The sequence below is a fragment of the Arthrobacter sp. USHLN218 genome, assembly GCF_037144715.1.
Taxonomy (GTDB): Bacteria; Actinomycetota; Actinomycetes; order Actinomycetales; family Micrococcaceae; genus Crystallibacter.
Genome location: NZ_JBBCYT010000007.1, coordinates 115,344 through 171,485 on the forward strand (window position 1 = coordinate 115,344; position 56,142 = coordinate 171,485).

58 protein-coding genes, 2 tRNA genes and 1 other RNA gene (2 of these 61 running past the window's edge) are annotated in these 56,142 nt (G+C 67.4%); 41 read left to right on the forward strand and 20 right to left on the reverse strand.

From position 1 onward, the window contains the following. The 4 genes from WFH44_RS16195 to WFH44_RS16210 all read right to left on the reverse strand — a co-directional run. On the reverse strand, positions 1-370 hold the beginning of the coding sequence (locus WFH44_RS16195; RefSeq protein WP_336714954.1) for a dioxygenase family protein. It extends 428 nt beyond the left edge of the window; the window shows 370 of its 798 coding nt (coding positions 1-370); it begins with the start codon at positions 368-370; its stop codon lies off the left edge, out of view. Next, positions 367-1,746, reverse strand: coding sequence for a carboxylesterase family protein (locus WFH44_RS16200; RefSeq protein ID WP_336714956.1), 1,380 nt, complete (start codon positions 1,744-1,746; stop codon positions 367-369). Before WFH44_RS16200 ends, WFH44_RS16195 begins: the two co-directional genes overlap by 4 nt. Positions 1,747-1,882: 136 nt before the next feature. Beyond that, positions 1,883-2,230, reverse strand: coding sequence for a hypothetical protein (locus WFH44_RS16205; RefSeq protein WP_336714958.1), 348 nt, complete (start codon positions 2,228-2,230; stop codon positions 1,883-1,885). Between the two features lie 104 nt (positions 2,231-2,334). Further along, positions 2,335-3,591 carry an MFS transporter gene (locus tag WFH44_RS16210; RefSeq protein ID WP_336714959.1) on the reverse strand — a complete coding sequence of 419 codons (1,257 nt, stop codon included), beginning with the start codon at positions 3,589-3,591 and terminating at the stop codon, positions 2,335-2,337. A 175-nt stretch (positions 3,592-3,766) separates the two neighbouring features. Here WFH44_RS16210 and WFH44_RS16215 point away from each other — a divergent pair, with 175 nt between their 5' ends. Together WFH44_RS16215 and WFH44_RS16220 are read left to right on the forward strand one after the other, a co-directional pair. Then, the gene (locus tag WFH44_RS16215) at positions 3,767-5,071 is read left to right on the forward strand and encodes an ammonium transporter (protein WP_336714961.1); all 1,305 of its coding nucleotides are present in this window, start codon (positions 3,767-3,769) and stop codon (positions 5,069-5,071) included. After that, positions 5,068-5,406, forward strand: coding sequence for a P-II family nitrogen regulator (locus WFH44_RS16220; RefSeq protein ID WP_262105056.1), 339 nt, complete (start codon positions 5,068-5,070; stop codon positions 5,404-5,406). The genes WFH44_RS16215 and WFH44_RS16220 overlap by 4 nt, the downstream gene beginning before the upstream one ends. Before the next feature lie 116 nt (positions 5,407-5,522). Here WFH44_RS16220 and WFH44_RS16225 read toward each other — a convergent pair whose 3' ends face one another. Then, the gene (locus WFH44_RS16225) at positions 5,523-6,920 is read right to left on the reverse strand and encodes a glucose-6-phosphate dehydrogenase (protein ID WP_336715209.1); all 1,398 of its coding nucleotides are present in this window, start codon (positions 6,918-6,920) and stop codon (positions 5,523-5,525) included. A 226-nt stretch (positions 6,921-7,146) separates the two neighbouring features. Here WFH44_RS16225 and ffh point away from each other — a divergent pair, with 226 nt between their 5' ends. The 20 genes from ffh to WFH44_RS16325 all read left to right on the forward strand — a co-directional run bounded on the left by ffh (position 7,147) and on the right by WFH44_RS16325 (position 23,615). Continuing rightward, positions 7,147-8,730 (forward strand): signal recognition particle protein, encoded by a 1,584-nt coding sequence (gene ffh / locus WFH44_RS16230; RefSeq protein WP_336714963.1) that lies wholly within the window; start codon positions 7,147-7,149, stop codon positions 8,728-8,730. Between the two features lie 76 nt (positions 8,731-8,806). Next, complete coding sequence (locus tag WFH44_RS16235; RefSeq protein ID WP_336714964.1) at positions 8,807-9,340, forward strand: NUDIX hydrolase; 534 nt, start codon at positions 8,807-8,809, stop codon at positions 9,338-9,340. A gap of 34 nt (positions 9,341-9,374) precedes the next feature. Beyond that, positions 9,375-10,052 (forward strand): alpha/beta fold hydrolase, encoded by a 678-nt coding sequence (locus WFH44_RS16240; RefSeq protein WP_336715212.1) that lies wholly within the window; start codon positions 9,375-9,377, stop codon positions 10,050-10,052. A 34-nt stretch (positions 10,053-10,086) separates the two neighbouring features. Next, a complete protein-coding gene (locus WFH44_RS16245; RefSeq protein ID WP_336714966.1) occupies positions 10,087-11,304 on the forward strand; it encodes a hypothetical protein in 1,218 nt (405 codons plus the stop codon). Between the two features lie 64 nt (positions 11,305-11,368). Beyond that, complete coding sequence (locus WFH44_RS16250) at positions 11,369-12,259, forward strand: VOC family protein (RefSeq protein WP_336714968.1); 891 nt, start codon at positions 11,369-11,371, stop codon at positions 12,257-12,259. A gap of 42 nt (positions 12,260-12,301) precedes the next feature. Beyond that, entirely contained in the window at positions 12,302-12,787 is a 486-nt protein-coding gene (locus WFH44_RS16255; RefSeq protein ID WP_336714970.1) for a hypothetical protein, read from the forward strand. A gap of 186 nt (positions 12,788-12,973) precedes the next feature. Further along, a complete protein-coding gene (rpsP, locus tag WFH44_RS16260; protein WP_336714972.1) occupies positions 12,974-13,408 on the forward strand; it encodes a 30S ribosomal protein S16 in 435 nt (144 codons plus the stop codon). Then, entirely contained in the window at positions 13,408-13,650 is a 243-nt protein-coding gene (locus tag WFH44_RS16265) for an RNA-binding protein (protein ID WP_262105034.1), read from the forward strand. The genes rpsP and WFH44_RS16265 overlap by 1 nt, the downstream gene beginning before the upstream one ends. Before the next feature lie 104 nt (positions 13,651-13,754). Further along, the gene (rimM, locus tag WFH44_RS16270) at positions 13,755-14,300 is read left to right on the forward strand and encodes a ribosome maturation factor RimM (RefSeq protein ID WP_336714973.1); all 546 of its coding nucleotides are present in this window, start codon (positions 13,755-13,757) and stop codon (positions 14,298-14,300) included. After that, positions 14,301-15,122, forward strand: coding sequence for a tRNA (guanosine(37)-N1)-methyltransferase TrmD (trmD, locus tag WFH44_RS16275; protein ID WP_336714975.1), 822 nt, complete (start codon positions 14,301-14,303; stop codon positions 15,120-15,122). A gap of 223 nt (positions 15,123-15,345) precedes the next feature. Continuing rightward, positions 15,346-15,705 (forward strand): 50S ribosomal protein L19, encoded by a 360-nt coding sequence (gene rplS / locus WFH44_RS16280; protein ID WP_262105029.1) that lies wholly within the window; start codon positions 15,346-15,348, stop codon positions 15,703-15,705. Positions 15,706-15,724: 19 nt separating this feature from the next. After that, positions 15,725-16,432 (forward strand): signal peptidase I, encoded by a 708-nt coding sequence (lepB, locus tag WFH44_RS16285; RefSeq protein ID WP_336714976.1) that lies wholly within the window; start codon positions 15,725-15,727, stop codon positions 16,430-16,432. Positions 16,433-16,434: 2 nt separating this feature from the next. After that, a complete protein-coding gene (lepB, locus tag WFH44_RS16290; RefSeq protein ID WP_336714978.1) occupies positions 16,435-17,184 on the forward strand; it encodes a signal peptidase I in 750 nt (249 codons plus the stop codon). Continuing rightward, complete coding sequence (locus WFH44_RS16295; protein ID WP_336714980.1) at positions 17,181-18,143, forward strand: ribonuclease HII; 963 nt, start codon at positions 17,181-17,183, stop codon at positions 18,141-18,143. Before lepB (WFH44_RS16290) ends, WFH44_RS16295 begins: the two co-directional genes overlap by 4 nt. A gap of 63 nt (positions 18,144-18,206) precedes the next feature. Next, positions 18,207-18,533, forward strand: a complete 327-nt coding sequence (locus WFH44_RS16300) for a DUF2469 domain-containing protein (RefSeq protein ID WP_336714982.1) — start codon at positions 18,207-18,209, stop codon at positions 18,531-18,533. A 96-nt stretch (positions 18,534-18,629) separates the two neighbouring features. After that, complete coding sequence (locus tag WFH44_RS16305) at positions 18,630-18,986, forward strand: YraN family protein (protein WP_442892924.1); 357 nt, start codon at positions 18,630-18,632, stop codon at positions 18,984-18,986. Beyond that, on the forward strand, positions 18,986-20,533 hold the full coding sequence (locus tag WFH44_RS16310; protein ID WP_336714984.1) for a YifB family Mg chelatase-like AAA ATPase: 1,548 nt from the start codon (positions 18,986-18,988) through the stop codon (positions 20,531-20,533). The genes WFH44_RS16305 and WFH44_RS16310 overlap by 1 nt, the downstream gene beginning before the upstream one ends. Further along, positions 20,533-21,729 (forward strand): DNA-processing protein DprA, encoded by a 1,197-nt coding sequence (dprA, locus tag WFH44_RS16315; protein ID WP_336714986.1) that lies wholly within the window; start codon positions 20,533-20,535, stop codon positions 21,727-21,729. Before WFH44_RS16310 ends, dprA begins: the two co-directional genes overlap by 1 nt. Positions 21,730-21,982: 253 nt before the next feature. After that, positions 21,983-22,909, forward strand: coding sequence for a tyrosine recombinase XerC (locus WFH44_RS16320; RefSeq protein ID WP_336715216.1), 927 nt, complete (start codon positions 21,983-21,985; stop codon positions 22,907-22,909). A 202-nt stretch (positions 22,910-23,111) separates the two neighbouring features. Beyond that, complete coding sequence (locus WFH44_RS16325) at positions 23,112-23,615, forward strand: DUF3145 domain-containing protein (protein ID WP_336714988.1); 504 nt, start codon at positions 23,112-23,114, stop codon at positions 23,613-23,615. Between the two features lie 104 nt (positions 23,616-23,719). Here WFH44_RS16325 and fabF read toward each other — a convergent pair whose 3' ends face one another. From fabF to aceE, 6 genes are all read right to left on the reverse strand, one after another. Beyond that, a complete protein-coding gene (fabF, locus tag WFH44_RS16330) occupies positions 23,720-24,955 on the reverse strand; it encodes a beta-ketoacyl-ACP synthase II (RefSeq protein WP_336714989.1) in 1,236 nt (411 codons plus the stop codon). A 95-nt stretch (positions 24,956-25,050) separates the two neighbouring features. Further along, on the reverse strand, positions 25,051-25,296 hold the full coding sequence (locus WFH44_RS16335; RefSeq protein ID WP_005266827.1) for an acyl carrier protein: 246 nt from the start codon (positions 25,294-25,296) through the stop codon (positions 25,051-25,053). Positions 25,297-25,405: 109 nt separating this feature from the next. Continuing rightward, a complete protein-coding gene (locus tag WFH44_RS16340) occupies positions 25,406-26,473 on the reverse strand; it encodes a beta-ketoacyl-ACP synthase III (protein WP_336714991.1) in 1,068 nt (355 codons plus the stop codon). Beyond that, a complete protein-coding gene (locus WFH44_RS16345; protein WP_336714993.1) occupies positions 26,470-27,447 on the reverse strand; it encodes an ACP S-malonyltransferase in 978 nt (325 codons plus the stop codon). The genes WFH44_RS16340 and WFH44_RS16345 overlap by 4 nt, the downstream gene beginning before the upstream one ends. A gap of 95 nt (positions 27,448-27,542) precedes the next feature. Beyond that, complete coding sequence (locus tag WFH44_RS16350) at positions 27,543-28,814, reverse strand: PucR family transcriptional regulator (protein WP_336714995.1); 1,272 nt, start codon at positions 28,812-28,814, stop codon at positions 27,543-27,545. Between the two features lie 168 nt (positions 28,815-28,982). Then, positions 28,983-31,724, reverse strand: coding sequence for a pyruvate dehydrogenase (acetyl-transferring), homodimeric type (gene aceE, locus WFH44_RS16355; RefSeq protein WP_336714997.1), 2,742 nt, complete (start codon positions 31,722-31,724; stop codon positions 28,983-28,985). 327 nt (positions 31,725-32,051) lie between these two features. On the opposite strand from aceE, the gene WFH44_RS16360 reads away from it, so the two are divergent. From WFH44_RS16360 to gndA, 6 genes are all read left to right on the forward strand, one after another. Continuing rightward, the gene (locus WFH44_RS16360) at positions 32,052-32,474 is read left to right on the forward strand and encodes a DUF3052 domain-containing protein (RefSeq protein WP_336714999.1); all 423 of its coding nucleotides are present in this window, start codon (positions 32,052-32,054) and stop codon (positions 32,472-32,474) included. A gap of 4 nt (positions 32,475-32,478) precedes the next feature. Next, complete coding sequence (locus WFH44_RS16365) at positions 32,479-32,937, forward strand: peroxiredoxin (RefSeq protein ID WP_336715000.1); 459 nt, start codon at positions 32,479-32,481, stop codon at positions 32,935-32,937. A 12-nt stretch (positions 32,938-32,949) separates the two neighbouring features. Continuing rightward, the gene (locus WFH44_RS16370) at positions 32,950-33,828 is read left to right on the forward strand and encodes an NAD-dependent protein deacetylase (protein ID WP_336715002.1); all 879 of its coding nucleotides are present in this window, start codon (positions 32,950-32,952) and stop codon (positions 33,826-33,828) included. 61 nt (positions 33,829-33,889) lie between these two features. Beyond that, positions 33,890-33,962: transfer RNA gene (locus WFH44_RS16375), tRNA-Val, on the forward strand. Positions 33,963-34,121: 159 nt separating this feature from the next. Further along, complete coding sequence (locus WFH44_RS16380) at positions 34,122-35,024, forward strand: serine hydrolase (protein ID WP_336715005.1); 903 nt, start codon at positions 34,122-34,124, stop codon at positions 35,022-35,024. A 143-nt stretch (positions 35,025-35,167) separates the two neighbouring features. Beyond that, complete coding sequence (gene gndA / locus WFH44_RS16385; RefSeq protein WP_336715006.1) at positions 35,168-36,604, forward strand: NADP-dependent phosphogluconate dehydrogenase; 1,437 nt, start codon at positions 35,168-35,170, stop codon at positions 36,602-36,604. An 834-nt stretch (positions 36,605-37,438) separates the two neighbouring features. On the opposite strand, the gene epsC is transcribed toward gndA, so the two are convergent. From epsC to msrA, 3 genes are all read right to left on the reverse strand, one after another. Beyond that, complete coding sequence (epsC, locus tag WFH44_RS16390) at positions 37,439-38,026, reverse strand: serine O-acetyltransferase EpsC (protein ID WP_336715007.1); 588 nt, start codon at positions 38,024-38,026, stop codon at positions 37,439-37,441. 50 nt (positions 38,027-38,076) lie between these two features. Further along, positions 38,077-39,012, reverse strand: coding sequence for a cysteine synthase A (gene cysK, locus WFH44_RS16395; RefSeq protein ID WP_336715008.1), 936 nt, complete (start codon positions 39,010-39,012; stop codon positions 38,077-38,079). Between the two features lie 112 nt (positions 39,013-39,124). Then, entirely contained in the window at positions 39,125-39,649 is a 525-nt protein-coding gene (gene msrA / locus WFH44_RS16400; RefSeq protein ID WP_336715009.1) for a peptide-methionine (S)-S-oxide reductase MsrA, read from the reverse strand. Positions 39,650-39,747: 98 nt separating this feature from the next. Between msrA and WFH44_RS16405 the strand changes: the two genes are divergently transcribed. Both WFH44_RS16405 and WFH44_RS16410 read left to right on the forward strand, forming a co-directional pair. Then, a complete protein-coding gene (locus WFH44_RS16405; protein ID WP_336715010.1) occupies positions 39,748-40,653 on the forward strand; it encodes a Nif3-like dinuclear metal center hexameric protein in 906 nt (301 codons plus the stop codon). 72 nt (positions 40,654-40,725) lie between these two features. Next, positions 40,726-41,463 carry a zinc ribbon domain-containing protein gene (locus tag WFH44_RS16410; RefSeq protein ID WP_336715011.1) on the forward strand — a complete coding sequence of 246 codons (738 nt, stop codon included), beginning with the start codon at positions 40,726-40,728 and terminating at the stop codon, positions 41,461-41,463. Here the strand turns inward: WFH44_RS16410 and WFH44_RS16415 are convergent, their stop codons facing one another. Next, the gene (locus WFH44_RS16415; protein WP_336715013.1) at positions 41,464-43,233 is read right to left on the reverse strand and encodes an accessory Sec system protein Asp2; all 1,770 of its coding nucleotides are present in this window, start codon (positions 43,231-43,233) and stop codon (positions 41,464-41,466) included. A 4-nt stretch (positions 43,234-43,237) separates the two neighbouring features. Then, the gene (locus WFH44_RS16420; RefSeq protein ID WP_336715016.1) at positions 43,238-44,002 is read right to left on the reverse strand and encodes a YaaA family protein; all 765 of its coding nucleotides are present in this window, start codon (positions 44,000-44,002) and stop codon (positions 43,238-43,240) included. Between the two features lie 92 nt (positions 44,003-44,094). On the opposite strand from WFH44_RS16420, the gene rnpB reads away from it, so the two are divergent. The 3 genes from rnpB to WFH44_RS16435 all read left to right on the forward strand — a co-directional run bounded on the left by rnpB (position 44,095) and on the right by WFH44_RS16435 (position 46,499). Further along, positions 44,095-44,480, forward strand: an RNA gene (gene rnpB / locus WFH44_RS16425) — RNase P RNA component class A. Positions 44,481-44,705: 225 nt separating this feature from the next. Beyond that, positions 44,706-46,181, forward strand: coding sequence for a glyceraldehyde-3-phosphate dehydrogenase (locus WFH44_RS16430; protein WP_336715017.1), 1,476 nt, complete (start codon positions 44,706-44,708; stop codon positions 46,179-46,181). 111 nt (positions 46,182-46,292) lie between these two features. Next, positions 46,293-46,499: a hypothetical protein gene (locus WFH44_RS16435; RefSeq protein WP_336715019.1), complete on the forward strand. Its 207-nt coding sequence runs from the start codon at positions 46,293-46,295 to the stop codon at positions 46,497-46,499. A gap of 28 nt (positions 46,500-46,527) precedes the next feature. Here the strand turns inward: WFH44_RS16435 and def are convergent, their stop codons facing one another. The 3 genes from def to orn form a co-directional block, all read right to left on the reverse strand. Next, entirely contained in the window at positions 46,528-47,100 is a 573-nt protein-coding gene (gene def, locus WFH44_RS16440) for a peptide deformylase (RefSeq protein WP_336715021.1), read from the reverse strand. A 95-nt stretch (positions 47,101-47,195) separates the two neighbouring features. Next, positions 47,196-47,271 (reverse strand) — tRNA-His (locus WFH44_RS16445). A 166-nt stretch (positions 47,272-47,437) separates the two neighbouring features. Further along, entirely contained in the window at positions 47,438-48,052 is a 615-nt protein-coding gene (gene orn, locus WFH44_RS16450; protein ID WP_336715023.1) for an oligoribonuclease, read from the reverse strand. Between the two features lie 241 nt (positions 48,053-48,293). Here orn and mptB point away from each other — a divergent pair, with 241 nt between their 5' ends. The 8 genes from mptB (at position 48,294) to WFH44_RS16490 (ending at position 55,389) form a co-directional block, all read left to right on the forward strand. Further along, positions 48,294-49,823: a polyprenol phosphomannose-dependent alpha 1,6 mannosyltransferase MptB gene (mptB, locus tag WFH44_RS16455; protein WP_336715025.1), complete on the forward strand. Its 1,530-nt coding sequence runs from the start codon at positions 48,294-48,296 to the stop codon at positions 49,821-49,823. A 71-nt stretch (positions 49,824-49,894) separates the two neighbouring features. Further along, positions 49,895-50,329 (forward strand): DUF3224 domain-containing protein, encoded by a 435-nt coding sequence (locus WFH44_RS16460; protein WP_336715026.1) that lies wholly within the window; start codon positions 49,895-49,897, stop codon positions 50,327-50,329. A 53-nt stretch (positions 50,330-50,382) separates the two neighbouring features. Beyond that, positions 50,383-51,231, forward strand: coding sequence for an ABC transporter permease (locus WFH44_RS16465; RefSeq protein WP_336715028.1), 849 nt, complete (start codon positions 50,383-50,385; stop codon positions 51,229-51,231). After that, positions 51,215-52,003, forward strand: coding sequence for an ABC transporter ATP-binding protein (locus WFH44_RS16470; RefSeq protein WP_336715030.1), 789 nt, complete (start codon positions 51,215-51,217; stop codon positions 52,001-52,003). The genes WFH44_RS16465 and WFH44_RS16470 overlap by 17 nt, the downstream gene beginning before the upstream one ends. After that, positions 52,003-53,076 carry a glycosyltransferase family 2 protein gene (locus WFH44_RS16475; protein ID WP_336715032.1) on the forward strand — a complete coding sequence of 358 codons (1,074 nt, stop codon included), beginning with the start codon at positions 52,003-52,005 and terminating at the stop codon, positions 53,074-53,076. Before WFH44_RS16470 ends, WFH44_RS16475 begins: the two co-directional genes overlap by 1 nt. After that, entirely contained in the window at positions 53,073-53,897 is an 825-nt protein-coding gene (locus WFH44_RS16480) for a CDP-alcohol phosphatidyltransferase family protein (protein ID WP_336715034.1), read from the forward strand. The genes WFH44_RS16475 and WFH44_RS16480 overlap by 4 nt, the downstream gene beginning before the upstream one ends. Positions 53,898-53,909: 12 nt before the next feature. Next, positions 53,910-54,833 carry a glycosyltransferase family 2 protein gene (locus WFH44_RS16485; RefSeq protein ID WP_336715036.1) on the forward strand — a complete coding sequence of 308 codons (924 nt, stop codon included), beginning with the start codon at positions 53,910-53,912 and terminating at the stop codon, positions 54,831-54,833. A gap of 94 nt (positions 54,834-54,927) precedes the next feature. Next, the gene (locus tag WFH44_RS16490; RefSeq protein ID WP_264796644.1) at positions 54,928-55,389 is read left to right on the forward strand and encodes an adenylyltransferase/cytidyltransferase family protein; all 462 of its coding nucleotides are present in this window, start codon (positions 54,928-54,930) and stop codon (positions 55,387-55,389) included. On the opposite strand, the gene WFH44_RS16495 is transcribed toward WFH44_RS16490, so the two are convergent. After that, on the reverse strand, positions 55,382-56,142 hold the 3' portion of the coding sequence (locus WFH44_RS16495; RefSeq protein WP_336715038.1) for an acyltransferase family protein. It continues 301 nt past the right edge of the window; the window shows 761 of its 1,062 coding nt (coding positions 302-1,062); its start codon lies beyond the right edge, outside the window; the stop codon is at positions 55,382-55,384. The two genes, WFH44_RS16490 and WFH44_RS16495, sit on opposite strands and share 8 nt — an antisense overlap.

Sequence of the window (56,142 nt, forward strand, 5' to 3'; positions counted from 1 at the left end):
TCTCGACCAGCGGTACATAGGCGCCGTGGTCGAGGCCGCGGGACTCGTCGCGTTCCACGTGATGGCCGTGCACGGATACCAGCCGGTCCACCTCGGAAGCCAGGTCCGGGGCCAGCGGGGCGTCGTAGGTGACGTCGTAGTACTTCTGCGGGAAGCCCCAGAAGTCGTAGACGAGGTCCGTCTTCCGCTCGGTGGCGCTGAGGGTGACGGGCGCATTCTCCCAGTGGGCGGACACCATCAGGATGTCCTTGGGCTTGTCGAAGCCGGCGGACCAGTCGGCCAGCTGCCGCGTCCAGGTTGCATCGTCCGCCAGCGGGGGAGCGCCGTGGCTGAGGAAGAGGACGGGAGGGAGAGTGGCGGTTTCAGTCATGGTTCCAGTGTAGGGCTTTTTATTGAAGTTTCAAGTGTTCGGCGGAGCTTGACCCGACGATGCCTCAGGAGCCCGGGAATGCAGCTCTTGTCCTGCAGCGGCACCCCGCGCGCGAAATCGGCCCACAACTGCCGCAGCCGCCGGCCCTGTCCGTCGACGGTCTCCCAGGGGGCCCCGGCCAGCAACCGTGACGCGGCCCAGGCCTGCCGGGTCCCGAGCAGCAGCGGCAGGTCGATCGTGTGGGCGGAGCCGTACGAATTGCCGGGAGCGGCCCAGGAGAGCACAGACCTGTGGGCGGTGCCACCGGCACGCGCATGCCGCCCGGCGAATCGGCGGATTGCCCGCGAGTAGACCGCCGCCGTCAGGGTCTTGACGACGGCGTGCCGGACCAGGACGCCGACCAGCGGCACACGGGTGGCCCGCTGCAGGGCTGGCACCGAGGGCAGGTAGAGCCGTGCCTCCTCGGCGGTGTGGCCGATAAGGATGTCGACCCGCGGGGCTGCGCGGTCCCGGGCCGCATCGATCCCATGCTCCGCCGGCAGGGGATGGTGTCCGTATTGGGTGCCGAACGCCATCTGCCCCATGAGGCCGAACGATGCGGCATGCCGCTGGACCTCGGATTGCAGGGCGAGCACCTCGTCGGCCGGCATGTCTGCGGTGACTGCCTCCGCCGCCCGGGCCATGGCGGCCTGCATCCTGTGGCGGCCGCGGGAGATGCCAAGCGGCGGGCTCTGGAGTATGGCCCGGCGGAACAACGATCCTGCCCGGGGAGTCGCCATGAGCTGGGCCACGGCGTCGCCGCCCGAGGACTGGCCGAACAGAGTGACCCGGTCCGGGTCGCCGCCGAAGGCGCGGATGTTGCGCTGCCCCCAGCGCAGGGCCTCGAGCTGGTCCAGCAGCCCGAGGTTTGCCGGCCGGGCGCGTCCCGAGCCCAGGAAACCGAAGAGGCCCAGCCGGTACGTCACCGCCACCATGATGACGCGTTGTTCGGCGACCAGGCGGGCCGGGTCCATGATCGGCGCGTCGCCGGCCCCGGTGGTGTAGGAACCGCCATGGATCCAGACCATGACCGGAAGCTGCTCGTCCGTTCGCACATGGCGCGGCAGCGTGACGGAGAGCCGCTGGCAATGCTCGTCCCGGGACAAGCCCGCCAGCGCGTCGCCAAGGACTTCGGCGAGGAAGCGTGAACGGACCTGGGGGCAGGCCGGCGACGGCTCCGTCGCCGCGAACGGTTCCGTCCGGTCCGGTGCCGGGACCGGGGCGGCGAAGCGGTCCGCGGTCGCGTAGGGAATGCCGGTGGCCCGGACGACGGCGCCGTCATCCTTCGCGTGCACCGGCCCGCAGGGCGGCGCGAAGGTGAGCGTGGCGGTGTCCATGATTCCCTCCTCCAGCCGGCCGGCGTGCCTGCCGGCTGGGTTCCCGCCCATCCGGGCGCGGTTCGCTCTTGGGCTGGGCCTCTGTCCGCGCAGAAAGCCGACCGGCGGAGCGGGCGGCTTTCCTCGCAGTGGGGGCCTAGGCCCAGATGTACTCTTCGGCGATCGCGCCGTCCTTCCATTTGGCCACGGTCACCATTCGGCTGCCGTCTTCGGATTCCCCGATGACGCAGGTCCACTCGCCTGACCCGAAGCGGATGGGGTGGGCGGCGATGCGGGGCGGCGTCCCGCCTGCAGCGGCCACGTACGCCTTCATCGCGTCAATATGCTCGGTGACGCCGTGCGTGGGTTCCTGGCCCTTCCAGTCGACGAGGACGTCGTCCGTATGGTGGTGGGCGAAGACACCGTTCCAGTCGGCCTTGTTCCAGCCGTCGAAATCGAGATCGTCCATCCCCTTGAGGTTGCGCCCTACCTGATCGTCCTGCATGGGTGCCTCCTTCTCCCCGCACCGACGCAGCTGTCGGCGCTGCCGTGCCGGCCGCGGCGGCCGACTCGCTCAGCGTAGGGGAGTGCCCGACGTGCGACAACGGGTCAGGACTTCGGCGGGGAGGGCCTGGCGAGGGTCTCGCGGCCGAACAGCAGCCACAGCAGCGCGGCGGCCACGGCGACGGCTCCGGTGGCGGCAAAAGCCCAGTCGTAGCCGAGGCGGTCTGCCAGGGCGCCGGCCAGTACCGGGCCGATGATGGCGCCGCCGTCCGTGGCCATCTGGAAGACCGCCAGCACCTTGCCGCCGCTGCGGTCGTTGCCGATGATGTCGGCGACCGCGGCCTGCTGGGCCGGACCGAGGAGGCCCGAACCGAAACCCGCCGCTATGGAGGCGGCCACGAAGAGCGGGATGGACTCGGTGAAGCCAATGGCGGCTATGGACAGCCCCGCGATGACCAGGCCGGCGACCACCAGCGGCCGCCGCCCGGCGGAATCGGAAAGCCTGCCGGAGAACGTGAGGGCCAGCGCGTTGCCCACGGCGAATACCGCCAGCGCAAGGCCGGCGGTCTCCGGCCCTGCTCCCAGCACGGCCGCGGCGAAAATGGGAATCAGCGCCATCCGCACGCCGAAGGTCGCCCAGCCATTCGCGAACGCGGACACGATCGCGGCCCGGTAGCCGGGATCCGCCAACGCCTCGCGCACGGCCATCGGCTCGGGAATGGGGGTGTCCTCGCCGGTTCCGGCCGGCGGTTTCTTCAGCATCACGGCGACCACCGCTGCGGCAACGACCAGCGCGATGGCATAGACGATGAAAGGCATGCGCAGCCCGAACCCTGCCAGCAGGCCGCCGGCGACCGGGCCGAGGATGCCGCCCAGGAGGAAGGTCGACGCGTAGGCACCGGACACCCTGCCCCGGCTGTTCGGCGGGGCGAGCCTGATGATGAGGGCGGTTGCGGAGACGGTGAACATGGTGGAACCGGCACCGCCGAGGCCGCGGAACAGCAGCAGCTGCCAGTAGTCCTGCGCGAGGGCGCAGGCACCGGTCGAGACCGCAACGATCAGCAGGCCAATGAGGTAGACCCGGCGCTCGCCCCACTTGCCGACGAGGACACCACCGACGGGAGCAAAGACGAGGCGCATGAACGCGAAGACGCTGACGATGATGCTGGCGGCCGCCACGCCGACGTCGAAACTCGCAGCGAACTGCGGCAGGACCGGCGCGACGAGGCCGTAGCCAAGGGCGATAACGAAGGCGGCGGCGATCAGGACCTTGATGTCCCGCGGCAGCGGGGCACGGGACACTTCGTCGCGGGCGTCTCGAGGGGCGCCCGGAACGGACACCAACCGGCGGAAGAGGGGCATGGATCAACCCTAGCCGGGTCCGAAACACGCCTGAAACACGCACGACAAGCGGGTTTTACCTACGCGCATTCCTTGTAACTTTTCCGCAATGAGGCCACTCATCGGCGGAAACACGTGCCCGGCAATCTTGATGCAGATGCGGGAACAGCCCGCCCAAGGACGAGAGGACGTGAAAATGGATCTGTCAGCAGGTCACGTCTGGGTAATGATCTCGGCGGCACTTGTGCTGCTCATGACGCCAGGCCTGGCATTCTTCTACGGCGGCATGACCCGTGCCAAGGCCGCCCTGAACATGATGATGATGAGCTTCATTTCCATCGGCCTGGTCGCCGTGGTGTGGGTGCTGTGGGGCTACTCCATGAGCGGCGGCGACGGGGTGGCGCAGCTGTTCGGCAACCCGTTCGCCTCCTTCGGCATGGAAGGCCTGCTGAACACCGAGGACCTGATCGGCGCCGGCTACGGTGCCACCTTCGCGATCATCACGGTAGCGCTCATCTCCGGAGCCATCGCCGATCGCGCCAGGTTCAGCTCCTGGGCCCTTTTCGTCCCGATCTGGGTCACTCTGGTCTACTGCCCGCTGGCGTTCATGATCTGGGGCGGCGGCCTGCTCAGCGCAGAAGGCGCCATCGGTTCCTGGGCAGGGGAGGCCATCGACTTCGCCGGCGGCACCGTGGTCCACATCAACGCCGGTATGGCCGGCCTGATCCTCGCCCTGATCCTCGGCAAGCGCAAGGGCTTCGGCAAGGACCCGGCCCAGCGTCCGCACAACATCCCCTTCGTCATGCTGGGCGCGGCACTCCTGTGGTTCGGCTGGTTCGGTTTCAACGGCGGAGCGGCATCGTCGGCTGAGGAAGCGGGCCTCATTTGGGTCAACACGATGGCGGCCCCGGCCGCCGCAATGCTCGGCTGGCTGGTGACCGAACGCATCCGCGACGGCCGTCCGACCTCGCTGGGGGCAGCCTCCGGCGTCGTGGCCGGACTCGTAGCCATCACCCCGGCCTGCGCGAACGTGTCGCCGGTCGGAGCGATCGGCCTCGGCGCGGTGGCCGGCGTCCTCGCGGCCCTCGCCGTCGGCCTGAAGTACAAGCTCGGTTATGACGACTCCCTCGACGTGGTCGGCGTCCACCTGGTCGCCGGTATCGTCGGCACCCTCGCCCTGGGATTCATCGCACTGCCGGCCGATGGCGCCGGTGGCGGCCTCTTCTACGGAGGCGGCTTCGCCCAGCTGCTGGCGCAGGTCGTCGCGGCAGTCGTCTCGGTTGCCTACTGCGCCATCCTGACGGTCATCATCGGCCTGGCCATCCACAAGACGGTGGGCTTCCGGGTCAGCGAGGAAGAGGAAGTCACCGGCGTGGACCTGACGCAGCATGCGGAAAGCGCCTACGAGTTCGGCGGCCTGGGCACCGGCGGAACGTTCGTCCCGCATCCGGCCACCGACCGCAGCGCCCACGAAGGTTCCAAGGAAGAGGTAACGGCATGAAACTGGTCACCGCGATCATTCGCCCGGAAAAGCTCGAAGACGTCCGCGGCAGCCTGGAGAGCTACGGCGTCCAGGGATTGACGGTCAGCCAAGCCAGCGGATACGGCCGCCAGCGCGGGCACACGGAGGTTTACCGCGGCGCGGAGTACACCGTCGACCTGCTGAAGAAGCTGCGGATCGAGGTCCTGGTCGCCGACGAATGGGCCAACGACATCGTCGACGTCCTCGTCGCCACCGCAAACACGGGCCGCGCCGGCGACGGCAAGGTGTGGCTGATCAACGTCGAGGAAGCCGTGCGGGTCCGCACCGGCGAACGGGGAGAAGCCGCAATCTGAGCCATCCCGGCGCACGCGACGGTGAAGCCGGAAGCAGAAGGGCCGCCCCGGGGCGCAGCACGACTATCGTGGCTGTCGTTCCGGGGCGGCCCTTTCTCATGCCCGCGGCAGGGCTTTCATCTCCGCGGCAGGACGCTGTCCGGGCGGGAGGTTTCCCAGCCTTCCGGGCCGTGGCTGCCGGCCAGGTACTCCTCGAGCGGCACCTCGCCGGCGGCCCAGGCATTGAGGACGGGTTCGACGATCCGCCAGCAGTCTTCGGCAATGTCGCCCCGGACGGACAGCAGGGGGTCTCCGCGCAGGACGCCCTCGAGGACTTCGCCGTAGGGGAGCAGGTCCGGCGCATGCATCGCCGCCTCCAGTGCCACCCGGTCGAGGGTGAAGATGTCGCCGGGGGCGTTCACGTCGATTTCCAGCTGCAGTGTTTCGGGCCCGAAGCCGATCCGCAGCCGGGTCGGAGCATCAACCCCTTTGAACCCCACCGGGACCTGCACCGGCTTGAAGGTTACGATGGCCTCCTTCTGCTGCCTGCCCAGGGCCTTTCCCGAGCGCAGGATGAACGGTACGCCGGCCCAGCGGAAGTTGTTGACGGAGACTTCGATTTCCGCCAGGGTTTCCGTCTCGTGCGCCGGGTCGACGCCGTCTTCGGCGGCATAGTCCGGAATGTCGCGCCCGTCGATCTGCCCGGCGGTGTAGCGGGCGCGCCGCGTGCTCCTGGCGTAGTCCGGATTGACGGAACTCGCCCGCAGGACGCTGCCGATGTGGTCGCGCAGGTCCCGTTCGGTCAGCGAGGCCGGCGCGTTGATCGCCATCAACGCCATGATCTGCAGCAGATGGCTCTGGATCATGTCGCGCAGCGCGCCGGCCTTGTCGTAGTAGCGGGCGCGCCCCTCCAGCGCCAGCGATTCGTCGTAGAAGATCTCGACCTTCTCGACGTGCAGGTTGTTCATCAGCGGTTCGAGGAGCCGGTTGGCGAACCGCAGGCCGAGGATATTGAAGACGGTGGCCTTGCCCAGGAAGTGGTCGACCCGGTGGATCCGGTCTTCCGGAACCAGCGAGAGCAGCGTGCGGTTGAGCGAAGCCGCGGATTCCCGGCTGGTGCCGAACGGCTTCTCCAGCACGAGGCGGGTCCCCTCGGGCAGGTCCTGCGGCTTCAGCAGTTCGCAGGCCTTCTGGCTAACGGCCGGCGGCAGCGCAAAGAAGACCGCTACCGGGGCCTCTACGGAGGAAATCAGGCGTGCGAGGGCCCCCTCCGCCGTGACATCGACCACATGGTATTCCGTGCGTTCCTGCACGGAGCGCAGATCCTGCCTGCCGGCGTCGTTGGCGTTCCCCGCACAGTCGGTGAACGCAGCCCCCACCCGGTCCCGCCACTTGGCGGTGTCCCAGTCATCCGAGCCTGCGCCGACCAGTTTCAGGCCGTGCGTCCGCCCTTGGGCGATCAGCTTGCCCAGCCCGGGCAGCAGCAGCCGTCCCGTCAGGTCGCCGGACGCGCCCAGGATCAGCAGCGTCCGCACCGGTTCCGGGGCGGGAGTCGGGTTGGTGGTCGGGGTGCTCGCGGGGTTCGTCACATTCACACCTTGCCACCGGCGCGGCGAACTGTCGCCCGCCTGGCCCGATTTCCGATCCGTCATCGGGGCGTCCGGGACCAACCTCAAGTCCATACTTGGTACGCTGGAAAAGCTGTACTCCGGCCATGCCCGCCGGATCTGACCGAAGATCGACGAAAGAAGTGCACGGCACGTGTTCAATTCACTCTCTGACCGGTTGGCCTCAACCTTCAAGAATCTGCGCGGCAAGGGACGCCTGTCCGAAGCCGACGTCGACGCCACCGTCCGCGAGATCCGCCGCGCCCTCCTCGATGCCGACGTCGCCGTCCCCGTGGTGCGTGAGTTCGCCGCCCACGTGAAGGAGCGGGCGCTGGGCGAGGAAGTCTCCGCCGCCCTCAACCCGGGCCAGCAGGTCGTCAAGATCGTCAATGACGAACTGGTCCGCATCCTCGGCGGCGAGACCCGGCGCATCCGGCTGGCCAAGAACCCTCCGACCGTCATCATGCTGGCCGGCTTGCAGGGTGCCGGCAAGACCACGCTCGGCGGCAAGCTGGCCAAGTGGCTCAAGGGCCAGGGCCACAGCCCCATTCTCGTGGCAGCGGACCTTCAGCGGCCCAACGCCGTCACACAGCTCCAGGTCAACGGCCAGCGCGCCGGCGTTCCGGTCTTCGCCCCGCACCCGGGCGTGCAGTCCGAGTTCGAGGCCGCCACCGGCGATCCGGTGGCTGTGGCCCGCGACGGCGTGGCCGAAGCCCGCGCGAAGCTGCATGACGTGGTGATCGTGGACACCGCCGGCCGGCTGGGCATCGACGCCGAAATGATGCAGCAGGCGGCGGACATCCGCGCCGCCATCAACCCGGACGAAGTCCTCTTCGTCATCGACGCCATGATCGGCCAGGACGCGGTCAACACCGCGCAGGCCTTCAACGAGGGCGTCGATTTCACCGGCGTGGTGCTCTCCAAGCTCGACGGCGACGCCAGGGGCGGTGCCGCGCTGTCGGTCGCGTCCGTTACCGGCAAGCCCGTGATGTTCGCGTCCACCGGCGAGAACCTGGACGATTTCGAGATCTTCCACCCGGACCGCATGGCCAACCGGATCCTGGACATGGGCGACATCCTGTCCCTGATCGAGCAGGCGGAGAAGTCCTGGGACAAGGGCGAAGCCGAACGGATGGCGAAGAAGTTCGTCGACCAGGAGGACTTCACGCTCGAGGACTTCCTCGCGCAGATGCAGCAGATCCGCAAGATGGGCTCGATGAAGAAGATGCTCATGATGATGCCTGGTGCCGCCGGCATGCGGCAGCAGCTGGAGAACTTCGACGAGCGGGAGATCGACCGGGTCGAGGCGATTGTGCGTTCCATGACGCCGCACGAGCGCCTGGCGCCCAAGATCATCAACGGCTCCCGGCGCGCCCGCATCGCCCGCGGCTCCGGCGTCCACGTCTCCGAGGTCAACGGCCTGCTGGAGCGCTTCGGCCAGGCCCAGAAGATGATGAAGAAGATGGCCCAGGGCGGCGGCATCCCGGGCATGCCCGGCATGGCTGGCCCCGGCGGCTTCGGCGGGGCGCGCAAGGGCAAGCAGGTGGCCAAGGGCAAGAAGAAGGCCCGTTCGGGCAACCCGGCCAAGGCCGCCCAGGAGCTGCGCGAGGCCGAGGAACGTCGCGCGGGCGCCCGGAACGCGCTGCCCACGGGGGCCGCATTCGGCCAGCAGCAGGAGGAATTCGATCCTTCGGCGCTGAACCTGCCGAAGGGTTTCGAGAAGTTCCTCGGTAAGTAGCTTTCAACGCAAGGTCCGGCGGCTTTGCCGGATCCTGCTGCAGCGCGCCGAGGCAGGCCAAGCAGGGAGGGCAGTTGTGACCAAGCAGCATCTGGATGGATTCTACGGTTCCGTCTGGAAACGGCCGGCCTCGGTGGCCGTCATCGTCCGCACGGTCGGCGGGTCGGTCCTGCTGGCCCCGGACGCCAAGGGCGGTTTGGCCTTGCCGGCCGGCCTGGTCAAGAGCGGCGAGGATCCTCGCGGGGCAGCGGCCCGGGTCCTCGACGCGACATCGCTGCAGCTGCCGCTGGGCCGGATCCTCGCCATCGATTACCAGCAGGCGCCGGACTCGCCCGCCGAGGCGTTCACCTTCATTTACGACGGCGGTACCTACGAGGGCGGTGAACTCGCGGCGGCGGCCGGGGGACAGGCAGGCTTCCTGGATTTCCAGCTCGCCCTGCTGGAGCTGGACCGGACCCAGTCGGCACAGCTGAAGGCCGCGCTGGACGCCCACGAGCTGCTCACGGTCCTCGAGCTGCGAAACGGGCGGCCGCTGGAGACCGTGCAGCGGGACGTGCCGCGGCGGGAACTCATTGCCGGTTTCGACGGGACGCTGAGCCCTGGCCGCTAAGTTGGGCTCCCGGTCCGCCGGGAAGACGCGAGTGGTGTTCGTGCACGGACCGGGCGGCTTCGGCGCCGCCGCCTGGCCGCACCAGCACCGGCTGGCCGGGAAGTACGACTGCCTGTTCCTGCGCCGGCACGGTTTCGCGCCGACGGCCGCCCCGCTGCCCACGGATTTCCAAGCCGACATGCACATCGTTCTGGCCAATCTCGGAGAGGGCGGCCACGTCGTCGCGCATTCCCACGGGGCGATCTCGGCCATGATGGCCGCCGTCGAGCGGCCGGACCTCGTGCGGTCGCTCACGCTCTTCGAGCCCGCCTGCCTGTCCCTGACGGCGGACCTGCCGGCCACCCGGGCACACCGGGAGCGGTTGGCGCCCCTGTATGCCGCCCGCGGCGAGCTGACGGACGAGCAGTACCAGCAGGAGTTCAGCTGGCTCATGTCCGGTTCCCGCCCCGGGCCGCTGCGCACCTGGCAGGAGCGCCGGGAAGCCCGGCGCCTGCGGTTGCAGGAGGCGCCCTGGGCAGCGCCGCTCAGTATCGTTCCCGGCCTCCCGACCCTGGTGGTCACCGGGGGCTGGGAGCCGCTCTACGAAGAGGTCGGCGAGTACCTGGCCACCACCGGGGCGGTGCACCGGCATGCACCCGGCCATCATCGGCCCCAGGATCGTGCCGAGGGGCACGGGCTGCTGGCAGAATTCCTGCTGACCCTCGAACAGTAGCCGCGGCTGCCGCGGCTCTTGCTAGCGTTGTGTCATGAACGCATTTGGCTGGGAGCCGGTATCCGGGCAGCTTTGGTGGCCGTGGCCCTTGGACGGACCCGGCGCCCGCGCCCTGGTCCGGGAGTTCGCGGACCGTTCCCTGCTCGGCGCCTTCGCGGCGGGTAACCCCGCGGCCGGCCAGACCGTCGTCGAATTCCTGCTGGCCCGCGATCCCTCGGGCCGGGTTGCCGTCCTGGATCCGGACGGGGCGGCGGTTGCCGGTCCGGACTACCGGATGCTGGCCCAAAGCCTTTCGCTGGCCGCCGGGGGCGCCGTGGACATCGACGGTTTCGAATACGAGGCGCCGGCCGCGGACGCGGCCCTCGAGCTGGACCCATCCGACGGCGGGACTGCGCTGGACGCCCTGGACGTCATGGAGCCGCCCGTGCTGCGGACCGTCATGGTCGGCCGGTTCCGGCGCGAGGACCTGCTGATGTTCGGCGCCCTGAACTCGGCGCCGCTGGATGTCTTCGAGGACGACGGCGAACGCGGGCGCCGGATCGTCGTCGTCCACGGCGGCGCCTCGCCCGGGCTGTACAACTGGCCGGAACAGGCAAAGCCGATGGCCGCCTTCGTGAACCTGGACGGTCTGCGCGCCGTCGAGGCCTGGCTGCCGGGACCGCGGAAGGACCCGGCCAACAATTTCTGGCACGCGTGGCAGCCGCAGCCCAAGCCGTTCCCGAGCACGGAGCGGGCTTCGGCCGAGGCGCTTCGGCTCCTCGGCACGCTCATTCGGTCGGCGGACCCGCATACGAGGGACCTCGCGCGGGCCTTCGGGCTGGATGGACAGGCCGAGGCCCGGCTCTCCGAGCTGCTGCTGGGCGAGGATTCGGAAGACGTCTTGGCGCAGACCGCCGAAGCCCTGGGCCTGCCGCGGCTGGCAGGGGAGCTGGCGGAATCGGGCCAGTCAGCCAGCGCCGTCCCGGAACACCTGCCGGCGCTTCCCCTGGGCAAGGCCGTGCTGGAGCTAATGGCTACGCCCATGACCGGCAGTTCTCCGCTGGCCCGCTGGCACCGCCGCGTCCTCGCCCACCCCGAGCTGCTCGCCGGCAGCGCCGCCGTCGCGGCCGGGGCGGCTGCTGTTCTGCTGCGCGCTTCCGGGCGTCCGCTGCGCCGGAACGGCGGCCTGCTGCGTGCCGGTGCGCTCTCCCTCGCGGCCGAGGCTGCCAGCGAGCTGGCCCTCTACGGCTACCTGAAATTCCGCCGCCGCTGACCAGCAGCGACCGCCGGCAGGCGGGGACTGGAACAAACGTGAAGCTTCAAGTATTATTACTTGCATGAACCTTCAAGTAAATGCCCAGGACCTGCTGCCCGCCGACCTCAGCATGGGCACCGTGATGCTCAAGGTCGGCGACATGAAGACCATGACTTCCTACTACCAGCAGGCGCTCGGGCTGGAACCGCTGAGCGAGGGCCTCGGCGGCGTCTACCTGGGCCGCGGATCCACTCCGCTGGTCCACCTTGCCCCGGCGGGGGGCCTCCAGCTGCCCTCCCGGGGTGAGGCGGGTCTGTTCCATACAGCATTCCTCTTCGAGGACCGTGCCTCCCTTGCCGCCACGGTGGCAACCGCGGCCCAGTATGATCCCCGCCGGTTCGCCGGCAGCGCGGACCACCTGGTCAGCGAGGCATTCTACTTCACCGATCCCGAAGGAAACGGCATCGAGCTGTACTTCGACAAGCCCCGCGAGAGCTGGCAGTGGAACACCGGGGCGGACGGCAGCCGCGAGGTTCACATGGACAACGTGGCCCTGCCGCCGCAGCTGTACCTGCAGAACCACCTGACCGAGGCTTCCCTGGCCGGGCAGCACGAGGCCGGGGCAGGGATCGGCCACGTCCACCTCCAGGTGGGGGACACGGATGTTGCCGAGGACTTCTACGTCAAGACCCTCGGCTTCGAGCGCACCGCGGGCTGGCACGGACAGGCCCTGTTCGTTTCCGCCGGAGGCTACCACCACCACATGGCGATGAACGTCTGGAACAGCCGCGGCGCCGGTCCGCGCAAGGACACCCTGGGGCTGGGCGAGGTCGTAATCCACGTGCCGACCGGGGACGAGGTCGGCGCGCTGGCCGAGCGGCTCTCCAGCGCCAGGATCGGCCATCACCACACCGGTGCCGAGCTCCGCTTCGAAGACCCGTGGCGCAACCAGCTGCGCGTCGCCGTCGGCTAGGCTGAAGGCGCACCATCCTGCCTAACCGCGAAGGGACGCCCAATGTCCGGTACCACTGAAGTCTTCGTCGCTACCCATGATGCGGCCGTGCGGCGCGCCGCCGCCCTGGAAGCCAGCTTCGATGCCCGCTCGGAGACCGATGCCTCCGGCGTGGCCGTCGAGGATGCCCCGAACGCGCGCATCAACGGGATTACGGACCTGGAGATCGAGATCCTTGGGGGACTGGCGGCCAAGGCCGTCGGTGCTGCCGGCGACGCGGCTTTGGACATGGCGGACGTCTCCAGCGACTATCTGATGGTAGCCCCGGATTCCATGGTGGAGTCCCTGGCGGAGCTGCTGACGTACGTTGACGACGGCGGAGAATCGGTGATTCCGGAGGTCGCCTCCCTGTGGGCCTCGGAGGAGGACATGCCCTTCAGCGGGGACGTCGCCGAGGAGTACGTCCGCCGCCTTGCGGAACTGGCCCGGCAGGCCGAAGAGGGGGACCGCCTCCAGCTCTACGTCTGGAGCAGCGCGGCGGAAGCCTGACCGCCCGGCGGGCCGACCCGCCGAGTCGCGCGGATTGGCTCCCGTCTGGCACAATAGACAGGTACTCGATCTGCGCGGCCCCTCTCTCCGTGCATGCATCTTGTCCTTTGAACCCCAACCATGGCCCGCCCCACGGGAGCAGACATACGGGTTCGCCCATTTTCAGAACCAGGAGTGACCACAAAAGTGGCCGTAAAGATTCGCCTTAAGCGCTTCGGTAAGAAGTTCTCTGCCCACTACCGCGTCGTTGTCATGGATTCCCGCGCCAAGCGCGACGGCCGTGCCATCGAAGAGATCGGGCAGTACCACCCGACCCAGGAGCCCTCGCTCATCGAGATCAACTCCGAGCGCGCCCAGTACTGGCTCGGTGTCGGCGCCCAGCCGACCGAGCAGGCCGAGGTTCTGCTCAAGATCACCGGTGACTGGCAGAAGTTCAAGGGCATTGAGGGCCAGGAAGGCACCCTCAAGACCAAGGCTCCGAAGGAGGCCTTCGTGGCCCCCGAGAAGGAATCTGTCATCGTCCCCGAGGCCATCACCCCGAAGGCCAAGAAGGAAGACGCTGACGAGGCTGCTGCTGAAGCTCCGGCCGAGGAAGCTGACGAGACCGCTAAGGCTGAGTAATGCTGGCTGAAGCGCTCGAACACCTGGTCCGTGGCATCGTTGACAGTCCCGAGGACGTCAAGGTCACGGTCAAAAGCAACCGCCGCTCGGAAATCATCGAGGTGCGGGTCAACCAGGATGATTTGGGCCGCGTGATCGGCAGGCAGGGCCGCACCGCCCGCGCACTGCGGACCGTCATCTCTGCCCTGGCAGACGGTGAACCGGTCCGCGTGGACGTGGTGGACACGGACCGCCGCCGCTGATCCGCCAGCGACACCAGTCGAGCCATCCGGCCCCGGCACCAGATATGGTGGCGGGGCCGGACGCATTTGACCAGTCCGTTCAGTACCATCCGACAGGAGAGTCCATGCACGTCCAGGTTGCCAGGATCGGCAAACCGCACGGCATCAGAGGAGAAGTCACCGTCCAGGTCCTCACCGATGCCCCCGAGGAACGGTTCACTCCCGGTGCCCGCCTTGTGGTGGAGCCGGAACGGCTCGGTCCCCTGACCGTCCGCTCGGCACGCTGGAACAAGGAGATCCTGCTGCTGGGTTTCGATGAAGTGGCCGACCGCAACGGCGCCGAGGAGCTGCGCGGCGCGAAGCTCTTCGTGGACAGCGATGACCATGAGGACGAGGACGCGTGGTACGAACACGAGCTGGTAGGGCTGAAGGCCCTCGTCGGCGAGGAAGAGGTCGGCCGCGTGGCCGGCCTGAACACCCTGCCCGCACAGGACCAGCTGGTCATTGAGGCCGCCAACGGCGAAGAGATCCTGGTGCCGTTCGTCGAGCAGATCGTGCCGGAAGTCGATGTCGAAGGCGGCTTCATCCGCCTCACTCCGCCGCCCGGGCTTTTCGAAGTCAACAGCCCGGAAAACCGGACCGAACCGGACGACGGCGAGGGGGAGCGCTAGGTGCGCATCGACGTCGTCAGCATTTTTCCCGAGTATCTGGACGCGTTGGAGCTCTCCCTCATCGGCAAGGCTCGGCAGGACGGGCTGCTGGAACTCAACGTGCGCAACCTGCGCGACTTTACGACGGACCGGCATCGGACGGTGGACGACACCCCGTACGGCGGCGGGGCCGGCATGGTGATGAAGCCGGAGCCGTGGGCGCTGGCACTCGAAGCGGTGCTGGAATCCGCGGCTGCAGGGAGTTCCTCCGATGGTGCCGGGCCTGGCCCGGACAGTGCGGCGGAAGACCGGCGCCCCGTGCTGATCGTTCCTTCGCCCGCGGGCGAGGTCTTTACGCAGTCGATCGCCCACGAGCTGGCGGCGGAGCAGCACCTGGTGTTCGCGTGCGGCCGCTACGAAGGGATCGATGAGCGTGTCCTGGAGTGGGCGGCGGACTCCTTCCGGGTCAGGCCAATGAGCCTGGGCGACTACGTGCTCAACGGCGGCGAAGTGGCCGTCCTGGCGATGGTCGAGGCGATCGGCCGGCTGGTTCCGGGGGTCGTCGGGAATCCCGAGTCCCTGGTCGAAGAGTCCCACGCCGACGGGCTGCTCGAATACCCGGTTTACACCAAGCCCTCGGTCTGGCGCGGCCGGGCCGTACCCGAGGTGCTGCTCAGCGGCAACCACGCCAAAATCGCGCGCTACCGCCGCGATGAACAGCTGCGCCGCACTGCCCTGCGCCGTCCGGACCTGGCCGGCGCCCTGCCGCCGGAGCAGCTGACCGCGTCGGACCACTCCGTCCTGGCTGAAGCCACCGGCCCGCAGGGGCTGCAGGGCCAGTAGTTTGAATTGGCGGCGCACGCCTGCCCTGTGGCAGAATGGTTCATTGTGTTTGCTGGGCTTGCGCCTGCCACAGGGGGCGTAGATGCCAACAGCCAGACACGCCGGTGGCCGAATCCCGGACCCGCCGGTCCATTGATTTTCGGTGTTGGAAGAAGCGGCGCTTGCCGGCTTCCGCACCGTGACCAACGTGAATGACCTGTGGCGTTCACCAGGAGTGACAAGCATGCACATCCTCGACTCCGTCGACGCAGCCTCGCTGCGCAGCGACATCCCCGAGTTCCGCGCCGGTGACACCGTCAAGGTCCACGTGAACATCGTTGAAGGCAAGAACGCGCGTATCCAGGTATTCCAGGGCTTTGTCATGGGCCGCCAGGGCGACGGCGTTCGCGAGACCTTCACCGTTCGCAAGGTTTCCTTCGGCGTCGGTGTTGAGCGTACGTTCCCGGTCCACTCTCCGATCATCGACCGGATCGAAGTTTTGACCAAGGGCGACGTCCGCCGCGCCAAGCTGTACTACATGCGCGACCGCCACGGCAAGGCCGCCAAGATCAAGGAAAAGCGCGACTTCGGCTCCGCCAAGTAGCACCTTCCTCGATTTCGCGGTGCAAGACCATGCAGCTCCCCGGCTGAAAGCCGGGGAGCGCTCAGAACGCCGGCCCGGGTTCCCGGGCTGGCGTTTTGTCTTCGCGGCCCTGGCGGTTGCCATCGTGCTGAGCGCGGTGGTCCGGGCAACGTTGGTCGACGTCTACTACATTCCGTCGGCGTCGATGGAACCCGCCCTGACCGAAGGCGACCGCGTCCTGGTCTCCCGGACCGACTACCACTACGGCCCGATTCGCAGGGGGGACCTGGTGGTTTTCGACGGCCGCGGCTCGTTTGCCCCGCTCCGCAGCGGGAATCCGGCCTACGTTGATGCCCTGCTGCAGATGGGCCAGTGGCTCGGGTTCGCCGGAAACGGCACAACCTACGTGAAACGGGTCATCGGGCTGCCCGGCGACTCCGTGGAATGCTGCACTGCCGACGGCCTGCTCGAGGTCAACGGCGAGGCCGTGGCCGAGCCCTACATCCAGCCGGGCGACGCGCCGAGCGAACTGGAGTTCTCCGTCCGCGTGCCACAGGATAGGTTGTGGTTGATGGGGGACCACCGGTCGGTGTCCGCGGATTCCCGGGGCCTGCTCGGAGCACCCGGCGGCGGCATGGTTCCGACGGACCGGGTGATCGGGAGGCCGACACACATTATCTGGCCGCTGGAGCGGTCCGGCAGGCTGGAACGAATCGCCCTGGAAACAGGGTCGGATGAAGGAAAATAGACATGGAGCAGGCGGCAGACAAACGCAGGAACCCGGCTTTGGCCTGGCTGAAGGAAATCGGGATCATTGTCGTCGTCGCACTATTGCTGTCCTTCCTCATCAAGACCTTCCTCTTCCGGGCCTTCTACATCCCGTCGACCTCGATGGAGAACACCCTCGAGGTTAATGACCGCATTTTCGTCAATCTTCTGGTGCCCCAGCCCATCGGCCTCGAGCGGGGTGACGTCGTGGTCTTCCGCGACGACCTGGGGTGGCTGCCGGCCAACGGTGCCGGCAACGACGGCGGAAACTGGTTCCAGCAGGCGCTCACCTTCGTCGGGCTGATGCCGGACAGTTCCGAGCAGCACCTCGTCAAGCGCGTGATTGGCATCGGCGGAGACCGGGTGGTCTGCTGCGATGCGGACGGCCGGATCACGGTGAACGGGAAAGCGCTGGACGAGCCCTACCTGCACCCCGAGTCCACGAACGAAAGCCAGCCCTTCGACGTCGTCGTTCCCGACGGTAAAATCTGGGTCATGGGAGACAACCGGAACCATTCGGCGGACTCCCGGGAACACCGCGATGAAGCCTCCGGAGGCTTCATCGACCTCGACTCGGTGGAAGGCAAAGCCGCCGTCATCGCCTGGCCGCTGGACCGGATGGGCGTGATCGGCAACTATCCCGAGGTGTTCGACACGGTGCCGCCCGCAGGCGGCGGTTCAGCACCGGCCAACACGCCTTCCGGACGATCGGAGCAGGAGGGCGGAGAGTGACACCTAAGAACCCGCACCTGCGGTTCGAACGCTCGCTGACGTCACAGGGGTTCCGCATGGTGGCCGGGGCCGACGAGGTCGGCCGCGGCGCACTGGCCGGGCCCGTCACCGTCGGCATGGTGCTCATTGATGCCGGGGCCGTAAAGCCGCTGAAAGGCGTCCGGGACAGCAAGCTGCTCCACCCGAGGGACCGCGAGCTGCTGGTTCCCCGGATCCGTACCTGGGCGGTCGCCTACGGGGTCGGCCACGCCTCCCCGGACGAGATCGATTCCTTGGGCCTGACGGCGGCGCTCAGGCTCGCCGGTACCCGCGCGTGGCAGGCGGTGCTGGAAACGTCCCGCCCCGACGTCGTGATCCTCGACGGAAACTTCAACTGGCTCTCGCCGGTCGAGCAACCCACCCTCTTCGATGCGGGCAGCGGGACCGGATGCGACGCACCGGTGCAGACGAAAATCAAGGCGGACCTGAACTGCCTCAGCGTCGCGGCGGCCAGCGTTCTGGCCAAGGTGGAGCGTGACAACCTTATGGCCGAGCTGGCCGCGACGCATCCCGAGTACGGCTGGGAAGTCAACAAGGGATATGCGACGGCCGCCCATCGGACGGCATTGACTGCGCACGGTCCGTCGGCTGTCCACAGGCGCAGCTGGCGCCTGATTCCTGCGGTGCTGGATGATGCGGTGCTGGATGATGCCGTCGAGCCGGATGACGGGACCGCCGGCGGGGGAGAGGCAGGGGAGACACCAGGCCCCGCAGCCCGGCCGGGCACCGAGGCGGCACCTGTTCCCGAGGCTGCGCCCGCTCCCGAGGCGGAGCGAGCCGAGCCCCCCGCGCCCGTGGCCACCGCGCCCGCCCCCGAGCCCGTGCCTACCGCGCCAGACCCGGAGGCTGGAGCGGTGTGTCCCGTCGCGGCCCCGGAGCAGGCGCCTGCGGCGCCCGCCCCCGCCCCGAGCCTGGCTTAGCACCAACAGCGGCGTCCCGCACCACCGGCGGCAACCCCTACCGATCTGCGAGAAGATGGACTCATGAGCGCTGAAGACCTTGAGAATTATGAAACGGACATGGAGCTGCAGCTCTACCGGGAATACCGCGACGTCGCGGGCCTCTTCAGCTACGTCGTGGAGACGGAGCGCCGGTTCTATTTGGCTAACCACGTCGATCTTCAAGCGCGTTCGGCCGACGGCGAGATTTATTTCGACCTGACGATGCAGGATGCCTGGGTATGGGACATCTACCGCACGGCCCGCTTCGTCAAGAAGGTCCGCGTCTTGACGTTCAAGGACGTTAACATCGAAGAGCTGTCCAAGTCGGATGACCTGACCCTGCCGAAGGACGGCGACCTGGGCAACTGAGGCCAGTCCTCCTCCACAGCCCGCGTGGCTGGCGAGCTGTCCACATAGGCGAACGGGTTCCCGCGGAGCGCCGCTAAGCGGCGCACGCTGGAACCTATGAGAGCTAAAGACGAACTCGGCAGGTCCGGCGAAACGCTGGCCGCGGCCTACCTGGAACAAGCCGGACAACGGGTTGTGGACCGCAACTGGCGCGGACCCGCGGGGGAAATCGACATCGTCGCCCTGGAAGGGGCCACTGTCGTGGTCTCCGAGGTCAAGACACGCAGGTCGGTGGACTACGGCCATCCGCTGGAAGCCATCACCCCGGCCAAAGTCGAGCGGTTGCAGATCCTCGCGCGGCAATGGCTGCGGGCCCACGGAATGTCCGCCAACGGCTACCGCATCGATGCGGTCGCGGTCCTGGATGACGGCGACAATCCGCCGGTGATTGAGCACCTCAAGGCTGTCGGCTGATGGGGCTGGGCAGGTCCTTTTCCGTCGCCCTCGTCGGGCTGGCGGGCCACATTGTCGAGGTGGAGGCGGACATCGGCCAGACGCTGCCGGCGTTCGTGCTGCTGGGGCTTCCCGACGCATCCCTTACCGAGGCCAAGGACCGGATCCGCTCGGCCGCCAAGAACGCCGGTATACCCCTGAGCCGCCGCAAACTCACCATCAACCTGATTCCCGCATCGCTGCCCAAGAAAGGCTCGGGATTCGACCTGGCGATGCTGATGGCCGCACTCCAGGCCGCGGGGGACGTCCGTCCGAGCGGCAGCACCGTGTTCCTCGCGGAGCTGGGGCTGGACGGCCGGCTGCGGCCGGTCCGCGGCGTCCTCCCGGCCGTTATGGCCGCCGTCGAGGCCGGACGTCCGGACGTTGTCATTGCCGATGGGAACCGTGCCGAGGCGGACCTTGTGCCGGGTGCCTGCGTCCGCAGCTTTTCCTCGGTGGCCGAATTGCTGCTGGCCTTCGGCGCTGACCCGGCCCGGGTGGTCCTGCCGCCGGAGGGACCCGAAGAAGGCCCGGGACCCGATGCGCCGGCCGCCGCGGCTGGACACGGCCCCGACATGGCTGACATCGCAGGCCAGCAGGAGGCCAGGACCGCGCTCGAGGTCGCTGCCGCCGGCGGACACCACATCATGCTGGTCGGACCGCCGGGCGCCGGCAAGACGATGCTGGCCGAACGGTTGCCAGGGCTGCTGCCGGATCTGCCGGACCATCATGCAATGGAAGTGACGGCGGTGCATTCGCTGAGCAGTACGGCAGCGGGGTTGACCCAGCTGCTGCGCCGCCCGCCCTTCGAGAATCCGCATCATACGGCGACCGCGGTCTCCATCATCGGCGGAGGTTCCGGAATGCCCCGTCCAGGTGCGGCTTCCCGCGCCCACCGGGGCGTGCTCTTCCTCGACGAGGCGCCCGAATACGACCGCGCCGTACTTGACGCGCTGCGGCAGCCACTGGAGAGCGGAGAGCTGGTGCTGCACCGTGCGGCGGGGACCGCCACATATCCGGCCCGCTTCCAGCTGGTGCTGGCCGCCAACCCGTGTCCCTGCGGCCGGTCGGACGAGAAGGGTATCGACTGCACCTGTACCCCTACCCAGCGGCGCCGGTACTTCGGCAAGCTTTCCGGTCCGCTGATCGACAGGATCGACCTTCAGCTGACACTGGCGCGCCTGAGACGGAGCGACATGACTTCCGCACAGGGCCAGGAGAGCACGGCGCTGGTGGCGGCCAGGGTCGGCCGGGCGCGGCAGGCCCAGCGCGATCGTCTGGGCCGGTGGGGCCACGCCTTGAACGCCGAGGTGCCCGCCGAGCTCTTCAAAGGTCCCCTGCGCCTGCCTCGCCGGATGTCAGCCGACCTTGACCGGGCCATGGATAACAACGTCCTCACCGCCCGCGGCTACAACAAAGTCCTGCGCGTCGCGTGGACCATCGCCGATCTGGCGGGTCAGGCCGCTCCGGACCGGGACTGCGTCGGGCTGGCCCTGGCCTACCGCCAGAACGAAAGGATGGCCGCGTGATGGCCGGAGCGTTGGAGGAGCGACGGGCCAGGGCGGCCCTTGCCCGACTCATGGAACCGTCGGACTGGGTGGGCCTGGCACTCGTCGCGGCCCTCGGCCCGGTCGACGCACTGAGGGTAGCCACCGGCTCGATGGGGCCCGGCCAGGGTCTGGAAGGCGAGCTGCGGCGGGTGCTCGACCGGGAGGCGGGCGGCCCACAGTCCCTGCTGGGGGATGCCCTCCAGCGCTGGGCTCCCCGGGTGAAGGACCTCGCCCCGGAGCGGGACCTGGCCACCATGGAACGGTTGGGCGGGCGGCTGGTTATTCCGTCCGACGACCTCTGGCCTGCCGCGCTGGCAGATCTGGAACTGGGGGAGCCGGTGTGCCTGTGGATGCGCGGAGACGTTGACCAGGGAGTTCCGGCCTTGAACCGCAACGTTGCCATGGTCGGATCCCGGGACAGCACCAACTATGGCAATTCGGTGACAGGAGACATGGCCGCCGGCCTCGTCCAGCGCGGCTACTGCGTCATATCCGGGGGAGCGTACGGCATCGATGCCCAGGCCCACCGATCCGCGCTCGCAGCAGCGGATGACGCCGATGGCGTGACGACCATGGCCGTGATGGCGTGCGGCCTGGACCGCTACTACCCGGCGGGCAACGAGGACCTGCTGCGCTCGATCGCCGCCCGGGGAATCATCCTCGCGGAGGTGCCGCCGGGCTCGGCGCCGACCAGATGGAGGTTTCTCCAGCGCAACCGGCTCATCGCGGCGCTGGCTGGTGTGACCGTCGTGGTGGAAGCGCGCTGGCGCTCGGGTGCCTTGAACACCGCGCACCACGCGGCCGGACTCGGCCGTCCGGTCGGCGCCGTGCCGGGGTCCGTGTACTCCGCAAATTCGGCCGGCACGCATCGGCTGTTGCGCGATGGCAGCGCCACGTGTGTCACGGAGGCGGCGGAAGTAGCCGAGCTGGCCGGCCCCTTCGACGCCACTGGCGCGCCGCCTCAGCAGGAGGCACTGGCCGACCATGATGGTCTTGGCGTGGAAGACCTGCTGCTGCTGGATGCCCTGCCGGTCCGGCAGGGCGTCAGCATCGACAAGCTCGCCCCCGTGGCCGGGCTGCCCGCACGGAGTGTCCTGGCCGGACTCGGCAGGCTCGAGTCCCGCGGCCTGGCACGCCAGGACGGCTTCGGCTGGCGCCGAGCGCGCAGGTCGTGAAGCCCGGGCTGGCGTTGGCCGCGCAGGCCGAGAAACCTGGGCTGGCGCCGGGCGCGCAGGCCGTGAACCCAGGGATGGCGCCTGGCGCAGACAGTTCACCCCCGCGGGCTGCGGCAAGAGAACCGTTTCGGGATACGACTGGAGGACCTCGGAAGGTGCTTCCGGTCGATGACCCGCGCGCCTGCTTGAGCCCGATCGCAGGATCCACGAAAGTTGGAGGGTGAATGACCGTGACGACCCGGCCGCCGAAGGGATAGCGGGCGAAGAATTGCCCGCTGACTTCGCCGCCGCCCTTGAAGCGTTCGGCCGGTACCTGCAGGCTGAACGGGCACGGTCGGAACACACGATCCGTGCCTATCTGGGCGACGTGGCGAATCTGCTGGGCTTCGCCGCCACCGGATCGGGGCAGCACTTGGCGGACATCAACCTGTCCGTGCTGAGGGCCTGGCTGGGGAGCATGAACACGGCCGGCATGGCCCGGGCGACACTGGCGAGGCGGGCCGCCGCTGCCCGGACGTTCATGGCATGGGCGTTCCGGGAAGAGCTGATCGCGGAGAATCCTTCGCAGCGATTGAAGGCCCCGCGACGCCAGTCGGCGCTGCCGGAGGTGCTCCAGCGGCGCCAGATGGAGCAGCTCTTCGAAGCGCTGTCGGAGCAGGCCGCGAAAGGCGATCCGGTGGCGCTGCGGGACCGGGCCATGGTCGAGCTGCTCTATGCCACGGGCATCCGGGTCAGCGAGCTGGCCGGCTTGGACGTGGACGACGTCGACCACGAGCGTCGTGCGGTTCGGGTCCTGGGCAAGGGCAATAAGGAGCGTATCGTTCCCTTCGGTATCCCGGCGGGGACGGCCCTGGACGACTGGCTCCGGCGCGGGCGCGGACGGCTGGCGGTCGCGGCCAGCGGCCCGGCGCTCTTCCTGGGCCGGCGGGGGAGCCGGATCGACCCGCGGCAGGTCCGATCCGTGGCCGCCCGGTTATTGGCAGCGGTTCCCGACACGGCGGCCAGCGGGCCCCACGCCCTGCGGCACAGCGCGGCCACGCACCTGCTCGACGGCGGTGCGGATCTTCGTGCCGTGCAGGAGATTCTGGGGCACACCTCGCTCGCAACCACCCAGCTCTACACCCACGTTTCGGTGGAACGGCTGAACTCCAGCTACCGGCAGGCCCACCCCCGGGCCTAATGCGAGTCCATTTCGGGGCGCGAGTGGAGTTACAGTGGCGCAATTTTAGGACATGCGGCAGAATGAGTCGGGAATCAAACGATTTGACGAAATAGAGTTCCCGTAGCTGCTGCTATCGGGACGAATACGGTACCGCACCAGAATTCTATCCGCGGGCTGAAGGTCGTTGGGGAAGACGTACCTACAGCAAATGGAGGATGGGATGTCTGTTGTGATGACGCGTGGTGTGTTATTCGTGCACTCGGCGCCGACCGCGTTATGCCCGCATATCGAGTGGGCCATCGGGTCGGTGGTTGACAAGCGCACGGATCTTGAGTGGACGCAGCAGCCTGCTGCACCCGGGATGTACCGCGCGGAATTGTCGTGGGTTGGCGCCCAGGGTACCGGAGCGCAGCTGGCTTCCGCGTTGCGGGGCTGGGCCCACCTGCGTTACGAAGTGACGGAAGAGCCGAGCGCGGGTGTGGACGGCGGGCGCTGGTCGCACACCCCCGAACTCGGTATTTTCCATGCCGTCACGGACGTCCACGGCAACATCATGGTCTCGGAAGACCGCATCCGCTACGCCTACGAATCGGGCGCGGGCGATCCGGCGGCCGTTTACCACGAGCTCTCGCTGGCACTCGGCGAGGCGTGGGACGAAGAACTTGAGCCGTTCCGGCACGCCGCCGAAGGCGCGCCGGTACGTTGGCTCCACCAGGTGGGCTGAGCCACCGGCGGAGCTTTTCGCATCCTCCCTTAAACAACGATGAGGCGGCCGGGCTTTGAGCCCGGGCGCCGCAACGTGCCCCAACGCCCGGGCGGGCGGTGCGGTCAGGCGTTGCGGAAAACGACGACGGCGGTGTGGCCGCCGAAGCCGAAGGAGTTGTTCAGCGCGACGACGTCACCGGCCGGCATGTCCCGGACCGACGTAACGACGTCCAGGGGAATATCGGGGTCCTGGCTTTCCAGGTTGATGGTGACCGGCATCTTCCGCTCGTAGATGGCCATGACGGTCAGCACCGATTCGACGGCGCCGGAAGCGCCCAGCAGGTGGCCGGTCTGCGACTTGGTGGCCGAGACCGCGACGTTGTCCACATGGTTCCCCAGGGCGGCCTTGAGGGCCGTGTACTCGGGCTTGTCGCCGACAGGCGTCGAGGTGGCGTGTGCATTGACGTGCACGACGTCGGTGGCCTGGGCCCGCGCGTCAAAGAGGGCAGCCTTGAGCGCCCGGGTAGCGCCCAGGCCTTCGGGATCGGGGGCGGTGATGTGGTAGGCGTCCGCGGTCACGCCGGAGCCGGCCAGCTCGGCGTAGATGCGGGCGCCGCGGGCCAGCGCATGTTCTTCGGCCTCGAGGACGAGGGCGCCTGCGCCTTCGCCCATTACGAAGCCGTCGCGGTCGATGTCGTAGGGACGGGAGGCGTGCTCCGGATCGTCATTCCGCCTGGACAGCGCCTGCATGGCGCTGAAAGCGGCGATCGGCATCGGGTGGATGGCGGCCTCGGCGCCACCCGTCATGACAACGTCAGCCTTGCCGGCCCGGATGAGGTCGATACCCATCGACATGGCTTCCGTTCCGGAGGCGCAGGCCGAGACGGGCGTGTGGGCACCGGCCCGGGCACCGAGATCCATGCTGACGGCAGCGGCCGGGCCGTTCGGCATCAGCATCGGCACGGTCATCGGGAGCACCCGGCGCGGGCCGCGTTCGCGCAATGTATCCCAGGCGTCGAGGAGGGTCCAGACACCGCCGATGCCGGTCGCAAAGGCAACAGCCAGCCGGTCATGGTCGATGTCCTCGATGCCCGAGTCCTTCCATGCCTCGCGCGCCGCGACGACGGCGAACTGGGTGGACGGATCCATGCGCTTGGCTTCGACCCGGCTGAGGACCTCGTCGGGCTTGTTGCTCGCCCGGCAGGCAAAGGTCACCGGCAGTTCGTACCGGGCAACCCACTCGTCCTCAAGCGTGCGGGCTCCCGAAACACCCTTGAGCGAATTCTGCCAGGTGGTGGGGACGTCGCCGCCGATGGGCGTAGTGGCGCCTAGGCCGGTGATGACTACTTTGCGTGCCATGTACTCAATCTCTCAGGGGGATGGGCGGAAAAAGCAATGGGCGGCGGCCGGAACTGCTGTAGCGGGTGTCCGGCCGCCGGCTTCCCTGCGGGAGGCTAGGCCTGGGCCTTGGCGATGAAGTCGACGGCGTCGCCAACGGTCTTGAGGTTCTTGACCTCTTCGTCCGGAATGCGGACACCGAACTTTTCCTCGGCGTTGACGACGATGGTCATCATGGAGATGGAGTCGATGTCCAGGTCGTCGGTGAAGGACTTGTCCAGTTCGACCGCTTCGGGAGCCAGGCCGGTCTCCTCGTTCACGATCTCTGCCAGTCCTGCCAGGATTTCTTCGTTGCTAGCCATGGAAGGCTCCTTTTCTTGTAGCCGGCGCGCTGTCCGGCGTGGGTTGTCAAACCGCAGACTGCGGTTTGGATCGGCAAACTTTTCCTTGCTGTGCCGCGACGCTGCGATATTACGGCAGAACCACGACCTGTGCACCGAAGACCAGGCCTGCGCCGAAACCAATCTGGAGGGCAAGCCCCCCGCTGAGTTCCGGGTGTTCCTCGAGCAGCCGGTGCGTAGCCAAGGGGATCGACGCCGCCGACGTGTTGCCGGCTTCGGCGATGTCGCGGGCCACCACGACATTCTCCGGCAGCTTCAGCTGCTTGACCATTTCGTCGATGATGCGCATGTTCGCCTGGTGGGGGACGAACGCTGCGAGGTCGCCGGGTTCGACGCCGGCGGCCTCCAGTGCGCGCTTGGCCACCTTGGCCATTTCCCAGACGGCCCAGCGGAAGACGGACTGGCCGTCCTGCCGGAGGGTCGGCCAGAGCTTGTGGTCCGGCTCGCCGCGTTCGGCCACGGCGGCACTGAGCGACCCGGCTGCTTCGGCGGCGAGGGAGAGCTCCCGGACCTCGTTCAGCGAGTGGGTCATGCTGATGACGTCCCACTTGCTTCCGTCGGAGCCCCAGACCGAGGGGCCGATGCCCGGCGTGTCGGATGGGCCGATCACTACGGCGCCGGCGCCGTCACCGAGCAGGAACGAGATCGTGCGTTCGGTGTTGTCGATCACATCGGAGAGCTTTTCGGCGCCCACGACCAGCACGTACTCGGCCGCTCCTGAACGGACCAGTGCGTCGGCCTGGGCGATGCCGTAGCAGTAGCCGGCGCAGGCGGCCGAAATATCGAAGGCCGGAGCAGGCGTCGCGCCGACGCGGTCGGCCAGGGCAGCCGCCGCCGAGGGCGTGGCGTAGGGGTGCGACACCGTGGAGACGATGACGGCACCCAGCTGGGACCCCTCGATTCCGGCCTTCGCCAGAGCCTCGGTGGCAGCGCCTTCTGCCATGTCCAGCAGCGATGTATCCGCTCCGGCGCGGTGGCGGGTGACGATGCCGGTGCGCTGGCGGATCCACTCGTCGGAGGAGTCGATCCACTGGCAGACATCTTCGTTGGTGACGACGACGTCCGGACGGTAAGCACCGTATCCGAGGATGCGTGAATGATCGCGCAGCTGTGACTGGCGCAGGACGGGGGTGCTCACGGGTGGATGTCTCCAGACTTTTCTTCGACAGTTGTTGCGGCCTGGGGCGTTTGCCGCGTGTGCTCGGCCACGAAGTCCCGCGCCGCTTCGAGGTCCTCAGGCGTCTTGAGGGCCAGCGTTGCCACGCCCTTCATGCCGCGCTTGGCCAGGCCCGTCAGGGTTCCTGCCGGCGCCAGTTCAAGCAGGCCGGTGATGCCCACGGAGAGCATCTCCTCCATGCAGAGGTCCCAGCGGACCGGGCGTGAAACCTGGGCAATGAGGCTGTCAAGGTTCTGCTCGCCGCCCGCCACCGGTTCGCCGTCGTAATTGGACAGCAGCGTCAGGGTGGGGGAGGAGGGGGACAGCTGCGGCCGCAGCGCCTCCAGCGCTCCGACGGCGGGCTCCATGTGCGTGGTGTGGAAGGCGCCGGCCACCTTCAGGGGGATGACGCGGGCCTTGGCCGGCGGATTAGCCGCGAAGGCCTGCAGCTGTTCGAGGGTGCCGGCCGCTACTACCTGGCCGCCGCCGTTGGCATTGGCGGGAGTGAGGCCGGCCGCCTCGATGGCGGCGAACACCTCGGCCTGGTCCCCGCCCAGTACAGCGCTCATTCCCGTCGGGGTCTGGGCGGCGGCACGCGCCATGGAGTTGGCGCGCTCACGGACGAAGGCCATCGCGTCGTTTTCGCTCAGGGCGCCCGCGATCGCGGAGGCGGTGATCTCGCCGACGGAGTGCCCCGCGATGACGGTCGACAAGTCCAGCGGGTCATTCGCGGTGAGTGCCTTGGCCGTGACGAGTCCCGCAGCCACGATCAGCGGCTGGGCGACGGCGGTGTCCTTGATGGTTTCCTCATCGGAGGTCGTTCCGTGGGCCACGAGGTCCAGTTGCGCGATATCGCTCAGCAAACCGAGGTGGTCCGCGACCCCGGGAACTTCGAGCCACGGGGACAGGAAACCGGGCGATTGGGACCCCTGGCCGGGGCAGACGATAGCAAGCACGTTATCCAGCTTTCCAAAAAGGGTGCAGTTCCAAGGGTGTTTCGGCGGACGAAGCTCACCGGGCCGCTTTGTAGGAAGTCTACAAGGCGTCGAAGTTACTGCCGAGTAGGCGGGCGGTCCTGCGTGGCGCGCGAACCGACCAGCCGGCCGACCACGAGGGCCGTCTGCAGGACGAAGGCTTCGCGCGGCAGCAGCGGGTCCCAGCCCGTGACGTCGCTGACCCGCCGGAGCCGGTAACGCACGGTATTGGCGTGGACGAAGAGTTCCCGGGCCGTGGCTTCCAGCGAATGTCCGAGGGCCAGGTAGCTGGAGAGGGTTTCGACCAGGCCGTTGCCCGCGTTGAGCAGCGGAACGTAGATGTGCTTGTACAGGTCGCGGCGGGCGGCCTCGTCTCCGGACATCACCCGTTCGGGCCACAGATCGTTGGCGGCCACGGGCCGCGGCGCGGCGGGCCAGGCCCGTGCGGCGGTAAGGCCGGCAAACGCGGCCTGGGCGGAGAGGCTGGCGTCCACCAGCGAGCCCGACTCCGGGCCGTAGACAACGGGGCCGGGGCCGAAGAGCTCGCTCAGCCTCAGGAAGGCAGGGCCCTGGTCGGAGATCCCGCCGAGGACGAGGATCAGGCGGTCACCCTGGATGCCGACGAGCGTGTCGTCGGCGAAGCGCGACCCGGCGCGGCGCACTTCGGCCACGAATGTGGGGCTGGGCTCGCCCGGCGAGCTGCCTACCATGACCGTGATCCGGCCGGAGGACTTCCAGCCGACGGCGGCGATGCGCGAACGCAGGGCGTCGGAGGATTCGCCGCGCAGGATGGCGTCCACGACCAGGGCTTCCAGCCGCGTGTCCCAGGCGCCCCGGGTTTCCGCCGCGCGGGCGTACACATCGGCCGCGGCGAAGGCAACCTCGCGCGAATATCGCAGCACGGCCTCGCGAAGGCCCGCCTCATCGTTCCCGCCCGCGAGATCCGGCACCTGGTCCTCGACGGCCTCGACGACCACCCGGATGAGCTGCAGGGCCCGTTGCAGGCTGATGGAGCGGGTCAGTTCGGTCGGCGCGGTGCCGAAGACGTCGTTCATGACCCAGGCGGGGGAGGCCGGCCGTTCGTACCAGGTGACGAAGGAGGCGATGCCCTTCTGCGCCACGAGGCCGAGGGCTGCCCTCTCATCCGGGCGCAGGCTGCGGTACCAGGGCAGGTCGTTTTCGAGCCGCTTCAGGGTGGTGGTGGACAGTGCCCCGATCCGGGAGCGCAGCCTGTCCAGGGTGGCGGCGTTGGTCGGGGCGGCCTTGTCCGGCGCACTTTTGGTGCTGCGGGACGCCGCCGGCCGCGCACCGGAAGGTGCAGCGGAGGAATCGGTCCGAGGGCGGGGCATGCATCGAGCATACGCAGTTGCCGGGCCCGGCTCCATTCAGGGGCTTTGTGTGTTTCCTACTAAAACACCGGCCGAGGGTGGCTGCGCCGTGCCGGAAAAAGACTGCGGCGGACACCCGCCAGGGGCGTCCGCCGCAGTCTTGCCGTCCGGGCTAAGCCGGCCGCGAGGTCAGGACTCGCCGCCGGCGTTTCCTGTGGTTCCCGCGTTGACGTCGGTGAGCTTGTAGCGCTCAAAGGCTTCACGCGGTGCGTTCTGGTCCACCTCGCCGCGGCGGGCCAGCATCTGCAGCGCCCGCACCACGATCGAATGGCTATCGATCTTGAAGAAGCGCCGTGCCGCCGCGCGGGTATCGGAGAAGCCGAACCCGTCGGCGCCGAGCGTCGCGAATTCGTTGGGGAGGAACTGGCGGATCTGGTCCGGCACCGACTTCATGTAGTCGGTGACGGCCACGATCGGGCCGGTGGCGCCCTCAAGCTGCTGGGCGACGAAGGGCTTGCGCGCCTCCTGGCCCGGGTTGAGGAACGCTTCCTCCTCGGCGGCCACCGCCTCGCGGCGCAGTTCGTTCCAGCTGGTGACGGACCAGACATCGGCGGAGACGTTCCAGTCCTCGGCCAGGATCTGCTGGGCCTCGAGGGCCCACGGAACGGAAACGCCGGAGGCCAGCAGCTGGGTGCGGGGACCGTCGATCTTGGCCGGCGCCAGCAGGTAGATGCCCTTGACCAGGCCCTCGACGTCCAGTTCTTCGGGCTCGGCCGGCTGCACGATCGGCTCGTTGTAGACGGTCAGGTAGTACATGACGTTGGGATCCGGGTGGTTCCCGCCGTACATCCGCTCCAGGCCGGACTTCATGATGTGCCCGATTTCGTAACCGTAGGCCGGGTCGTAGGTGACGACGGCCGGGTTGGTCGAGGCCAGCAGCGGCGAGTGGCCGTCCGCGTGCTGCAGGCCTTCGCCCGTCAGCGTGGTCCGGCCGGCGGTCGCGCCGATGACGAATCCACGGGCCATCTGGTCAGCGGCGGCCCAGAAGAAGTCGCCCGAGCGCTGGAAGCCGAACATCGAGTAGAAGATGTAGATCGGGATCAGCGGCTCGCCGTGGGTGGCGTAGGACGTGCCCGCGGCCGTGAGGGCGGAGGTCGAGCCGGCCTCGTTGATGCCGGTGTGCAGGATCTGGCCCTGCGGCGATTCCTTGTACGCGAGCACCAGGTCGCGGTCCACCGACAGGTAGTTCTGGCCCTTGGGGTTGTAGATCTTGGCCGTGGGGAAGAACGAGTCCATGCCGAAGGTCCGGGCTTCGTCCGGGATGATCGGCACCACGCGGTTGCCGAATTCCTTGTCCCGCATGAGGTCCTTCAGCAGCCGGACGAACGCCATCGTCGTCGCCGCCTGCTGCTTGCCCGAGCCGCGCTTGGCGACTTCGTAGGCCTTGTCCTCGGGCAGGTGCAGCTGGGTGTGCTTGGTGCGCCGTTCCGGTACGGCGCCGCCGAGGGCGGCACGCCGCTCCATCATGTACTTGACCTCGGGGGAGTCCTGTCCCGGGTGGTAGTACGGCGGGCGGTACGGGTCGGCCTCGAGGGCCTCGTCGCTGATCGGAATGCGCAGGTGGTCGCGGAACCCCTTCAGATCATCGAGGGTCAGCTTCTTCATCTGGTGGGTGGCGTTGCGGCCCTCGAAGTGGGTTCCGAGGCCGTAGCCCTTGACCGTCTGGGCCAGGATGACCGTCGGCTTGCCCTTGAACTCGGTGGCGGCCTTATAGGCGGCGTAGACCTTGTGGTAGTCGTGGCCGCCGCGCTTGAGGTTCCAGATCTGCTCGTCGGTCATGTCCGCGACCATGTCCTTGGTCTGCGGGGTCTTACCGAAGAAGTGCTCGCGCACGAACCCGCCGGATTCGGCCTTGTAGGTCTGGTAGTCCCCGTCCAGCGTGGAGTTCATGATGTCCACGAGGGCGCCGTCGTTGTCCTTGCCCAGCAGGCTGTCCCACTCGCGGCCCCAGACGACCTTGATGACATTCCAGCCGGCGCCGCGGAAGAAGGCCTCGAGTTCCTGGATGATCTTCCCGTTGCCCCGGACCGGTCCGTCGAGCCGCTGCAGGTTGCAGTTGATCACGAAGGTGAGGTTGTCGAGCTTTTCGTTCGCTGCCAGCTGCAGGAAGCCGCGCGAGTCCGGCTCATCCATCTCGCCGTCACCGAGGAAGGCCCAGACGTGCTGGTCCGACGTGTCCTTGATGCCGCGGTTGTGCAGGTAGCGGTTGACCTGCGCCTGGTAGATGGCGTTGGCCGGTCCGATGCCCATCGAGACGGTCGGGAATTCCCAGAAGTGCGGCATGTTCCGCGGGTGCGGGTAGGACGGCAGTGCATGGCCCTCGCGGGACTTCTCCTGGCGGAAGCCGTCCAGGTCTTCCTCGGTCAAGCGGCCTTCCATGAAGGCACGCGCGTACATGCCGGGAGAGGCGTGGCCCTGGAAGAAGATCTGGTCTCCGCCGCCCGGGTGGTCCTTGCCGCGGAAGAAGTGGTTGTAGCCGACTTCGTAGAGCGTCGCGGCGCCGGCATAGGTGGAGATATGGCCGCCGACGCCGATTTCCGGACGCTGGGCCCGGTGCACCAGCATGGCGGCGTTCCAGCGCATCCATGCGCGGTAGCGCCGCTCGATTTCCTCGTCGCCGGGGAAGGCAGGCTCCTGGTCCACGGGAATGGTGTTCACATAATCCGTGGTCGTCACCATGGGTACGCCGACGCTTTGCGCGCCGGCCCGCTGCAGCAGCGAACGCATGATGAACTGGGCGCGCTCAGTGCCTTGGGACTGGATCAGCTGGTCCAGAGACTCCACCCATTCGGCGGTCTCTTCGGGATCACGGTCCGGCAGCTGGCTTGTCAGGCCGCTCAGGATGTGCGAGGTGTCTTCTCCTGCGCTCACGTCCAACCTCTCTGATGTGCAGATTGTGTCTGCGCCTTTTCTGATTAAGCGTCCCGGCCGATGGTACGGCGGGGTTCGGCCTCTTCGCCGGAGGCGTCGGCTGCTGTTCCCTGCGGCCGGTTCCGCCGACGGTACAACTGGTGCAACTCTAACCGTTTGCCTGACCACTATGCAGTACGTGACGGCCTTCACGCAGGTGCGGGACCGCCGTCGGTTTGGACTGCTGCCCGTCATGCGGCTTGAAGCAACCACAAATAGGGTGTTGGCTTGTAATATCCATAACAGCGTCCGTACCGGGCGCAGCGAATTGCAACGAGGAGGAGCACAGTGAGCGAGGCCGAGACCGCCGCGGTTGACAATGTGGCGGGCAGATTGGGTTTCAAAGAAGGGGACCTGATACAGGAGTTCGGCTACGACGACGACGTGGATTTCGATCTGCGCGACGACATTGAGGAACTCACCGGCTCCGAGTTGCTGACGGAAGACGACCAGGAGGCCGTCGACTCCGTCATCATTTGGTGGCGTGATGGGGACGGCGACCTCGTCGACGCGCTGATGGATGCCCAGACCACGCTCGACGCCGGAGGCCAGGTATGGGTCCTCACGCCTAAGTCGGGGCGCGACGGTTACGTACCGCCGTCGGAAATCCAGGAGGCCGCTCCTACCGCCGGCCTGCACGCCACATCCTCCGCGGGTGTCTCCGATGACTGGGCCGCGGCGCGGCTGGTCAGCAAGCGGAACAAGGGGTAGCGCCGTGGCGGAACTCACGGTTGGCCAGACTGCACCGGACTTCGAGCTTTCCAACCAGTTCGGGGAGCCCGTCAGGCTGTCGGCCCTGCGCGGCGAAAAGATCGTCCTGGTCTTCTACCCGTTCGCGTTCTCGGGTATCTGCACCGGTGAATTGTGCGAACTGCGCGATGATCTCGAGTCGTTCAAGAGCGAAAATGCCCGCGTCCTGGGCATATCGGTCGACCACAAGTTCGCGCTCCGCGCCTTCGCGGAGAAGGAGAACTACGACTTCGACCTGCTGGCCGACTTCTGGCCGCACGGCGGCGTCGCCAGGACATACGGCGTGTTCGACGACGAATCCGGCATGGCCACCAGGGGTACCTTCATCATCGACGCCGAGGGGATCCTTCGGCACATCATCAGGAACCCGCGCACCCAGGCGCGCGACATCCAGGAATACCACCGCATCCTCAAGGAACTCTGAGCGGGCCGGCGCATGGACCGCGGCCAATTGCGTGAGGTGCTAGAGCTGCTCTCGGGGCGGCCGCTGGCCGTCCTGACGGGGGCGGGGCTCAGCACGGACTCCGGCATCCCCGACTACCGCGGACCGGGGTCGGTGCCGCGCAATCCCATGACCTACCAGCAGTTCGTCTCCGACGAGGCGCTGCGCCGAAGGTACTGGGCCCGGAATCACGCCGGCTGGCGGCACATGCGGCGGGCGGAGCCCAACGGCGGGCATTTCGCCCTCGCAGAGCTGGAACAGCGGGGCGTGCTGACCGGCTTGATCACGCAGAATGTCGACCGGCTGCACCAGGCCGCGGGAAGCCGGAAGGTCATCGACCTGCACGGCCGCTTCGACCGGGTGGTCTGCCTCGATTGCCGGACCACGGTGGATCGTGCAGCTTTGGCTCTCCGGCTCGAGGAACTGAACGCGGGCTGGATGGCCGCCCGGTCCGATGCCGGGGATGTCGCTCCCGACGCCGACGCGGATGTCTCCGATACCGAGGGCTTTGTGATTGCCGCCTGCGACGTCTGCGGCGGGATGCTCAAGCCCGACTTCGTGTACTTCGGCGAGAACGTTCCCAAGGACCGGGTGGCGGCGGCGTACGCGCTGGTGGACGCGGCGGCGGCGCTGCTGGTGGCCGGGTCGTCGCTGACCGTGATGAGCGGCCTGCGCTTCGTGCGGCACGCCGCCAAACAGGACAAGCCGGTCGTAATCATCAACCGCGGCCGGACGCGCGGGGACGCCCTGGCCACGGTCAAGGTCGAGGCCGGAACCTCGGAATCGCTGCAGGCGCTGTCCGCCGGACTTCCGGAGCCGGCCGAGGCCGCTTCGGGCGCGTCCGATTGGCAAGCTGGTCCGGTTATCAGGTAAGGTATTTCCTTGTGATGTTGCGGCGGATAACGCATTGCGGCACTGTACAAAACATCGCAGCGGGTCTTTAGCTCAGCTGGTAGAGCGCCACGTTTACACCGTGGATGTCATCGGTTCGATCCCGGTAGGACCCACCCGCCAGGACCTCGGAGACGGGGTCCTGTTTGCGTTTAAGTGCGGTGGTTCAGGGTGCAGCGGCCGCCCGTCCCGGCCGCATGCCCTGCCTCCCGGTTGGCCAAGGGACGCCCCGGCTTGATACCAAGGAAGAGGAAGATTTCCGACCTTAGGTTGATATGCCCAAACGCATTACCCGGCCCATAGCCGGAACCCTGGCCGCGGCGACGGCCGCCACGCTCACGGCGTCGTCCGTGGGGTTGGCCGGCGACGATGGCCGTTCCATCCTCTCCTCGACCGCCCACGCCGCCCAGGACGTCGTGGCGGAGCAAGTGGCGGCCGGCCCTCCGGCGGCCGAGGCGAAAGTTGCTGATGGGTCCGGCACTCGGGAGGAAAGATTCCGCGTGGCCATGGCTGAGCAGGCCGAGGCGTCCGGCCAGACGTTCTCCGTGGCGGTCCGTGATGACGCCACCGGCCAGACCTGGACCTACGAGCCCGGGCGGCGCTATATGGAGGCCAGCGTGGTGAAGGTCTCCATCGTGCTGTCGCTGATCCGCCAGGCCACCGAACAGGGCCGGGGGCTCTCGGCCGAGGAAATCGAGCTCTCGAGGCAGATGATCACGAAGAGCGACAATGACGCCACGAACGAGCTGTACGCGAGGATCGGCGGAAACGTCGGGCTGGGCGAGACCTACCAGCTGCTCGGAATGTCCAGCACCGAGTCCGGACCCGGCTGGGGCGGCTCGCTGACCACAGCCGACGACCAGCTGAAGGTCGTCGAGGCGGTCACCAAGGGCGCGGACTGGCTCGACGAAGACCAGCGCGGTTATCTGGTCGAGCTGATGAATTCGGTGGAGGGATCGCAGTACTGGGGCGTTCCCGCGGGAACCCGCGACGCCGCCGTCGCTGTCAAGAACGGATGGCTGCAGGACGAGGACGGTCTGTGGAGCGTCAACAGCATAGGCCATGTCAGCGAGGGCTCCGATGAATACAGCATCGCCGTGCTCTCGGCCGGCAGCGCCGCCATGGACGACGGCGTCTCCCTCGTGGAAGACGTAGCCGAGATCGTCCACGACCTCTAGCAGGACCACCGCGGCCCGCGCACAATGCGGCCAATATAGTGCAACCGCTTTTCCCTCGTGCCGGGGGTCCCATTAGGCTGGACGCAGGAATCCCACTGTCCGGCGCAACCGCTGCCGGACCGCACAGCAGCAATGGAGACTTAATGAGTGCACACATCGGCGTGACCGGCCTGGCCGTCATGGGCGCCAACCTGGCCCGCAACTTCGCCCGCAACGGCTACACCGTGGCGCTGCACAACCGTTCGGCAGCCAAGACGGACACACTGCTGGAGAACTACGGCGATGAGGGCGACTTCATCCGCACCGAGACCCTGGCCGAGCTGGTGGAGGCGCTCGAAAAGCCCCGACGCGTGCTGATCATGGTCAAGGCCGGCGGCCCGGTGGATTCGGTGATCGACCAGCTGGTCCCGCTGCTGGACGAGGGCGACATCGTCATCGACGCCGGCAACTCCCATTACGAGGACACCCGGCGGCGGGAGGCGGCCCTGGCGGAGAAGGGCCTGCACTTCGTCGGCATCGGCGTCTCCGGCGGCGAGGAGGGCGCCCTGCTGGGGCCGTCCATCATGCCCGGCGGTTCGCGCGAGTCCTACGATTCCCTCGGACCGATGCTGGAGAAGATTGCCGCCAAGTACGACGGCGATCCGTGCTGCCGGTGGGTGGGTACCGACGGTGCCGGGCACTTCGTCAAGATGGTCCACAACGGCATTGAGTATGCGGACATGCAGGTCATCGGCGAGGCCTCGGACCTGCTGCGCTCGGCTGCCGGGCTGGAGCCGGCCCGGCAGGCGGAGGTCTTTACCGAGTGGAACAAGGGACCGCTGTCCTCGTTCCTGATCGAAATCACCGCCGAGGTACTGGCCCACCAGGATGCGAAGACCGGGAAACCGTTTATCGACGTCGTTGTGGACTCCGCGGGCCAGAAGGGCACCGGGCGCTGGACCGTAGTGTCGGCGCTGGAACTGGGCTCCCCGGTCTCCGGGATCGCCGAGTCCGTGTTCGCCCGCGGGCTGTCCTCGCAGCGCGACCAACGTGAACTGGCGCAGGACATCCTCGCCGGCCACGAGGACCGGGTTGAGGTGCCGGAGGGCTTCGTCGACGACGTCCGGCAGGCCTTGTTCGCCTCCAAGCTGGTCAGCTATGCGCAGGGGACAGACATGCTGACCGCCGCCGCCACGGAGTACGGCTGGGATTTGAAGCTGGATGAGATCGCCTCCCTGTGGCGGGCCGGCTGCATTATCCGCGCTGAGCTGCTGGACGACATCATGAAGGCCTACGCGGACGAGGACAAGCCCGCGAACCTGCTGTTCGCCCCGGCCTTCGCCGCCGCGATCGCAGATGCCGTTCCTGCCTGGCGGCGCGTTGTCGCCACGGCGGTTCAGCTGGGGATCCCGGTGCCGGTCTTCTCCAGCTCCCTGGCCTACTATGACGGCCTTCGCCGCAAGCGGCTGCCTGCGGCACTGACGCAGGGCCTGCGCGACCTGTTCGGGGCGCACACCTACCGCCGGATCGATACCGAGGGCACCTTCCACACGCTCTGGAGCGGGGACAAGTCCGAAGTATCCGCGGTAGATACTCACTAGGACAAAGTATGTCGTGACCGGGGCCGCCCTTGACGGGCGGCCCCGGCTCCGCCGCGCCCGGAACGCACAGAGTTTGGCTACCACGGAGACTGGATAAGGCAGCAATGAGCACCACGGACATCGCCGATCCCAAGACCGGCGCCCCGTCGCTGCCGGACGCCAAAGAGCAACAGGGCCCCGGCGGTGCCACGGGCTCGAAGGCGGGGACAAGGTTCTATCTCCTGGACGGCCTCCGCCTGGCCGCGGCCATAGGTAGGTGTGCTGCTCTATCACTTCACGTCCCGGAAGAACGTAGCCTGGGGCCAGCCCGTCAGTGAGGTTTTCCGGAGACGTCCGCGGTAACGGCATTCGGCGGTAGAGATGTCAGGCCACGATTTCCCGGACATCTACTGCTGGATTGCGGTAGCGTGCTGCTTTGCCCTGGTTGCCGCTACAACGCTCACTCCGCTCCGGGGAGTCACCTGGAAGTGGCTTGCCCTGGCCGGGTCGTTGACCTATCCGCTGTACGTGATCCACGAGTACTGGGGCTGGTGGTTCATCTCCGTCATGCAACCGTGGCTGCCGCAGCGTCCAACGCTCCTCATCGCGATTGTGCTGTGCCTGGTCTTGGCTTGGGTTATCCACCGGGCGGTGGAACGTCCTTTGGGGCCCAGACCGCGGAGATCCGTCCAAGCCGGTTTGGAATGTCTGCGCGCCGGACCAAAGTGAGCGCGGGCGCAGACGTCAGTCCCGGCCCGGACGTCCGTAGGACTGCTGACGGGGGCGGAGGGAGCCAAAGCGAAGGCCCCGTGCCGCCTTGGTTTAGGGGCGGCACGGGGCCTCATGCTGCGGCTCTCAGATCCACATCGCGGGGTCGATGTACTCGGCCGGATCCACGGCGGGCTTCGTTTCCTTCTGCGGGTCGCGATGCCGGAAAGTTGCCGGGATGCCGGTGATGATCGACTCGGGCGGGGCGTCCTTGACTACGACGGCGTTCGCGCCGATGGCGCTGTCGGCCCCGATGACCACGGGTCCGAGTACCTTGGCACCGGCACCGATGACCACGCGGTCGCCGATGGTCGGGTGCCGCTTCACCTTGGCCAAGGACCGGCCGCCGAGGGTCACGCCGTGGTAGATCATGACGTCCTCGCCGATTTCAGCCGTTTCGCCGATCACGACGCCCATGCCGTGGTCAATGAAGAACCGCCGCCCGATCACGGCGCCGGGATGGATCTCGATGCCGGTGAGGAACCGCGCGAACTGCGAGAGCAGGCGGGCGGGGAACCGCAGCGAGGGATTCGCCCACATCCGGTGGGTGAGCCGGTGGATCCAGATCGCGTGCAGACCCGAGTAGGCCAGGACGTTTTCGACCTGCCCGCGGGCCGCCGGGTCGTGCGACCTCGCAGCCTCGAGGTCTTCCCGCAGGCGAGCTGTGAATCCCATTGCCACTTCCTCTTCGGCGGTGCGACCGCCGGCGTTGCCGTTACGGATGATCAGCCGCGGATGTCGTCGTACAGGATCGTGGAGATGTAGCGCTCTCCGAAGTCCGGGACCACGGCCACAATCAGCTTACCCGCGTTCTCTTCGCGCTTCGCGACCTCCAGGGCGGCCCAGACGGCGGCGCCGGCCGAGATGCCGCCGAGGATGCCCTCCTTGATGCCAAGTTCGCGGGCCGTGCGGACCGAAGCATCGGTCGGAGCGTCCAGCACCTCGTCGTACACCTCGGTGTCCAGGATTTCGGGAACGAAGTTCGCGCCGAGGCCCTGGATCTTGTGCGGTCCCGGGGTCCCGCCGGTCAGGATCGCGGAGTCCTGCGGCTCCACGGCGACGACCTTGAGGCCGGGCTTGCGCTCCTTCAGCAGCCCGCCGGCGCCGGTGATCGTGCCGCCGGTGCCGATCCCCGCCACGAAGATATCGACGGCGCCCTCGGTGTCTGCCCAGATCTCCTCGCCCGTGGTGCGGCGGTGGATGGCGACGTTGGCCTGGTTCGCGAACTGCTGCGCCCAGATCGAGTTTTCCGTGGTGGCGACGATTTCCTTGGCCTTCTCCAGCGCGCCGCGCATGCCTTCCGAACCCGGCGTCAGGACGATTTCCGCACCGAAGGCGCGAAGCATCACACGGCGCTCGGTGGACATGGTTTCCGGCATGGTCAGGATGACCTTGTAGCCGCGGGCGGCGCCCACCATGGCCAGCGCGATGCCGGTGTTGCCGGAGGTGCCTTCGACGATCGTGCCGCCGGGGTGCAGCGCTCCGGCCTTCTCCGCTGCGTCGACGATGGCGACACCGATGCGGTCCTTGACGCTGTTAGCGGGGTTGTAGAACTCAAGCTTGACCGCCACGTTGCCGGGGAGGCCTTCGGCCAGTCGGTTGAGCCTGACCAGCGGCGTGCCTCCGACAATCTGGGTGACGTCGTCGTAAATCCTTGCCATGAAAGGTGCCTCTTCCCGCCCAGTGGGCTTAGTGCAGTGACGTGCCTCGGCAGAGGCCTGCAGGCCACCAAGGCACAGTTGAAGCCAGCCTAGCCAGCGCCGCCCGCGGCCGTTAAGCCGCGAGCCATTGGGCGTAATATTTCCGGGCCTTGGCCAGCTTGGGGTTAATGATCACCTGGCAGTAGCCCTGCTCCGGGTGCTTGGCGTAAAAGTCCTGGTGGTATTCCTCGGCGCGGTGGAAGGGGCCGAGCTGTGCCACCTCGGTGACGATCGGGTCCCGCCAGTCCTCCTGCGCGCGGGCAATGGCTGCCTCGAAGAGATCCTTCTGTTGTTCGTCGCGGTAGAACATGGACGAGCGGTACTGCGTGCCGACGTCGTATCCCTGGCGGTTTAGCGTGGTCGGGTCGTGGGCCGTAAAGAACAGCCCCAGGATGACGTCCTCGGGCACCACCTCTTCGTCGAAGGTGACGGCGACGACTTCCGCGTGGCCCGTCGTCCCCGAACAGACCGCTTCATAGAACGGGTCCTTGGTGTGGCCGCCGGTGTACCCGGAAACCACCTCCGTGACTCCTTTCGTCTTCTGGTAAATCGCGTCCAGGCACCAGAAGCAGCCTCCGCCGAGCACAAAAGTCTTCATGGCTTTAACAATGTCATGGTGTCGCCGAAGATTCCCGAAGCGGCATCCGGCCCGAAATGATAGCGCGGGGGCGCAGCCGTTTGGGGTAGAAAAGGATCATGAACGACGACGATCAAGCGCAGAACGACGCGGACGCCCGGCAGCCGGCCGCCGAAGAACAGCCGGGCGGGACGCCCGTGCTGGGGGACGTGCTGCTCGCAATCGAAGAGCTGTGGCCCCAGTCGCTCTCCGAGCCGTGGGATGCAGTGGGGCCAGTGGTCGGCCGGACTGCGGCCGAGGTAAAGCGGGTCCTCTTCGCCGTCGATCCGACGGCGGAAGTCATCGATGAGGCGCTGGCCTGGCAGGCGGACCTGCTGGTCACGCACCATCCGCTGCTGCTCAAGCCGGTGAATTCCGTGGCGGCCTCGCACTTCAAGGGGGAGGCGGTGCACCGGCTGATCGAAGGTGGCTGCGCGCTGGTGACGGTGCACACGAACGGCGACAGCGCCGTCGGAGGCGTTTCGGACGTGCTGGCGGACGCAATGGGGCTCCAGGGCGTCAAGCCGCTGGTGCCGGCGGAGAAGGGGCTGCCGGAAGAAGGCATCGGCAGGGTCGGGGAGCTGTCGGAAGCGACGACGCTGGGCGACTTCGCCGCCGTCGTTTTCGGTATGCTCCCGGCGGTTGCCGGGGGAGTGAAGGTAGCAGGGGACCGCAACGGGGTGGTCCGCACGGTCGCCGTCTGCGGAGGCGCCGGGGATTCCCTCTTCGACGCCGTCCGCGCCGCGCAGGCGGACGTATACGTCACGGCGGACCTGCGCCACCACCCGGCCTCGGAGGCGCGCGAGGGAGCCGTGGAGGGGCGGCCGTACCTGATCGACGTCTCGCACTTCGGCAGCGAATGGCTGTGGCTGACGCCGGCGGCAGAGGCGCTGGACAACGTGCTGCGCGACCAGGGGTACGACGTCGAGGTCAACGTCAGCGGAATCAACACCGACCCTTGGGACTTCATCCTCACGCCCGGCTGAGCCGGTGGGGCGAGGCGATAGGCTAGGACAATGCCGGCCGAGAGGGCACGGTTCGCATTCGGAAGGAAATCCATGGCGAAGGCACCAGCATCCGAGCAGCTGAGGCTGCTTGACCTTCAGGCGCTGGACAGCAAGTTGACCCAGCTGGACCGGCGCGCCGCCGCGGTTTCGGCCAACGCGGACATCGCGGCGCTGAAGGAAAAGCTCGCCGCCGCGGACTCCGGGCTCGTGGCCATCAACACCGAAGCCAGCGACACGGCCATGCAGCTCAAACGGGCCGAGACCGACGTCGAAGTGGTGCAGGCCCGAATCGACCGTGACCAGCAGCGTCTGGACAGCGGAGCCGGGTCGCCGAAGGACCTGTCCGCGCTGCAGAACGAGCTGGTCTCGCTGAACAAGCGCCGTTCGGACCTCGAGGATGTCGAGCTGGAGGTCATGGAGCGTCTGGAGGCGGTACGGGTCCGCCAGGCCGAACACCAGCAGGAGAACGATGCCCTCGCGCAGGAACTCGTGGCGCTGGAAAAGACCCGCGATGACGAGCTGGCCGGCATCGCCGCGGAACGCAAGGATGTCGAGGCCGCCCGTGCGGAGCTGGCTGCTACTTTCGACGCGCCGCTGCTCGCCGTCTACGACAAGACCCGCGCCCATCGCGGGATCGGGGCCGCGCGGCTGTTCCACGGCAAGTCCGAAGGTTCCGGCATGCAGCTGAGCCCGGGCGACCTGAACGAGATCCGCGGCGCAGCGGCGGATGAGATCGTGTTCTGCCCGGATTCGGGCTGCATCCTCGTCCGTTCGGCCGACTGGAGCTAGTCAGGCGTCACGCCCGCTTGGCGCTTTTCCCCGCATCCGGTCCGCCCTGCGCTTCACCGCGCGGATGAGCCGCCGGGCGCGGACACGGTTGGAAACGGCCGGACGGGGACCGAGCAGGGAAGCCGCGAGGCTGCCGTCCGGTGCTTCCTGAAGCCTGACCCGCCGGCCCGTGGCGACCGTGTGGATGGCCCCGCCGGCGCTGAGCGAGACGTGGGCCTCGTAGAGGCCGGGCTCCAGGCCTGCCAGGGACACTCCGGCGAACCGCTGCGTGGCGAAACGGGCATGCGTGTGGCTCTTCGCGCCGTCGCCGAAATAGTCGGCGGGATCGGTGACCCGGGCCCCGGCCAGCGGCAGGGACCGGACGTGCGCATCTGAGGCCAGCACGAGATAGTAGCGGCCGGATTCCCAGCCGGCCATCGGCGTGCCCCGGACCGCGAAGGTGCCGTCGAAATGGACCCGGTCCCCGCGCGCCCATTGGCTCTTGATCTCGAAGACGGCCTGGTGCGGCGCATCCCCGAGGATCGGGCGCTTGCGGAGCACGCTGCCTTTGCTGTCGGCTGCGAAGGTGACGAGGTCCCCGCCGTCATTGCTTTCCGCGGTCGTCCGTGCGGTGGAGACACAGGCGGCGGTCCGCTCGGCTGATTCCGCCGAGAGGGCCAGCGAGGCCTTGTAATCACCGCGGGGCAAGCCGGCGAGATCCAGTCCGTCGTCGGGCGCCCGGAACTTGCCGAAGCGGTAGTCGCAGAAAAAGTCTTCGTAGTGCGTCTGGTAGATACCGCGGTCCTGGACCTGGACCAGCGGGAATTCGTACCGCCCCGCGTCGCCTTCGAGGACCAGGGACGTCCCGAGGGCTCCAGGCCGGTCCGCGGCGTGGCCGCGCAGGAATGCCACTCCCTGCGGGAAGAACTTCGGGCCGGCCAGCTTGCCGGCCCGGAGTTCCACGACGGCCGCCGAGGAGCTCCGCTGCTTTCGCAGGCCGGCCGCTGCTGCCTCCGGATCCTGCCGGAAGCCGTTGCTGACTTCGCCGTACCGGGGAACGACATTCTCGCCCAGCGCGTACAGCACGGACAGCAGCAGCGGCATGTTGTAGCGGGTGATGTCCGAATGCTCGTTGACGAGGTCGGAATCCGTCTCGATGTAATTGAAGTTGGAGTATCGCCGCAGCAAGGGCAGCGCCGGCTCCACCTGCTCCGCGTGGAACTGGTCCTGCACCGAGCTGAACACATAGATATTCCGGTCGCGTCGGGCGTCCTTGGCCACCGCGTCGGGCAGCAGGCTGTCGAGCAGTTGCAGCTCTTCACCGCTGCCGGTGCGGGTCAGGTGGCGGTGGATGACCGGCCGGTGCTTGGCGGTGTGGCTGCCGATGTAGATCTGGGGAGCGCTGGCCACGATGTTCGGGAAGTCGTATTTGATGCCGTAGTAGAGCGCGGCGAACCCGCCCTTCGAAAAGCCCACCAGCGTGCAGTCTTCGTGGCCGAGCCCCAGCCGATCCAGTTCCTGGTCGATGGCGGCAATCACCGCCCGCTCGACGGAGAAGTCCAGGCCGTTGCAGAGGTAGTAGGAGTACTGGCCGCCGAAATCATCCTTCAGCCACAGCCAGTTCGCCTGGCTGTCCCGCGAACCGCGGCCATCGAACTCGTAGCTGTCGATCGGCCGGATCCCGGCAAACATGACCACCAGATGCCGCCGGTCGAGTTTGGCGGGGCGGCTCTTGCAGTGGACCGTGACGCCCTCGTGGACCAGCGTGTGCTCGGTTTGTTCCCTGGCCATCCGTTCAGCCCTCCAAGATGATGCTCAGGGCGTGCGGCTTCCGTCCCGTGCCGGGGGTGAGCTCGGCCCTCCATTTCTCCGTCGCGGCCTTGAGCAGCGCCGCGGGGGTCGCCGGAGCCTTGCCGCGCCGGGTCAAAAGGTGCCGGGCGAGTTCTCCGCGGGTGTGCTTGGCGAAGTGGGAGACGACGGTGCGCTTGCCGGCGCGCTCCTGGAAGACGTTGACCGCCACCGTGCTCTCCGCCGGAGGCGCCCACGCGGCGGCATAGCTGCTCGAGCGGCAGTCGACGACCAGCTGCCCGTCGGCGCGGTCGTCCAGGGCGGCAGGCAGGTGCTTCTTCCAGTAGCTGGCGAGCTTGCCGGTCTCCGGGAGCCCCACGGACATCGACAGCCGGTAGGCCGGAATGCGGTCGGCGAAGCCAATCGCACCCCAGAGCGCGGAGATAACGACGACGGCGGCGTCCGCCTTGCGTTTCTGCGCGGCGGTCATGCTGGCGTAGCCGAGGGCGTCGTACAGGACCCCCGAGTAGACCGTGTGCGCCGGCGCCGACGGTTCGGCCTCCAGGCGCCTGTTGCGCTCCACTTCTTCGGCCAGCGAGGCGCCCACGCCCAGGAGCGCCAGGGCTTCCGGATGGGAACTCGCGCTGGCCAGGGCGGCAAGCACTTCCTGGCGCGGACCGTTCAGTTCGGCAAAGCTCAACTCGGCGAGTTCGAACGGATGGCCCGTCGCAGCGGCCGTCTTTCCTTCGGAGGGCGGGAGCAGAATCAGCACCATAAGAGCTTACAGACCTGCAATGCGACCACGGGTCCGGCCCTGCACTGATGACGGGCCGGGACGCGGCCGGCTGTATTGTGGGAGAAGGACAGGTTGGCCGGGCGATCGCGTTGGCTGCCCACGGGCAGCTGCCGAGGAAAGTCCGGGCTCCGCAGGGCAGGGTGGTGGGTAACGCCCACTCGGGGAAACCCGCAGGCAAGTGCCACAGAAAACAGACCGCCAGGGCCGCTTCCGCGGCGCCTGGTAAGGGTGAAACGGCGGTGTAAGAGACCACCAGTGTCCCGGGTGACCGGGGCAGCTAGGTAAACCCCACCCGGAGCAAGGCCAGACAGGGCACGTTCGAGGGCCGCCCGCCCGAGTGCCCGGGTAGGCCGCTTGAGGGCACCGGCAACGGTGCTCCTAGATGGATGATCGCTACCCTGCACGGGGGAACCGGTGCAGGTGACAGAACCCGGCTCACAGGCCAACCTGTCCCACTTTGTGCGGCCGCTGTGAGTGACTTCACACGTAACCGATTCGTGGGTGTGACCGGATTCCCTAAAATGGAATTGGGCAACACCCAAACAGCACTGAGCCAGCCGAGGCGACTGTGTGTTCTGCGCGAAGTGGATTCGACTTCGCTGCGGGGTTTCGCCGCGGAATTCGCGGCGGGTACAACCGGGATCGAGGAAGACCCCGGCTGATGTAGGAAGGTAACTCTGTGAACCAGAAGTCTGAAGCGGCCCTGGATACGTGGATCAACCGCGAAGCGCTCGCTGAAACGATGATTCCGCTGATTGGCCGTTTGTACCGCGAAAACAATGTGGTCACGTCGATCCATGGCCGCAGCCTGATCAACCAGTCCGTCGTGGGCATCCTGAAGGCCCACCGCTTCGCCCGGCAGATCGACGAGGTGGAGCTGCCGCTGGAAGAAACCTTCCCCGTGCTGCAGGCTCTGACCGAACTCGAGCTTGGCGCAGGCTCGGTTGACCTGGCTCGCCTGCTGGGCAAGTTCAAGGACGAAGGCGCAGGCCGCGACCTCAAGGAGTTCCTGCGCGGGGAACTCTCCGGGATCGTGGGCAAGCGCGGCGAAGACACCCGCACCAGCACCGACGTCGTGCTGTACGGCTTCGGCCGCATCGGCCGCCTGCTCGCCCGGATCCTGGTCGGGCACTCCGGCGGCGGTCACGGCCTGCGGCTGCGCGCCGTGGTGGTCCGCAAGGGCAGCGAGAACGACCTGGTCAAGCGCGCCAGCCTGCTGCGCCGCGACTCGGTCCACGGACCGTTCGAGGGCACCATCTCGGTGGACGAGGAAGCCAACACCATCCTCGCCAACGGCACCCTGATCCAGTTCATCTACTCCAACGATCCGTCGACGGTGGACTACACCCAGTACGGCATCGAGGACGCCATCGTCGTCGACAACACGGGCAAGTGGCGCGATGAGGCCGGGCTGTCCCAGCACCTGCAGTGCCCCGGCGTGTCACGCGTTGTGCTCACGGCCCCGGGCAAGGGCAACCTGAAGAACATCGTCCACGGCGTGAACCACAAGGACATCACCGCCGAGGACAAGATCGTCTCGGCCGCATCCTGCACGACCAACGCGATCACCCCGGTGCTCAAGGCGCTCAACGACAAGTACGGCATCATCCACGGCCACGTCGAGACCGTGCACTCGTACACCAATGACCAGAACCTGATCGACAACTTCCACAAGGGTTCCCGCCGCGGCCGTTCGGCAGCGCTGAACATGGTGCTGACCGAGACCGGTGCCGCCAAGGCCGTGGCTAAGGCGCTGCCCGAGCTGGAGGGCAAGCTGACCGGCAACGCCATCCGCGTTCCCACCCCGGACGTGTCCATGGCCATCCTGAACCTCAACCTGGAGCAGGAAGCAACCAAGGACGAGCTCAACAGCTACCTGCGCGCGGTGTCGCTGGACTCCGACCTGCACAAGCAGATCGACTACATCGCTTCGCCGGAGGTCGTCTCCACGGACTTCGTCGGGTCGCGCCGCGCCGGCATTGTGGACGGGCTGGCGACCATCGCCAACGGCAAGAACGCCGTGCTCTACGTCTGGTACGACAACGAGTTCGGCTACAGCTGCCAGGTCATCCGCGTCCTCGAGGAAATTGCGGGCGTCCACCCGCAGCAGTTCCCCGTCGTCGCCAACGAGCCGCTCGCCGAGGCGATCGGCTGACCTGACCGCAACTGGTCCGGCTGACAGTGCCGGCCGCGCCCACTGCGGCGCGGCCGGCACTTTCGTCTGCGGCTATGGCTTTTGCCGCAGACGTGTTCCTAGAATGTCCCCATGAGTGAGACAGAGCTGACGCGTTGGGAAAAGGCCCAGGCCAACCACAAGGAAGCCGTCCGCCTGCTGGAGGACGCCAAGGCTGCGTTTGCCCGGGGCGAAGTCCAGCAGAAGCGCGTGGACGAGCTCACCAGGCTCAAGGACATCGCCACCGAGGATTACCTGCGGTGCGAGAAGGAGCACCGCTCCGGCTTCACGGACTACTGACGGCGGCCGGACCCGGCCGGCACGAATCTCAGTGGCCGAACGGATCCGGATCCACGCCGGGCATCCACGTCTGCCCGGGGATGCCCCAGCCGGCATTCTTGATGTGTTTGCGTGCCCGTTTGCCCCAGCGGCCGTCGAGGCGGTCGATATAGAGCTTGCCGTCCAGATGGTCGTATTCGTGCTGCATGACCCGTGCGAACCATCCGGTGGCCTCGAAGTCCAGCGGGTTCCCGTGCTCGTCGAAGCCGCGGACGCGTACCCACTCCGCACGCTTGAGCGGATAGGACAGCCCGGGCACCGACAGGCAGCCTTCGACTTCGTCGTCCGGATCCGGCTCGGCGCCGGACACCTTGCCGAGCGTGACCGAAGGGTTGACGACGACGCCGCGTTCCGGAACGCCGTCGTCGTTCGCGTACTGGTAGGTGTAGAGGCGGAGGCCGACGCCGATCTGCGGTGCGGCGAGCCCAACACCGTGGGCCTCGTCCATCGTCTCGTACATGTCCCGGACGAGTTCGCGCAGTTCGTCGTTGAAGTCCTCCACGAGGGCTGCGCGGCGGTGCAGGACCGGCTCCCCGGTGATGGTGACGGGACGGATCGTCATGCTTCTCCTCATGTGGCACGGCCGGAAAAAGCGAAGAGCCGCCTGGAGATGTTCCATGCGGCTCTTGCTGAGTCGGCGTGGACGCCAACCCTAAATGGGGTGAGTAACGGGGATTGAACCCGCGACCTCCTGGACCACAACCAGGCGCTCTGCCAGCTGAGCTATACCCACCATATGCCTCTTTGTTCCTCCCGGCAGACTCCACTCTAGCGGTTCCTGCCGGTCTTCAACCACAAAAGGCAACGCAGATTAGTCTACATGCCCGGCGGGGTGGTTTCGGCCAATTCGGGCGGTTTCGGCCCGAATCCGGCTAAATGTGTCCCACCTAACATCGGCGCTATTCCACGGCGGAGGCGGAGACGGACGAGGCGATCTGCTTGGCTGCCGCCGAGTCGGGGCCGGGGGAGGGGACGAAGACGGCCTGCCGGTAGTAGCGCAGTTCGTTGATCGAATCCTTGATGTCGCCCAACGCCCGGTGTCCGCCGCTCTTGGCAGGAGCCTGGAAGTAGGCCCGCGTGAACCAGCGGCGGGAGAGCTCCTTGATCGTGGAGACATCGATGATGCGGTAGTGCAGGTGCTCGATGACGCGCGGCATGTCACGGGCGAGGAAGTTGCGGTCGGTGCCTACGGAGTTGCCGGCGAGCTGGGCCTTGCGCGGTTCGGGGACCCATTTGGTGATGTACTCCATCACGCGGTCTTCCGCCTCGCTCATTGAAACGCCCGACGGGAGCTCGTCCAGCAGTTTCGACGTGGTGTGCATCTGGCGGACGAAATCGCCCATCTGCGCCAACGCCTCCTCGGTCGGCTTGACGATGACGTCGACGCCTTCGCCGAGGACGTTGAGTTCCGAGTCGGTGACGAGGACGGCTACTTCGATCAGGGCGTCCTTGTCGAGGTCGAGCCCGGTCATTTCGCAATCTATCCAGACAATATGTTCATTAGAGATAGGCACCGCTCCAATGTACCGCGTCGGCCCCCTGGCCAGACGGTTCGGGCGGCCCTCGCGGCGGGCCTTGCCGGTGTGGTGACGGGTCCGAATGCTAGAATTCGCTGTTAGGCACCCCCGCGGCACCAGCCCGCGGCCGCCTCCTTGCCCGCCGTTCCCGGGGAATGCCGCCGCGCGGCGTGGCAACCGGCCCAGCAGTGTGCCGCGACTGACCTGACCGCCCGGATGGATTGGATATGGCGAGACCATGACAGCGAGGATGCCCGCTGCTGAAGCGACCGGCTCCGCCAAGGAGCGCGAAGGGGGCGGGCAGTCGGCGCGAAGCATCATCGAAGGCACCATAGGCTCCTTCCTGATGTTCTTCGGCTCCCTCGGGGTCGGCTGGCTGGCCTCGATTTCGGAACTGCGCCGCTGGCCGCTGCTGATCTGGCTACGCGTGGAGCCGGCCGGCGTCGTCCTCTCCGTGGTCCTGCTGGCACTCGGCGGCATGCTTCTGGTCCGTTCCTGGCTGCGCCTCGGCCAGCGCTTCACGGTGTGGGGCAAGGAGTCCCGCAGGGCGACCTACACCGCGATCATCGCCTGGGGGATCCCGCTGGCGTTCAGCATCCCGCTGTTCAGCCGGGACGTGTATGCCTACATCGCCCAGGGCAAGGTGATGGTCAACAACCTGAACCCTTACGTGGACGGGTACGACCAGCTCTCCAATTACCTGCAGACCGGGGCCGACGACCTTTGGGCGCAGAGCCCCACGCCCTACGGGCCGGTCTTCCTGTGGATGGAGGAGTTCGTTGTCTGGCTGACCGGCGGCCATCCCGAGTTCTCCATCATCCTGTTCCGCATCATTGCCCTGGCCGGGGCCGCCATGTGCGTCTACTACGGGCCGAAGCTGGCGGAACTGCATGGCATCAACCCGAACCGCGCGCTCTGGCTGGCCTGTGCCAATCCGCTCTTCCTGACCACCTTCATTGCCAGCGTGCACAATGACGCCCTGATGCTGGGGCTGGCCCTCGGCGGCCTGTACCTGGCCGCGGTGGGGAAGCCGCTGCGGGGCATCCTGCTCGTCACGCTGTCCGTCGGCATCAAGCCGATCACGCTGATCTTCCTGCCGTTCCTCGGGCTCCTCTGGGCCGGCAAGGGCGCCAGCTGGCCGCGCAAGTTCTTCTACTGGGCCGTGACCGCGGCCCTGTCGCTGGGACTCCTTGGCGTCCTCGGCGTCATCAACGGGTTCGGGTTCGGCTGGGTCTCCGCCTTGAGCACCCCCGGAAGCATCTGGATCTGGTACGCCCCGATCGGCCTCCTCGGCGCGGCCCTGGGCGGCATGTTCGATGCCTTCTCCCTGGACGGGGAGACGGTGACCTGGCTGGTACACAAGATGGGCACGGCACTGTCCATCGCCGTCGTACTGTGGATGATGTTCCGCGGCCGGCACGAACTGATTGTGCGCCGCCTGGCGGTGGCCATGGCGGCGGTGGTGTTGCTGGCGCCCATCATCCAGGCCTGGTACGTGGTTTGGCTGCTTCCGCTGTTCGCGGCGACAGGCATCCGCAATGACTGGCAGGTGCGGACCGTGTACTCCGTCACATCTTTCCTGATGGTCTATGCCATAGCGGACCAGCTGGACATCTTCCCGTACATCGCGATCGACCTGAACGCGGCGCGGCTGCTGGCTGCGTTCGTGGCCGTTGCTTTCGCGGTCTACCTGATCTTTTTCGACCCCAGGACGCGCAAGCTGTTCCGGAAGGAATACAGGGACGCGGCCGACGACAGGCTGTTCTGAGCCGCGATAGGGCTGGCCGCCAGGCGGCCGCCCCGCCGGCAACGGCAGCAGAGAGTGGAGATACTGAAGCAATGACGACCGAACCCGAAGAAGTAATCGCCGCCGATTTCGACGTCACCGAGTGGGACCCCGAGCCCTACGAGGTGGAGGGCTCGAATTCGGAACTGAGCAGGGTCCGGGTGACCAAGCTTTTTGACGGTTTGATCACAGGAACCAGCCGCGCGGAACTGCTGATGGCAGGCAATGGCCGGGGGGCCGGCTACGTGGGCTCGGAGGTGTTCACGGGTACCGTCGACGGCAGGTCCGGCTCCATGATCATCCAGCACTGGGGCCTCGCGGAGGGGGAAGTGGCAGTCAGCGACGGCCACATCATCCCCGGGTCCGGCACCGGGGAGCTCAAGGGAATTGTGGGTAAGGCGACCTACTCGCAGGACGCGGCCGGGCAGCACAGCCTCCAGCTGCGCATCTACTTCCGGACTGAGACGCCGACCGAGCTGCCCGGCTGATCCTCTAAACTCAGTACGTTACAAACCGATTGCTGTAAGGAAACACACCTGGCATGAGCCTTGTCGACTATGCGAAACGGAATCGACTCCACCGAGTCGGTGCCCGGCCGTCGCTGCACCGCTATCTAGCCGATGCCTGGAGCCGCCGCGACTTCGCCATCGCCATGGCCAGGTACAAGATCGAAGCAGCGAACCAGCGCAACCGGCTGGGCATGCTGTGGATCTTCATCAAGCCCACGCTCAATGCCCTGATGTACGGCCTGATCTTCGGCGTCCTGCAGGGAGCGAGCCGTCCGGAGAACTTCCCGATGTACGTGGTGATCGGGGTGTTCCTGTTCGAGTACTTTTCGACCTCGATGAACAACGGCGCCAAGTCGATCACCGGCAACGGGGCGCTGGTGCAGTCCCTGGCCTTCCCAAGGATCACCCTGCCGCTGTCCACCGTCATCCAGCAGCTGATGACCCTGGTACCGATGCTCGGCGTCATGGTGGTCTACATTCTCATCCTCGGCGCACCGATCCGGGCGGAATGGCTGCTGATGATCCCGCTGGTGGCGATCTTCACGGTGTTCAACCTTGGCGTGGCCCTCATCGGTGCGCGGCTGACCGTGCATATCCGCGACCTGACGCAGCTGCTGCCGCTCGTCACGAGGATCCTCTTCTACACCTCGGGCGTGCTCTTCGCCATTGACCGCATCCTGGCGCCCTACCCTTGGGCGGTGGCCCTCTTCGATTTCCACCCGCTGCACGAAGTGCTGTCGATCGCCCGCGGGCTGCTGATGCCGGGTGGCGAGTTTAATCCGATCTACTGGCTGTATTTCTCGGTGTGGGCCCTCGGGGTCTTCGTCGCCGGGGTCCTGTTCTTCTGGGCAGCCGAGGAGCGCTATGGCCGAGTCGACTAAAACCGGAGAAGAAGTGCTCAAGGAAACCGCAGCGGACGGGCGGAAGCCGGTCGTCGTCGTCGACAGCCTGCACGTGAAATACCAGGTGCACGCGGGCGGACGCCCGGTCAAGGGCACAGGCCGCGCGCTGCTCAAGCGTGCGGGCCGCGGCATCAGGACGGTGCACGCGCTGAAGGGCGTCTCCTTCACGGCCTACGAAAACGAATCGATCGGCGTCATCGGCTCCAACGGCTCCGGCAAGTCCACGCTGATGCGTGCGCTGGTAGGGCTGACGCCGCCGAGCGACGGCGCCGTCTACGCCTCGTCCCGGCCCAACCTGCTCGGCGTGGGCGCGGCCCTGATCCCCGAGCTGTCGGGGGAGAAGAACATCCAGCTGGGCGGGCTTGCCCTCGGGTTCTCCAAGCAGGAGATCGGCCAGCTGCGGGACGACATCGTCGAGTTCGCCGAGCTCGAGGACTTCATCGACCTTCCGATGCGCACCTACTCGTCAGGGATGCAGGCGCGGCTGAAGTTCGCCATCGCCGCCTCCAAGCAGCACGAGATCCTCATCGTGGACGAAGCCCTGGCCGTAGGTGACCAGCGGTTCCGCCAGCGCAGCGAAGCCAGGATCCGGGAGATCCGCGAGAACGCGGGCACCGTCTTCCTCGTCTCGCACTCCATGAAGTCCGTCCTCGACACCTGCAGCCGGGTGATCTGGATCAACAAGGGCGAACTCATGATGGACGGCGATCCGAAGGAAGTCGTCGACGCGTACAAGGAAACCAAGAAGTAGTGCCCGACTCACCCACCCTGTCGCGCATCATCCAGCACCCCGGCGTCTCCTACGTCATGCCGATCCTCAATGAGGCCGAGCACATTGAAGCCGCCGTGCGCAGCATCCTCGACCAGGACTACGCCGGCGAGAAGGAGATCGTGCTCGCCCTCGGGCCGTCCACCGATGCCACCAACGACGTGGTCGCGCGGATGGCGGCGGAGGAGCCTCGGCTGCACACGGTCGACAACCCCACTGGACGCACGCCGGCCGGGCTGAACCTGGCCATCCGAGCCTCGCAGTATCCCGTGGTGGTCCGCGTCGACGCGCACACCGAACTGGAGCCCGGCTACACCGAGCGGGGGGTGGCCACCCTGCTGCGCACCGGGGCGGCGGACGTGGGCGGTCTGATGGACGCCCAGGGCAGGACGCCCTTCCAGCGGGCCGTCGCCACGGCGTACGTCTCGCCGCTGGGCCTTGGCGGCGCGGCCTACCACAGCGGCGCGCCGGAGGGCCCGGCGGAATCCGCCTACCTGGGCATTTTCCGGCGCGAGGCCCTCGACGCGGTCGGCCATTTCGAGGAGACCCTCTGGCGCGGCCAGGACTGGGACATGTGCCTCAGGCTCCGGCAGGCGGGCTACGCCGTGTGGTTCGACCCGGAGCTGAAGGTCACGTACTGGCCGCGCTCCACCTGGACCAAGATGGTCCGGCAGTTCTATGCCGCCGGGATCTGGCGCGCCGAGCTGGCGCGGCGCCACAAGGAAGGCAAGTCCGTCCGCCACTTCCTGCCGCCGCTGCTCGTCATCGCGCTGGCCGCAGGACTGGCCGCGGACGTCCTGCTGGCCGCCGGTGCCGCCGCGGCCTGGCCTGCCTGGCTGGCCGTGCTGCTCCTGCTGGCGGGCCTGGTTCCCGTGCTGTACGCGCTTGGAATCGTCTATGCCGCCGTGACCATCAAGGCGGACCTCACCCTGTCCGAGCGGCTGCGGTTGCTGGCCGTCCTGCCCGGGATCCACGTCAGCTGGGGTCTGGGCTACCTGCGGGGCAGGGTCTTCGGCGCGCACGGCACGGTGGACACGAGCAGGAGGAAATCATGACCGGCCCGAGCCGTCCGGCCCGCCCCACGCTGGAGCAGCTGCGCGAAGTGGCGCAGCCTCCGGAGGTGCGCAGCCGCAAGAACGCCGAGCACTGGACCGCGGAGCTGTACCTGCGGCACATCTCGATCTACCTGACCAGCGTCCTCGTCCGCACGGGCATTTCCGCCAACGGTGTCACCGGCCTGATGATCCTCTCCGGCTGGGCGATCTCGGCCGCCCTGCTGATCCCCGGCATCTGGGGCCCGCTGCTGGCGGTCTTCTTTTCCCAGCTGCAGCTCTACTTCGACTGCAGCGACGGCGAGGTGGCGCGGTGGCGCGGGACCCAGAGCCCGAAGGGGATCTTCCTCGACAAGATCGGCCACTACACCACCGAGGGGCTGATTCCCCTGGCGCTGGCCCTGCGGATCGTCCTCGACCTCGGCCTGCTCGACGCGGATCAGGCGTCCGCATACCTGCATCTGTTCCTCGGCGCCGTGCTGGCGCTGCTGATCGTGCTCAATAAGGCGCAGAACGAGATGGTCCACGCATCGCGTGCCCTGGCGGGACTGGAAAAGCTGCCGGACACGGCGGAGGCCAAGGCGGTTCCGTCCGACTCGTTCGTGGGCAGGCTGCGCCGGCTGGCCCGGTTCCTGCCGTTCCACCGCGTCCTGCATTCCGTCGAAATGAGCCTGCTGATCCTCGCCGCCTCGATCGTTTCGCTCGTGGCGGGCCAGGCCGAACTCGGCGAGCAGTGGCTCCTGTACGTCCTCGTGCCCGGTGCCCTGTTCGTAAACCTCGGCCACTTCGTGGCCATTATGGCCTCGCCCAGGCTGCGGAAGTGAGGCGGCTGCATCATGGCTGACACAGCGGAAAGCACGACGGCGGAAGGCGCCTCGCGGACGAAGGCGACGTTCGGCGTCGTTATCCTCACGCAGGGAACGCGCCCGGAGGACCTGCAGCGGGGGTTCCGGTCGCTACAGGCGCAGCGCGACGTCGACCTCGACGTCGTCGTTGTCGGCAACGGCTGGCGGCCCGAGGGCCTCCCGGACGGCTTCAAGGCACTGCATCTCGAGGAGAACCTCGGCATCCCCGCCGGCCGCAACGCCGGTGTGCCTGTGGTCTCCGGCGAGTTCCTGTTCTTCCTGGACGACGACGCGTGGCTGCCGGAGGAAGACTTCCTTGCCTCGTGTGCACGACTGTTCCGCGAGCAGCCCGACATCGGCATGATCCAGCCCCGGATCGAGGACCCGGCGGACCCGAACGCGCCGCAGCGCTGGATTCCCCGGCTGCGCAAGGGCGACAACCGCGACTCGAGCAACGTCTTCTCGGTGGTCGAAATGGCCATCGCCATGCGCCGCGATGTCTTCGAGAAGACGGGCGGCTGGCCGTCGAGCTTCTGGTACGCGCACGAGGGCATCGAATTCGCGTGGCGAGTCTGGGACACGGGCTTCCGGACCTGGTATGCCGGCGGGCTGCGGGCCGGGCACCCGGTGATCGACCCGCGGCGGCACGAGGAATTCTTCCGCCTCAACGCCCGCAACCGCGTCTGGCTGGCCCGCCGCAACCTGCACTGGCCGTTCAGCTGGGCCTACGTCGGCTCCTGGACGCTCCTCCAGCTCGCGCGTTCGCGCCGGCAGCCGCAGCAGCTCAAGCCCTGGTTCGCCGGCTGGCGCTCGGGCTGGACCCAGGACCCCTGGGCCCCAGGAGAAGCCAGGCGCAAACTCAGGTGGTCGACCATCTTCAGAATGGGCGCCGCCGGCCGCTGGCCCGTGGTCTAAGCGCGCCTCGCCTGTCCTGCGCGGGCCTATGGCTGAACTGCCCTAGACTGAACAAGAGGTAAATTCCAGCTGAAGAAAAGGTCTGTGGTAGCACGTGGGCAAGACGGTCCTCACTTACGGAACATTCGACCTGTTCCACATCGGACACCTGAACATCCTGAAGCGGCTGAGCTCCCTGGGGGACCGGCTGATTGTCGGAGTATCCACGGACGAGTTCAACGCACTCAAGGGCAAGAAGCCCGTTGTCCCCTTCGACCAGCGGATCGAGATCGTGCGGTCGATCCGCTACGTCGATGAAGCCATCCCGGAAGACCGGTGGGAACAAAAGCGCGAAGACATCGCCAAGTACGGCGTGGATGTCTTCGGGATCGGCGAGGATTGGAAAGGGAAGTTCGACGATCTGGGCGACAGCGTCGAGGTGGTCTACCTGCCCCGTACCTCCGGCATCTCCACGACGGAAATGAAGCGTGTGCTCAGCGCGTTCGACGAGCGGCACGTAGAGGAACTCAAGCGGACTCTGGACAGCATCAGCCAGATCGTCAAGGAACTTAGCTGACCTTCCCGGGCGCCGGCGGGAACAGCGTCCGCGGCTCCACGACGACCGCCGTCATCATCCTGACCGGCTTCCAGCTGGCCACGATGCAGAATGCGAGCGAGCCGGCGATAAAGGCCACCGTGCGCAGCGTCGGCTGACCCGCCTCGACCAGGGCGGTGGAACCCACCACGGTCAACAGCGGGAGATGCAGCAGGTACGGGTACATGGTGTGGCGGCCGGCTTCGGCAACGGACGATCCCAGCCGAGAGGGGGCGTTGGGACGGCCCGGGAGGGCCAGCATGAACGCTGCCGCCATGAGGGTGCCGGAGGTCAGCGCGAGCAGGCGCCAGCCGGTCCCCTCGAGCGCCGACATTTCCATTGCTTCGTAGCCGACGTTCCCTAGGAAGGGCTCGCGGTTGAAGTTTCCACCCAGCAGCAGGGTCAGCAAGGCGCCCCCTGCCAGTACGGCGACGCCACCGACGCGGAACCGGACATCCCCGCGCCACTGGGAAATCCGGTCCACCAGCCAGGGGCCCAGCAGGAACATCGGCAGGAAATACAGGATGCGGGACAGTGACAGGAATCCGTCGATGTTCGAGCTAAGGCCCGCTGCCACGGCCAGCAGGACCGCGATCGGAACGGCAAAGCGCAGTCCCCGGAACCACGGCACGATCAGGCGCCAGCCGGCCAATGCCACCAGGAACCACAGACCGAAGGTCTGGGAGGTGAAGGACCAGCTGGGCTTGTCATCCTCGAAGAAGTAGCCGAAGCCGA

Bases quoted from the DNA above. Each gene is read 5' to 3' on its own strand.
- WFH44_RS16265 (WP_262105034.1), top strand. From the start codon at position 13,408: ATGCTGGCTGAAGCGCTCGAACACCTGGTCCGTGGCATCGTTGACAGT.
- WFH44_RS16470 (WP_336715030.1), top strand. From the start codon at position 51,215: ATGGCCGAGTCGACTAAAACCGGAGAAGAAGTGCTCAAGGAAACCGCA.
- WFH44_RS16370 (WP_336715002.1), top strand. From the start codon at position 32,950: ATGGACCGCGGCCAATTGCGTGAGGTGCTAGAGCTGCTCTCGGGGCGG.
- WFH44_RS16300 (WP_336714982.1), top strand. From the start codon at position 18,207: ATGAGCGCTGAAGACCTTGAGAATTATGAAACGGACATGGAGCTGCAG.
- WFH44_RS16245 (WP_336714966.1), top strand. From the start codon at position 10,087: ATGAACGCATTTGGCTGGGAGCCGGTATCCGGGCAGCTTTGGTGGCCG.
- WFH44_RS16215 (WP_336714961.1), top strand. From the start codon at position 3,767: ATGGATCTGTCAGCAGGTCACGTCTGGGTAATGATCTCGGCGGCACTT.
- WFH44_RS16220 (WP_262105056.1), top strand. From the start codon at position 5,068: ATGAAACTGGTCACCGCGATCATTCGCCCGGAAAAGCTCGAAGACGTC.
- WFH44_RS16480 (WP_336715034.1), top strand. From the start codon at position 53,073: ATGACCGGCCCGAGCCGTCCGGCCCGCCCCACGCTGGAGCAGCTGCGC.
- lepB (WP_336714978.1), top strand. From the start codon at position 16,435: ATGGAGCAGGCGGCAGACAAACGCAGGAACCCGGCTTTGGCCTGGCTG.
- fabF (WP_336714989.1), bottom strand. From the start codon at position 24,955: ATGGCACGCAAAGTAGTCATCACCGGCCTAGGCGCCACTACGCCCATC.
- WFH44_RS16325 (WP_336714988.1), top strand. From the start codon at position 23,112: ATGTCTGTTGTGATGACGCGTGGTGTGTTATTCGTGCACTCGGCGCCG.
- WFH44_RS16415 (WP_336715013.1), bottom strand. From the start codon at position 43,233: ATGGCCAGGGAACAAACCGAGCACACGCTGGTCCACGAGGGCGTCACG.
- WFH44_RS16405 (WP_336715010.1), top strand. From the start codon at position 39,748: ATGAACGACGACGATCAAGCGCAGAACGACGCGGACGCCCGGCAGCCG.
- rplS (WP_262105029.1), top strand. From the start codon at position 15,346: ATGCACATCCTCGACTCCGTCGACGCAGCCTCGCTGCGCAGCGACATC.
- WFH44_RS16460 (WP_336715026.1), top strand. From the start codon at position 49,895: ATGACGACCGAACCCGAAGAAGTAATCGCCGCCGATTTCGACGTCACC.
- WFH44_RS16205 (WP_336714958.1), bottom strand. From the start codon at position 2,230: ATGCAGGACGATCAGGTAGGGCGCAACCTCAAGGGGATGGACGATCTC.
- gndA (WP_336715006.1), top strand. From the start codon at position 35,168: ATGAGTGCACACATCGGCGTGACCGGCCTGGCCGTCATGGGCGCCAAC.
- WFH44_RS16310 (WP_336714984.1), top strand. From the start codon at position 18,986: ATGGGGCTGGGCAGGTCCTTTTCCGTCGCCCTCGTCGGGCTGGCGGGC.
- WFH44_RS16335 (WP_005266827.1), bottom strand. From the start codon at position 25,296: ATGGCTAGCAACGAAGAAATCCTGGCAGGACTGGCAGAGATCGTGAAC.
- WFH44_RS16350 (WP_336714995.1), bottom strand. From the start codon at position 28,814: ATGCCCCGCCCTCGGACCGATTCCTCCGCTGCACCTTCCGGTGCGCGG.
- WFH44_RS16485 (WP_336715036.1), top strand. From the start codon at position 53,910: ATGGCTGACACAGCGGAAAGCACGACGGCGGAAGGCGCCTCGCGGACG.
- WFH44_RS16465 (WP_336715028.1), top strand. From the start codon at position 50,383: ATGAGCCTTGTCGACTATGCGAAACGGAATCGACTCCACCGAGTCGGT.
- WFH44_RS16305 (WP_442892924.1), top strand. From the start codon at position 18,630: ATGAGAGCTAAAGACGAACTCGGCAGGTCCGGCGAAACGCTGGCCGCG.
- dprA (WP_336714986.1), top strand. From the start codon at position 20,533: ATGGCCGGAGCGTTGGAGGAGCGACGGGCCAGGGCGGCCCTTGCCCGA.
- mptB (WP_336715025.1), top strand. From the start codon at position 48,294: ATGACAGCGAGGATGCCCGCTGCTGAAGCGACCGGCTCCGCCAAGGAG.
- cysK (WP_336715008.1), bottom strand. From the start codon at position 39,012: ATGGCAAGGATTTACGACGACGTCACCCAGATTGTCGGAGGCACGCCG.
- WFH44_RS16410 (WP_336715011.1), top strand. From the start codon at position 40,726: ATGGCGAAGGCACCAGCATCCGAGCAGCTGAGGCTGCTTGACCTTCAG.
- WFH44_RS16200 (WP_336714956.1), bottom strand. From the start codon at position 1,746: ATGGACACCGCCACGCTCACCTTCGCGCCGCCCTGCGGGCCGGTGCAC.
- def (WP_336715021.1), bottom strand. From the start codon at position 47,100: ATGACGATCCGTCCCGTCACCATCACCGGGGAGCCGGTCCTGCACCGC.
- WFH44_RS16255 (WP_336714970.1), top strand. From the start codon at position 12,302: ATGTCCGGTACCACTGAAGTCTTCGTCGCTACCCATGATGCGGCCGTG.
- rimM (WP_336714973.1), top strand. From the start codon at position 13,755: ATGCACGTCCAGGTTGCCAGGATCGGCAAACCGCACGGCATCAGAGGA.
- WFH44_RS16250 (WP_336714968.1), top strand. From the start codon at position 11,369: ATGAACCTTCAAGTAAATGCCCAGGACCTGCTGCCCGCCGACCTCAGC.
- WFH44_RS16210 (WP_336714959.1), bottom strand. From the start codon at position 3,591: ATGCCCCTCTTCCGCCGGTTGGTGTCCGTTCCGGGCGCCCCTCGAGAC.
- WFH44_RS16435 (WP_336715019.1), top strand. From the start codon at position 46,293: ATGAGTGAGACAGAGCTGACGCGTTGGGAAAAGGCCCAGGCCAACCAC.
- WFH44_RS16380 (WP_336715005.1), top strand. From the start codon at position 34,122: ATGCCCAAACGCATTACCCGGCCCATAGCCGGAACCCTGGCCGCGGCG.
- msrA (WP_336715009.1), bottom strand. From the start codon at position 39,649: ATGAAGACTTTTGTGCTCGGCGGAGGCTGCTTCTGGTGCCTGGACGCG.
- epsC (WP_336715007.1), bottom strand. From the start codon at position 38,026: ATGGGATTCACAGCTCGCCTGCGGGAAGACCTCGAGGCTGCGAGGTCG.